This is a genomic window from Erythrobacter sp., from assembly GCF_035194505.1.
Classification (GTDB): Bacteria; Pseudomonadota; Alphaproteobacteria; order Sphingomonadales; family Sphingomonadaceae; genus Erythrobacter.
In genome coordinates this window covers 2540238-2593146 of sequence record NZ_CP136573.1, presented here as the reverse complement: position 1 = coordinate 2593146, position 52909 = coordinate 2540238, and the positions used below count along the sequence as shown (strand labels likewise).

The following is a 52909-nucleotide window of genomic DNA, read 5'->3' as shown; positions in this document are numbered from 1 at the left end:
CGCCACTGCATCGTGCCGTTGAAATCGAGCCTGCTCCCGCCAGCCAGATCGGCACGGTATTGCGCCGAGACCGTGCCTTGCCAGCGCGAGGTCAGCGGCAGCTGGTTGCCCGATACGTCGAAGGCCTGAAAGCCCCGGCGCTGGTCGGTCGAGACGAAGCTGCCGAATTCGGCATCCATCCAGCTGCCCGAGAGACCGAGCGTCAGCCCGTCGGCGGGCTTCAGGCTCGCTTCCAGCTCGATCCCGTTGATGCGCGCCGAGGCGGCATTGGCGAGGATCTGGCTGAGCGGCCCGACCTGCACGATCTGCAGATCGCTGTAGTCGGAGGTGTAGCCGGTGAAATTGAGCGTCCAGCCCGCGCCCGACAGACGCGCGCCCGCCTCGATCGTGACGTTGATCTCGGGTTCGACCGCAGGCGTGAAGGCCCCGACATTGAGCGCCCCCGATTTGAACCCGCGCGCAATCGAGCCGTAGATCAGCACGTCTTCGGACGGGGTAAAGTCGATCCCCGCCTTGCCCGACCATTCGCCCCAGCTGTCGCGCTGCTGGCCGGTGATGGTCGGGGCGAGGAAGGTCAGGAACTCGCGCGCACGCTTGGTGTCGTCGCTGTAGCGCCCGCCGATCCGCAGCGCGAATTTGTCCGACAGCGCCAGCTTGCCGTCGGCATAGGCTGCGAGTGCCTCGGTTGTCACCGTGCCGCCGCCGGCAAAGGCGTAGGGGAACGGGAAATTGAGCGGCAGCTGGGGATCGAGAAATGCCCCCGGCAGCAGCCCGTCGACCAGCGTCGTGCGCGACTGGCGGAACCGCAGCCAGGTGGCGCCCGCCAACCAGTCGAGCGATCCGCTATTGCCCTGCACATAGGCCTCGAGGCTCGACTGCGTGCTGTCGGTGTCGAGCGTGGTGGTGCTCACTTCACGCTCGGTCCCGTCCTGATCATAGGTGATCAGCCGGTCCGAGCCGCGCGTGTCGGCGATCACCACCAGCTGCGCGGCCCCGATCGGCTGTTCGAGCCGTCCGGTCACCGACCACACGTCGCGGCGGTTTTCCGCGCCCTCGCTCTTGAAGCTGCGCGGGGCGGTCGAGGGCCGGACGCCGAACAGGAATTCGGCCGGATGCGGGAAGGGATCGGCGAGGATCTTGAGAGCGGGTCCGGCATCGTTCTGGGTGTAGCCGCTGGCGGTCAACAGCAAGCGGCCTGCGCCCACCGGCACCGCGACTTGGAGGCGGCCGCCCAGACTGTCCTCGGCATCGCCCCGGTCGCGCGCGCGCGGGGTGCCGGCAAGCTCGTTGCGGGTGAAGCCGTCAAGCCGGCGATACTGCACGCTCGCGCGGGCCGTGATCCCGCCGCCGAGCGGGCCGGAGAGAACGGCATCGCCCTGCACCCGGCCGAAATCGCCCAGCTGCACGCCCATGCGTCCCTCGAAGCTGTCCGTCGGGCCTTCCGAGACGAGATTGACCGCGCCGCCCGTCGCATTGCGCCCGTAAAGCGCCCCCTGCGGCCCGCGCAGCACTTCGATGCGCGCCAGATCGAGAAAGGCCACCGCGGTCGCTTCCTGATCCGACAGGTAGACCCCGTCGGCATAGGTCGCCACACCCGGATCACCGCCGGGCGAGAAGAAGTTGTTGCCGACCCCGCGAATGAAGATCTGGGCAATCCCGAAGCTCTGCGCGAAGCTCAGGCTCGGGACCTGCTGGGCCAGCTCGGTGAGCCCTTGGTTGCCGCCCTGGCGCAGCTTGTCGCCATCGAGCACCGACAAGGCTAGCGGTGTATCCTGGACGCTGGTGTTGCGCCGTTCGGCGGTGACGATGATTTCGTCCGCATCGGCCTCGGCGGCACCAGCGGCCGCGCCGCCGCCTTCCTGCGCCGCCGCACCGCTTGCCGCGACCAGCGCCAGCAGCGATGCCGCACTTCCGAAGATTGTCCTGCGCATAACACGCCTCCCCTCTGCTGTGTTTTGCGGCAAGACTAGGCTGGGGCATGGCGCGCGGAAAGGACAACAGCGCGCGCGCTATGCGGACATTTTCGCTCAAATCAGTCATTGCAAAGCCTTTCCCTCTAAGCGAAAATGACGGCGTGAGCGCGCAGATCCCCTTCGCCTTTCTCGCAACCCTGCTCGGCGAAGCGCGGGCGCTTGCGATGCTGGCCGCGGCTGGCCTGCCCGATGACGGCACCCCGATCGGTCATCTCGATTTCTGGCGGCTGCTGCGCAACAATATTGACCAGACCGGCGATGAACGGCACGCGCTCGGGCCGGATACCGTGCCTGACGGGAGCTTCGAACTGCTGCTGGCGGCGATGCGGCTGGGGCATGATCTGGGCGACGGGCTGGTCAGGCTGGCCGCCGCTTCGCGGATTGTTTGGCCCGATCTGCCGCTGGTGGCGCGGCGCGGCCATGACCTGCGCTTACAGGTCCCGGGCACAGGCTTGGTTCCGGCGCAGCGGCGGCTCTATCTCGAGATGGTGATGGTGGTGCTGCACACGGCGTGCTGCTGGATGGCTGGGCAGAAGCTGGAGCCGCGCCGCATCATTGCGCCGGCCGATGATGCACCGGGCAATGGCGCGCTGTTCGCCTTGCTCGGCTGCGCAGTGGTGCGGCGCGGGGACGATATAGAACTGGTCTATCCTGCCAGCGCCGCAGATGTGAAGATCGTCGCCGAACGCTTCGATCTGTGGCCGAGCCTGCTGTTCGAGACCTATCGCCAGATCACCGCCGAGCCGCTGGCGCGCATTAGCATCGCCGAGCAAGTGCTCGGCCTGCTGTGGCAGAGCCCACTCGATCAAGCCCGCGTGGCCGGGTTGATGGGGCTGTCGGTGCCGACCCTGAGACGGCGGCTGGCCGAGGAAGGCCACAGCTTCCGCGGCCTGCTGAGCCATGTCCGCCAGCAACAGACGCTCGCGGCCTTGAAGGCAGAGGTCGGGCTGGAGGAACTGGCCGAGCGGGTCGGCTATTCCGAGGCGCGCAGCCTCCGGCGCGCCACCCGCCGCTGGTTCGGCGCTCCGCCAAGCGCCCTGCGTAAACTGGGTTAGCCGTGAGCAGATGTGTGCTTCAAAGTCGCCTTCTGATAAATAGTGCTAGATGCGAAACGCCGGATAGATGACATTTCATCCGTCAATAAACAATCGGCAGTTCACGGCCCAGCATACGCGATAAAGCGAACGTCTGGTTTTAGCCCTCCCGTTCCAAAACCTGCCAGCCTCGAGACCACCTAGTTTCGCCCGTTTGCTGAACTTTGTGCGTGCACCGGAAGCCGACATCATCTGAGTGCACCCCTATCCCTTTTCGAGGAAGCGGAGGCAGGCCGAGCATTTTACTATTTAGTTACAAGATTTTGCATTCGCAAAATGCCGGTAGCGAAAATCTCACCGATCTCAGCCAACCTCCCATCTGCGGTCATGGTGCTGGGATCTGGACGTCCCGGCGCCCATCGCTGCCGAGGCTGCGGCGAACGATAAAGCTGCACTACGAGATTGGGCTTCTTTGCCAGCAGGGCAAGTAACACCTTGGCCGCCCCAGACGGCTGCCGGCGACCTTGTTCCCAGTTTACAAGGGTGCCTTCCGGAACACCAATGCTGGCGGCGAAGTCGCTCTGAGATAAGCCGGTTCTTTGCCTGATCGCTGTCACGTCGACCGATGGTATGTTCGCATGGTGTCTGCGGGCGCTTGTGTTGTCTGCATCCAGGAAAGTGATTGTAACATTTAGCTCTTTTCGGGGTATTGTCTGGTGCTTCATCTCTGCCTGCCATTTTTGATCCGACCTACGCCATTGGCGTAGGTCGCGGCATGCAGCCAGATCAGCTTACCGACCAAACCTCTGCTTAAAAGGTTTAGTCGGCATAAATAGCTGATTTTCATGACTTTAAGCTTCGCGATTCCGCTTGGAGTTTGTGATGCTCTTGGTAGGCCGTCGGTTCTCCAAACTCAGCCCCGGCCAGCAGGTAGATGGCGGCAAAGAGCTATTCTGTCCTTAAGTAACGGAAATTCATTGGTTTTTGAGGGGCCATGGCTATCGGCCATGATCGGGGGAGACAGTTTGTTTCGCAACTCGGTGCGTTGGCGGAGCAGGAGGGATTCGAACCCTCGATACGCTTTTGACGTATACACACTTTCCAGGCGTGCGCCTTCGACCACTCGGCCACTGCTCCGCATGCCCCTTAGGACAAGGAGGGCGCACTAGCGACGAACCGCGGGCTCCGCAAGGCGCTGTAGATTGGTGGGAGCCGGGAAATCGTGGTATGGGAGTCGCGCGCTTCAGGCTTGCGCGGAATGGCATTCCCTACGAAGCCTGTCGCATGAACCCCTTTCTGCCCATCTGCGCGCGGAAAGGGGTTTTTGCTTGTCCTACAATTTGCAGCCCTTTTGCCTGTGCCCAAAGCCGGGCTGGAAGCGTGAAACATCGGCCCAATTGGGGGCTATGAGGGGGTCAAGAGGGGGTCAAACCGGGGCTAAGGGGGGTCTGGAGCGGGTCTGGAACAGCCTTGGCATGTTGGATTTGGCCCCGCTTTTTCGCAGAATTCCGCCATTTTCCCGCGCGGGAGCAATGTTTCACGCCGGAAAAACACGCGCGCCGCAGCCCGGGCCTGTGCACGACCTATCGCGCGCGCTGCCAATGTAGGAAAGCCCCCTTTTGCGCCCCCCAAACCGAGGCTGGCGGCGCAGCCTTGCGCGTGGCACACTTCGCCCATGCACAGAGCCATCCTTGCCGCATCGGCGGCCCTCGCCCTCGCCCTGCCCGCCTACGCTCAGGAGAGCGCCAAGCCCGCAATTCCGACCCCGCCGGAAATCGTCGCCGCCGCGCCGAAGAGCGACTGGGTGGCGATTGCGGCCGAGGACCTGCTGGTAATGACTCTCGCCCCGGATGCCGAGGGCCGCCCACGCACAGTGGTGATCCAGCTGATGCCTGCGCCGTTCTCGCTGGGCTGGATCCACAACATCAAGCTGTTCGCCCGCGCCAAGTGGTACGACAATATCTCGGTCAACCGCGTGCAGGACAATTACGTCACCCAGTGGGGCGATCCCAATTACGACAACCCCGAGGCGACGGGGAAGCCCAAGCCACTGCCCGAGGGGCTGAAGGTGATGGGGGAGGCGGAGTATACGGCCGCATCCTTCGTTCCTGCGGGAGCTGCAGATCGTGGCATAAGGCAAGGCGCGGCTACGGTCACGGGGCTGGTGACTGCCGGGGTCGATCTCGAAGCTCTCGCCGCCTTGCCGGAACCAGAGCAGAGCCAGAAGGGGCGCGCAGCGCTGGCTGACCGTTATTCGGCGTTCTCGGCCTTTACGCAGGGTTGGCCATTTGCTGGCGAGGACGAGAGGTTCTGGCCCGTCCACTGCTACGGCATGGTCGGCGTGGGGCGGAACTACTCTCCCGACACCGGTTCGGGCGCGGAGCTCTACACCGTGATCGGCCATGCGCCGCGCCACTTGGATCGCAACATCGCGCTTGTGGGCCGCGTGATCGAGGGGATGGAGCACCTCTCCAGCCTGCCGCGTGGCAAGGGCGAACTGGGCTTCTACGCCGCCCATGAAGCGGGCAAGCGCACCCCGATCCTCAGCGTAAGGGTGGCGAGCGACCTGCCATCTGCCGAGCAACCGGCCTTCGAATATCTCTCGACCGACAGCGGAACCTTCATCCGGTATGCCGAGGCCATCGCGAACCGCCGCGATCCCTTCTTCATCGCCCCCGCAGGCGGGGCGGATATCTGCAACATCCGCGTGCCGGTGCGGCGGGCGGCGCCTTAGTCGTCATTGCGAGCGCGGACTTGATCGGGGGGAAGCAATCCATGGACCAGCCTTGATCCATCATCGTCACCCCGGCGCAGGCTGGGGCCCATGGCCGCTCTGGGTCCCGGCCTTCGCCGGGATGACGAATGGGGGGCTACTGTCGTTCGGCCTGCGCCACGGCGTCGCTGGCGCGCAGGGCGCTGATGATGCGGTTCAAGTGCGCCGAATCCGTCACTTCGACTTCGATATCGTAGGTGACGAAAGGATGATCGATCTGGGCCTGCATCAGCGTGATGATGTTGGCCTTGTTCTGGGCAAAGATGCCCGCCATTTCGGCAAGCGTTCCCAGCCGGTCGTAGATCGTCACCGATAGCTGGCCGGTCGCGCCGGAGGACTGGTTGCCCCAGGCAAGGTCGATCCAGTCGCTGTCCACGCCGCTGGCGAGTTCCAGACAGTCGATCGCATGGACGAGCACCGTCTCGCCCTTGCGGCGGATGCCGACGATGCGATCACCCGGCACGGGATGGCAGCAGGGCGCAAGATCGAAGGCGACGCCCGGCGTCAGGCCGCGGATCGAGATCGCGCGCTCGCGCCGTTCCCACTGCTCGCCGTCATCGGCGCCAGCGGTGCAGCCGGGGACAAGGGCTTCCATCACCTCGCGGTCGGTCACCTTGGCGGCGCCGATCGCGTACATGAGGTCGTCGGGCTCCTCCATGCCGAGCCGTTCCACCGCGGCGCGGATCGCCTTCTTGCCGATGCGCGCGGGCACGCGGGCGGCGATCTCGTCGAACAGTTTCGAGCCGATCGCGGCGACCTCGTCACGCTCTTTCAGGCGCACCGAACGGCGGATCGCGGCGCGCGCCTTGCCGGTGACGACAAAGGCCAGCCACGACAATTGCGGGGCGGCGTGGGGGTTCTTGATGATCTCCACCACATCGCCGTTGTTGAGCGGGGTGCGCAGCGGCATATGCCGCCCGTTGATCTTCGCGCCCGCGGTCTGCATCCCGAGCTTGGTGTGGACCGCGAAGGCGAAATCCACCGCGGTCGCGCCCTTGGGCAGCTGGAACAGCGCGCCCTTGGGGGTGAAGGCGAAGATACGATCCTGATAGATCGCCATGCGGGTGTGTTCGAGCAGCTCTTCGGCATCATGGCTGGCATCGACGATCTCGATCAGATCGCGCAGCCAGCCCACCGCACCATCGGGCTTGTCGCCCTGCTTGTAGGCCCAGTGCGCCGCAAGGCCGAATTCGTTGGTGCGGTGCATCTCGCGGGTGCGCACCTGCACTTCGACGCGCATCGAATTCTCGTACATCAGCGAGGTGTGCAAGGAACGGTAGCCGTTCGACTTGGGCGTCGAGATATAGTCCTTGAAGCGCCCAGGCAGGAATTGCCACGTGGTGTGCAGGATGCCCAGCGCGCGGTAGCAATCCTCCTCGGTCTCGGTGAGGACGCGGAAGGCCATGATATCGGTGACTTGTTCGAAGCTGACATGGCGTTCGGCCATCTTGTGCCAGATCGAGAACGGGTGCTTCTCGCGGCCCTGCACCTCGACCTTGAGGCCCGCTTCGGCAAGGCGCTGCTTGATGGTGAGCGCGATGGCGCCCACCTGCCCGCCGGCCTGCGAGCGCAATTGTTCGAGCCGCCCGGTGATGGTGGCATAGGCCTCCGGCTCCAGCTCGCGGAAGGCCAGCGCCTGCATCTCGTGCATGTATTCATACATCCCCACCCGCTCGGCGAGGGGAGCGTAGATATCCATCGTCTCGCGGGCGATGCGTTTGCGCTTGTCCGGGTTCTTGATGAAGTGGAGCGTGCGCATGTTGTGCAGGCGGTCGGCGAGCTTGACCAGCAGCACGCGGATGTCTTCCGACATGGCGAGCAGGAACTTGCGCAGGTTCTCCGCCGCGCGCTCGTTCTCGGGCATGGCCTCGATCTTGGAGAGCTTGGTCACCCCGTCCACCAGCCGCGCGACTTCGGGGCCAAAGTGCGCCTCGATATCCTCGATCGTGGCGAGGGTATCTTCGACCGTGTCGTGCAGCAGCGCGGTGATGATCGTCGCCATGTCGAGCTTCAGATCGGTCATCAGACCGGCGACTTCGACGGGGTGCGAGAAATAGGGGTCCCCGCTGGCGCGCTTCTGGCTGCCGTGCTTCTGCACGGTGTAGACATAGGCGCGGTTCAGCATCCCCTCGTCGGCATGGGGATCGTAATCGAGGACTTTCTCGACGAGTTCGTACTGGCGCAGCATCGTCAGCGAATATGAGCGCGGGGGCGCTTTGCCGCAAGTGCGAAGAAAGCCGCAGTCCGGCGCGTCTGTTGCACCGCGCGCGCTAGCTCCACGTGGCGCGCGGCGGCAGGCTCATCAGGATCGCGTCGATATTGCCGCCGGTCTTGAGGCCGAAGATCGTGCCCCGGTCATAGACGAGGTTGAACTCGGCATAGCGACCCCGGTATTCGAACATCCGCGCTTCATCAGCGGCGTCGAAGGGCGTGCCCATGCGCTTCCTGACGATGGCGGGGAAGGCGGCGAGGAACTGCTTGCCGATATCCTGGATGAAGGCGAAATTGCGCTCCCATGCGGCATCATCGGGACATTCGAGATGGTCGCAGAAGATGCCGCCCACCCCGCGTCCGACCTGGCGGTGGGGGATGTAGAAATACTCCTCCGCCCACTTGGAATAGCGCTCGTAATAGCTTTCGTTGTGCGGATCGCAGGCGGCCTGCATCGCGGCGTGGAACTCGGCCGTGTCCTCGGCATAGGGGATCGGCGGATTGAGGTCCGCGCCGCCGCCGAACCACGCCTTGGTGGTGGTGAGGAAGCGGGTGTTCATGTGCACCGCGGGGACGTGCGGGTTGCTCATGTGCGCGACAAGGCTGATGCCGGTGGCGACAAAGCCGGGATTGTCGGCGCTCGCCCCGTTGATCGAGCCTGCAAATTCCTTGGCGAAGCTGCCGCGCACGGTCGAGACATTGACGCCGACCTTCTCGAACACCTTGCCCTTCATCAGGCCCTGGGTGCCGCCGCCGGGATCGGGATTGCCCGCCTCTTCGCGCTGCCACGGGGTGTATTGGAAGGCCGCGTCAGAGCCGGCCTCGCGCTCGATCGCCTCGAATTCGGCGCAGATCTGGTCGCGCAGGTCTTCGAACCAGACGCGCGCGCGCTCGGTGTAAGGTGTCCAGTCCGTCATACATCCCCGTCCGTCAGTTTCTGCGCACCATAGGCGAGCCAGCGCTGGCCGCAAGTCCCGGCAACCGGTTGCCAAGGCGAATCTTTGCGGGCAATAACGGGCAATGGTTCGCGCTATGTTCGCCCCCTTTGCCTTTGCCGGACACGAGCTTGCTCTCGGGCAAGGGCGCGCGCTCTACTGGCCGGCGGAGCGCGCGCTGCTGGTGGCAGACCTGCATCTGGAGAAGGCGAGCTGGTTCGCGGCGCGTGGGTCTATGCTCCCGCCCTATGACAGCCGCGATACGCTCGAGCGGCTCGCCGATGCGGTGCGGGCGACGGGTGCAAGGCGGGTGATCACGCTGGGCGACAACTTCCATGATGACGCGGGCGCATTAAGGCTCGATGCGCATTGCACCGGGATGCTGGAGGCGCTGACGCGGGCATTGGACTGGGTGTGGATCACCGGCAACCATGACGAGGAACTGCCGCGCGGCTTCGGCGGGACGATTGTGCCCGAGCTGGAACTGAGCGGCGTGATCCTGCGCCACGAAGCCCGCGCCGGAGAGACCGCGCCGGAACTCTCGGGCCACTACCACCCCAAGCTGCGCGCCAATGTCCGCAATCGCCATATCGCCCGCCCCTGTGCAGTTCTTGGGCGCGGGGCCGGAGGGAGCGAGCGCATGATCCTGCCCGCTTTCGGCGCCCTCACCGGCGGGCTCGACGCCGCCCACCCCGAGATCCTCGGCGCGCTGCAACCCGCGCGTGCCATCGAAGCGCTGATGCCCGCCAAGGGCCGCATCGCCCGCTTTCCGCTGTGGCAGGCGGCGGCGTAAGACTCCACCTAGCCTTCTCACGCGTTTCGGACTAAGGAGCGCGCAGGCACGAAGCCACAACAGGAGAACACCCCATATCACGTCCACCCCGGCGCTCGTTGGCCCCGCCCGTAAAAAGCGGCCCGCGTTTTGATAACATGATCAATGTCCCCAAGGTCCGCGTCATCGATGACGAAGGCGAAAACCTTGGCGTGATGTACACCCGCGAAGCGATCGAGCAGGCCAACGAGAAGGGCCTCAACCTCGTCGAAGTGTCCCCCAACGCGGACCCGCCGGTGTGCAAGTTCCTCGATGTCGGCAAGTATCGCTACGAGGCCCAGAAGAAGGCCAACCTCGCGCGCAAGAGCCAGAAGACGCAGGACATCAAGGAAGTGAAGATGCGTCCGAACATCGACACGCACGACTATGACGTGAAGATGCGCAACGTCACCAAGTTCATCGACAATGGCGACAAGGTGAAGATCACCCTGCGCTTCCGCGGGCGCGAAATGGCGCACCAGCACCTCGGCATGGACTTGCTCAAGCGGGTGCAGGACGATGTCGCCGAAGTCGCCAAGGTCGAAGCCTTCCCGCGCCTCGAAGGCCGCCAGATGCTGATGGTGCTCGCGCCCAAATAGGCTGCACCCACAGGCACATAGCAAGAGGGGCGGGCCGCGCAGGCCTGCCCCTTTTTGCTGGCACCTGTCCGACCAACAGCAATCCGGCTCGATAAACCGCCCACGCCAGACGATTGGCGGCAACACCTTTGCGCGCCAATCTGCTATTGGGCGGGCACCAAGGCGCTCCGGCGTCGTTTGTCCCCTCGTCAGAGCCGCCTTGGCCAGACTTGCCGTGCCCCCCCCCCCCGGAACTCCCGCACCCCGCTTCAGGAACACCCCCGCTCATGCTGCCCACGATCCGCACCGCCCTGCTGGCCGCCGCCGCGCTGGCCGCTCTTGCTGCCCCTGCCGCAGCGCAGGCACAGGCCGCACCGAGCGAGGCGCAGCTGGCGACCTTCATCCCCTCGCAAAATCCCAACAACGACGGGATCGACTATTCGATCTGGGACGAGGCGATGAAGAACATCGTGGTCTCGATGGGCCCGTCACTGCGCGAAAGCGCCCCGCGCCCCGATCCCAGCTTCGGCACCCGCCGCCAGTACGGCCATGTCTCGCGCTACCGGCTCGAAGGCACGCGCGTGATGTTCAGCTTCCTCGACCGCGACGTGATCGCCAGCTTCTCCGAATATCGCCGGGATCTGGAGAACACTGCCACCATCGTCGACATCCAGGCCCTGCCGCGCAACGAGCAGCTGGCCTACTGGATCAACCTCCACAATGTCGCGCTGGTGGAACAGATCGCGCTGGCCTGGCCGATCCGCCAGCCGCGCGAGATCCTGATCGATGGCGTGCACTTGGACGAGGCGCGCTTCATCACCGTGGAAGGGGTGAGGCTCAGCCCCCGCGATATCCGCGAGAAGATCGTCTATCGCCACTGGAAGGATCCGGCGGTGATCTACGGCTTCTGGCGCGGCGAGATCGGCGGGCCGTCATTGCAGCGCGAGGCCTTCAACGCCGAGAATGTCGGGCGGCTGCTGGTGCGCGGCGCGGCGGATTTCGTGAACTCGCTGCGCGGCACGCAGGAGCTGGGCGGGCGCTTGCAGGTGTCCGAGCTCTACAAGGAGGCCGCCCCCTTCTTCTTCCCCGATTTCGAGCGCGATCTGCGCGCCCACCTCGCGCGCTATTCCGACGAGAAGACCAGCGCCCTGCTCGCCAGCACCAGCGGAGCCGAGCCGGTGGTGGCCGAATATGACATCGCCGATCTGGAAGGCGGCGTGCGCGAGCCGAGCTACCAGAACATCACCTCGAACGGGGTCTCCACCAGCTTCCGCATCCCGCAGAGCATGGCCGCGCTGCTCAAGGAGCGCGAGACCAAATTCCAGGAGATCATCCGCCAGGGCCGCACCGGCACGGTGACCTTCAGCAATATCGATCTGCCCGGCGATCCGGCCGACAAGTCGGAAGTCAAATAGGCGCACGAAGCCCCGCGCCGCTCTTGCCGCGGGGGGCGCTCGGCTGTTACCTCCCCTGGTGATGGCGGGGGAACAGGCACAGACAGCGGTTTTGCAACGTGCCGGGCTGGTGCTGGGCCCGCTGGCCTTTGCGCTCGCCGCGCTGCTGCCGCCGCCGGCGGGCATGGCGCCGGGGGCGTGGCTGGTGGCGGGGCTGACCGTGTGGATGGCCGTGTGGTGGATGACCGAGGCCGTGCCGATGGCGGTCACCGCGCTGCTGCCCTTCCTCGTCCTGCCGCTCGCCGGGGTAGCCAGCGCCGAGGAGACGGCGGGTGATTACTACTCCCCGATCCTGTTCCTGCTGCTGGGCGGGGCCTTCATTGCTCTCGCCATCGAGCGCACCGGCCTGCACCGGCGGTTGAGCCTTGCGATCCTGCGAATGGTGGGGAGCGGCGGCGGGCCGGGGCGGCTGCTGTTTGCCTTCATGATCTCGGCCGCGCTCATATCGATGTTCATCTCCAACACCTCGACCGCGCTGATCATGATGCCGATGGCGCTGGCAGTGCTGGAGGCGGGCACGCCTTCCAGTGAGGCTGGGCATGGCGTTCAGCAAGACGGCATCTCGGGCGCCCTGCCGATGGGGATCGCCTTTGCCGCCAGCATCGGCGGATTGGGCACTATCGTCGGCTCGCCCACCAATGCGATTTCGCTGGGGCTGCTGGAGAACATCGCCGGCGTGCGGATCAGCTTTGTCCAGTGGTCGCTCTACGGCATTCCGCTGGTGCTGCTAAGCATTCCGCTCGCAGCATGGATCATCGCCCGGGTGCAGAAGGTGGGCGCGCATCCCTTCGACATTGCCAGCGCCCGCGCCGCGATTGCCAGTGATGCGGGCTGGAGCAGCGCCGAGCAGCGGCTCGCGCTGCTGTTCGCGCTGACATTTCTGGGCTGGGTCACCCAGCCGCTCGTCGCCCCGCTGCTGCCGCCCGGGTCATGGACCGATGGCACGATCGCGGTGCTCGCGGCGCTCGCGCTGTTCCTCCTGCCCGACGGCACGGGCCGCACCCTGCTGGTGTGGGACGAGGCGCGCCATGCGCCGTGGAGCGTGATCTTCATGTTCGGCGGCGGGCTGGCGCTGGCAGGCGGGATGCAGGCTTCGGGTCTCACCGACTGGCTGGGGCAGGCGCTGCTGCCGCTCGGCACATGGCCGCCGGTGCTCGTCGCGCTGGCGGTCACGGCGCTGGTGATCGTGATCACCGAATTCGCCAGCAATGTCGCGACCGCGACGGGGATCGTCCCGGTGGTCGCCGCGCTGGTGGTCGCGCTCGGAGCTGATCCGGTGCTGCTTGCCCTGCCCGCAGCGCTCGCGGCAAGCTGGGGCTTCATGCTCCCCGCCGGCACCGGCCCCAATGCGATTGCATGGGCCACGGGCCGGATCCGGATCGAGCGCATGGTCGCTGCCGGTGCGCTGCTTGATCTGGCAGGCGTGTTCCTGCTGGTCGGCGTGGTATGGGGCATCACCAGCCTGATCTGAGGGGAGACTTCGCATGACCGACAGCCGCAAGCCCGTGTTTCTGGTGATCGGCGCGGGGGCCGGGATCGGGGGCAATGCCGCCATGCGCTTTGCTGCGGGGGGCTATCACGCGGTCATGGCGCGCCGCTCTGACGAGGCGGGGCTCCAGCGGCTGGTCGGCCAGATCGAAACGGCGGGCGGCTCGGCCAGCGGCACGCTGCTCAATGCGGCGGAGGACGGCGCGATCGAGGAGCTGGTCGCGCGCACCGAACGCGATGTCGGCCCGATCCACACAGCGCTCTACAATCTCGGCGCGCAGATCGGGAACCGGCCCTTGGAGGCGACCCCGCACCGCATTTTCGAGCTCGGCTGGCGGCTCGGCACCTACGGGGTGTTCCGCCTCGCCCATGCGCTGTTCCCGGCGATGGTGGAGCGCGCCAAGACCGGCGCGCATGGCACGCTGCTGGTCACCTCGGCCACGGCAGCGATGCGCGGCAATGCCGGGCAGCACAGCCATGCCGCAGCCATGGGCGGGCGGCGGATGCTGTGCCAGACTTTGAACGCCGAGTTTGCCCCCAAGGGCGTCCATGTCGCCCACGTGGTGGTCGACGGCGCAGTCGATGCGCCCGACACGCTCGGCAAGCTCCTCGGAGACCGCTACGAGACCTTCAAGGCGAACAAGGGCGCGCAAGGCATCATCGATCCGGCGGTGCTGGCCGAAACCTATTGGCACCTCGCCCACCAGCCGCGCAATTGCTGGACCCACGAGATCGACGTGCGCCCGTGGACCGATGTGGCGTGGTGGAACGACAACCCCGATCCGCAGATCGACAGCAAAGGCAAGGGCTTCGCGGGGCCGCAGCCCTAGGCGCTCAGCCCCGCCACTCGCGGCGTTCTTCGGCGGCGCGCAGGACTTCGTAGCTGGTCTGGATCAGCTGGAACTGCTTGGCCGCCTCGGCATCGCCCGGCTTCACATCGGGGTGCACTTCCTTGGCGCGGGCGCGGTACGCTTTCTTCACGGCGGCGAAATCGGCGTCGGCCTCCAGCCCCAGCACTTCCAGCGCGCGCATTTCATCCGCGCTGCGTGATCCGTCGCCCGAACCCGCCCAGCCGTAATGCGCCGCCTCGGCATAGCCCGCATTCTCGGCCCTTTCGGCGCGGGCGCGTTCTTCCTTCTCGGCGGCTTCGAGGCCTTCGAAATAGTCCCAGCGCGAATTATATTCGGCCGCGTGCTTCTGGCAGAAATACCACCGGTCGCGGCTGTTGGGCGCCTTGGGCGCGGGGCAATTGCCCGGCTCGTCGCAGCCGTGGCGATCGCAGATGCGGACATTGACCGCGTCCTGCGAGGAGCCATAGCCCCGCCAGCGCGGAAAGCCCCAGTCCATCGAGCGGCGCGCGCGGCTCACGGGTTCGCCCCGGGCGTCATGTCGTTGGTCGATGGAGTCACGCGTCCCATCTAGGCGCAGTGGCCGATGTTGGAAAGCCGTGAGAATGCGGGAACCAGTTGCAATGTGAAATGTTGCATTGCAAGATAACCACCGCGCGCGGAATCGTTCCCGTTCCGCCAAGCAGAAGATCCGATGAGCCAGCAACTGACCCTCTCCAGCCTGTTTTCCGTGCTCGCCCTTGCCGGGCTGTGCATCGTCACGGGCGCGCGGGATCTGGCCGGGATCGAGGCGCCCGCGGCGCCTGCGCCCTTCGAGGTGCAGGCCGGACTTTCGCCCGACCTGCACAACAGCTGATCATCAGTTGATGATCACGCTCGCGGCGCGGCGGTTACGCGCCCACGAGGTTTCGTCCGAACCGAGCGCCACGGGGCGCTCCTTGCCGTAGCTCACCACCGCGATGCGGCCCGGATCGACGCCGAGGCTGACGAGGAAGTTCTTCGCCGCAGTCGCGCGCTTTTCGCCCAGCGCGATGTTGTATTCGCGCGTTCCCCGTTCATCGGCATGGCCTTCGATGGTGAAGGTGACCTGCGGATAGCGTGCGAAGTACTGCGCCTGCGCCTGCAAGGCGGCGGCATCCTGCGAATCGATGTTGTACTTGTCGGTATCGAAATAGACCGTGGTCGATCCGCCGACCGCCGCGGCGAAGTGCGCCTGCGTGCCGACGCTCGGCCCGGTCGGCTGGACCTGCGGGCGGGTCTGCGGCTGGGTCACCGTCTGCGAGGGCGGCGGGGGCAGCTGCTCGGGCGGCTTCTTGGCGCAGGCGGCAAGGCCGGTGGCCGAGGCCAGCAGCAGAGCGGTGGCAAGCTTGGTGTTCATGATGGTTCCTTTCGGCTTGTCATTCGGGGTGAAGGGTTCGGCGCGTTGCTGGCTCAGGGGCGGATCGGGCCCCAGGCCGGATCGGAGGCGTCAACCGGGGTCGGCAGGCGGCGCTCGTTCTCACCGGTCAGGTCCACCTGCCAGATGCCCGAACGCCCGGTGTTCGCCTCGGTGCGGAAGAACTGGATGATGCGGCCATTGGGCGCCCATGTCGGCGCCTCGTCCTGCCAGCCCTTGGTCAGCACGCGCATGTTCCCGCCGGTGGGGCTCATCACCGCGACGTTGAAATCGCCGGCAATGCGCGTGAAGGCGATCTGGTCGCCGCGCGGGCTCCATTCGGGCGTGGCGCAGCGCCCGCCAAAGAAGCTGATGCGGCGCTGGTTCGAACCATCGGCATTCATGATGTAGCACTGCTGGCTGCCCGAACGGTCGCTCTCGAACACGATCTTGCTGCCATCGGGCGAGTAGCTGCCGCCCACGTCGATGCCGGGCGAGTTGGTGAGCTTGACGCTCGCCCCGCCCGTGGCGGGCACGCGGTAGATCTCGGTATTGCCCGCAACCGCCATCGAATAGAGGATCGACTTGCCATCGGGCGACCAGCGCGGGGCGAGCGTCGGGCTCTTGTTCTCGGTCACCAGCGTCTGCTTGCCGGTGCCAAGGTCATAGACATAGATGCGCGGATTGCCGTCGACGTATGAGAGATAGAGGATCTTCGAATAGTCGGGCGAATAGCGCGGGGTGAGCGCGGTGGCGCTGCCCAAGGTCAGGAAGCGGTGGTTCGCCCCGTCCGAATCCATCACCGCAAGGCGCTTGACGCGGGCATCCTTCGGCCCCGTCTCGGCGATATAGGCGATGCGGCTGTCGAAGAACGGGCTCTCGCCGGTCAAACGGCTGAAGATGAGGTCGGAGCACTTGTGCGCCGCGCGCCGCCAGTCGGCCGGGCCCACCACCCAGCCCTCGCGCACCAGCTGCTGCTGCAAGGCGACGTCATAGAGGTAGCAGCCGACCACCAGCCGGCCATCGTCACGCGCGCGGACATAGCCGTGCACCAGCATCTCCGCGCTGCGCCCGCTCCAGGTGCTGAATTCGGGCGCGGTGATCTGCGGGAAGGCGGGCTGGGGCAGGCTGTCGGGGCCGACCGGCTTGAACAACCCGTTGTTGCGCAGGTTGGCGGTGATGACGCGGGCAATCTCGCGGCCCAGCGCGCCGGTGCCGGCCTCGTTGGCGGGGGTAGCCCGCTCGCGGTCAGTGGCGAAGGCGGGGATGGCGATGCCGATGTCCGACCATGCGCTTTCGTCGGTCACCGTGCCGCGCAGCGGGCCGTCGGCGTCCTCGCCTTCGACCGTCACGCTCTCGACCCGCTGATCTTCCCCGATGGGCGCGCCCAAGTCCTGCGCCATGGCGGGCGCGGCCAGCAGGGCGGCAGTGAGGAGGAAGAATGTCTTGGTCATGTCAGAGCCTTCGGTCGAATTGCCATTCGAGATCGTCCCAGCGACTATAGAACTGATCGGGCAATTTGGAGAAATCGGCGAGTTGCACCGCACGGATCGCCCGCTCGCAATGGAGCGCGGCCTGCGGACGGTTGGCTTCGGTGATGCTGCTCGGGTTGGTGCGGCACGTCGGGCGGCCCTTGAGCGTCCCGTCGGGATTGAGCTTCCAGCTGACCACCGACACCAGCAATTCGGCCTCCACCCCGTTGGGCGCCGTCCAGTTGCGCTTGATCTGGCGGGTGATCGCCGAGCGCAGGTCCGCAGCCTCCTGCGCGCCGAACTTGGCCGCAGGGGCGCGGGTTTCGGTGGTGGTGGTGGAGCTGCCCTTGCCTTCGAGGAAGTCGTCCCCGATCCGGCTGCCCCCGCCCTTGGCCGCCGCCTTGGCAGGCGTGGCGGCGGGCTTTGGCGCGGTGCGATCAGGGCGCGAGCGGTCACGCGTCGGCGCGGGCTGCTGGGTGGCGGTGCGGGTGACGGGCTTCGGCGGCGGGGCGGGCTGGACGCGGGTGGGCGGCGCGGGCTTGGCCGCTTCAGGCGCGGGCGCGGGATCCTCCGCCAGCGTCGGGGCGATGGCCGCGCGGCTCTCGGCCACCGGATCGGGCGATTGCGCCTCCAACCCCACTTCGGTCGCAAGGCTCACCGTCATGCGATCAGGGAACACCGCGACCTCGGAGCGCACCGTCTGCATGAGCAGCACGGTCACCAGCGCGCCGTGCAGCACCAATGCTGCCAGCAGGCCGACCTTCTCCTCGTTGCGAAGCGCGATCTCTCCCATGATGCGTACCGGACTATGGGGCCGAAACTGAACCGTCGGTGACCAGCGAGATCGAGGTGAAGCCAGCGCGGCCCAGCTCGCCCATCACCCGCATCACCCGTCCGTAATCAAGCGAGCGATCTCCGCGCAGTACCACCAGGGGCTCCGGCTCGCCCCCGCGCTTGAGAGCTTCCAGCGCTTGCGGAAGCGCGCCCGCCGCGACCGGCTCGTCCTCGATATAGATGACGCCCGCCCGGTCGATCGAGATGGTGATCTGGTCCGGCTTTTCCTCGACCGGTGCGGCGCGGCTTTCGGGCAGTTCCACCGGCACGCCAACCGCAGGCAGCGTCACCGTGACCATGAAGATGATCAGCAGCACCAGCATCACGTCCACCAGCGGGGTGACGTTGATCTCGGCCATCGCCGCCCGGCGCGAGCGCTTGCCGCGGCTGCGGGAGGAGGAGGAAACACCCATCCCCATCACACCCGGTCCAACTCGCGGCTCAGGCCGGCATGGACCTTGTCGGCAAAGCGCTGGAGCTTGGCCTCATAGACATTCACCGCGCCCGAGAAGCGGTTGTAGGCGATGACGGCGGGGATCGCCGCGAACAGGCCGATGGCGGTTGCAAACAGCGCTTCGGCAATGCCGGGGGCCACGACTGCGAGGCTCGCGCTCTGCTGCGCGCCGATCTGGAAGAAGGAGTTCATGATCCCCCACACCGTGCCGAACAGGCCCACAAAGGGCGCGACCGAGCCGACCGTGGCGAGGAAATTGAGCCTGCCCGCAAGCTCGTCCGCCTCCTCGGCGACCTGGCTTTCCATCGCCGCGCCGATGCGCTGGCGGGTCGCCTCGCGGTCAACCGGCTGCTTGGCGGTAGACTTCTTCCATTCGTCCAGCCCCGCGCCGACCACGCGTGCGGCGGGCACTTCCTTGCGCTGCTGCTTGCTGACGAGGGCCTCGGTGTCGTGCTCGCTCCAGAAGGCATCCTCGTAGGCGCGCGAGGCCTTGCCGAGCTTGCCGATCCGCATGCTGAAGGAGACAATGATCGTCCACACCCACACGCTCGCGAGGATCAGGCCGAGCATCACCGCCTGCACGATGATATCGGCCTGCAGGAACAGTTCGACCGGATCGAGCCGGGTCGGAGCGGCGGCAGAAGCGGCGGCGCTGAGAAAGCCAAGCGTCACGGGATCAGGTTTCCTTGTTCATGAAGTCTGCAAAAGCATCCCGCCATGCGGCAGGCTGACGGCGCGGGCGGCCATCGAGGGTGATGAAGCCGACGCGCAGGTGCGCCTCGCACAGCATCTCGTCGCCCCGTCTCGCGATCTGGTGCATCCGGCACGAGGCCGCGCCCAGCTCGGTGCAGCGGGTTTCGATCACCACATCATCGTCGAGCTTGGCCGGGCGCAGGTAGCGAAGGTTCACCTCGGACAGGGCATAGGCGCCCTCACCCGTCTCGATCGCCGCGCGCTGGTCGATCCCGAGCAGCCGCAGCAGATCGGACCGCGCCCGCTCGAACCAGCGCAGATAATTGGCGTGGTAGGTGATCCCCGAAAGGTCGGTATCCTCGTAATAGACGCGCACCGCATAGAGGTGCCGCGCCCCGTCAAGAATGCCGCCGGGAGGGTTGGGAGAGATCATCTGCGCTCACCTAGCGCAGCGGGGAATCGCTGCAAAGGCAGGTGTTGCGATTTGTCGATGAACGGCGGTGAAACGAGTCCTGTCCGCGATCAACGCCGCGCGATCATCGGTCCCAAAGGCTGGCCGCCGAAGATGTGGACGTGGAGGTGCGGCACTTCCTGCCCGCCATGCGTGCCGATATTGGCGAGCAGGCGGTAGCCGGGTTCGACCAGCCCCTTCATGCGGGCGACTTCGCCGACAGCGCGCACGAAGCCGCCGATTTCCGCGTCGGACGCCTTGGCCGAGAAATCGTCCCAGCTGACATAAGCCCCCTTGGGCACCACCAGCGTGTGCACCTCGGCCTGCGGGTTGATGTCCTCGAAGGCGAAGGCCCAATCATCCTCGTAGACCTTCCGCGAGGGGATTTCCCCGCGCAGGATCTTCGCGAAGATATTGGCGTCGTCATAGGGCAGGGTCGGGTCGATCGGCATGGGTGTCAGTCCTTGCGGGAGGCTTTTTCGGCGATGCCCGAGGTGCCCTCGCGGCGGTCCAGCTCAGCGAGCACCTTGTCCAGCGGCACGCCCTTTTCGGCGAGCAGCACCATCAGGTGGAAGATCACGTCCGCTGCCTCGCCCACCAACTCGGCCTCGTCACCGGCCAGCGCGGCGATCACCACCTCGGTCGCTTCCTCGCCGAGCTTCTGCGCGATCTTGGCGAGGCCCTTGGCGTGGAGCTTGGCCACATAGCTTTCCTCCGGCGAGGCGGTGAGGCGCTGGGCGATGGTCGCTTCGAGGCGAGTGAGGGTGTCTGACACGTATTCAATCTCGTCATTGCGAGGAGCCGCAGGCGACGCGGCAATCCATGGATTGAACGTCGCCGCTTTCGGAACGGTTCGGTTCATGGATTGCTTCGCTACGCTCGCAATGACGAAGTTTCAACCGCGTGCCGGAAGTCCTGCTGCCCTCAGGGCCGCGTGGGCCTCGGCAATGGTGTGGTGGCCGAAGTGGAAGATCGAGGCGGCGAGCACCGCGCTGGCGTGGCCCTTCACCACGCCCTCGACGAGGTGCTCGAGGCTTCCCACCCCGCCGCTCGCGATCACCGGCACGCTGACGCTATCGGCAATCTCGCGGGTCAGATCGAGGTCGTAGCCGCGCTGCGTCCCGTCCCCGTCCATCGAGGTGACGAGCAATTCGCCCGCGCCAAGGTCAGCAACCTTGCGGGCGTATTCGACCGCGTCGATGCCCGTGGGCTTGCGGCCGCCATGGGTGAAGATTTCCCAATTGCCCCGCGGCGTGCGGCGCGCGTCCACACTGGCGACCACGCACTGGCTGCCGAAGCGCTCGGCAATCTCGCCCACCAGTTCGGGCCGGGCAACCGCCGCGGAGTTGACCGCCACCTTGTCCGCCCCCGCCAGCAGCAGCGCGCGCGCGTCCTCCGCAGAGCGCACGCCGCCGCCGACGGTCAGCGGCATGAAGCACACTTCCGCCGTGCGCCGCACCATGTCGAGCAGCGTCCCGCGCCCTTCGTGGCTGGCGGAAATATCGAGAAAGCACAGCTCGTCCGCGCCCGCCGCATCATAGGCGCGCGCCTGCTCGACGGGATCGCCCGCGTCCTTCAGATCAACGAAATTGACGCCCTTGACCACGCGCCCATCGGCGACGTCGAGGCAGGGGATGACGCGGATGCGGACGGTCATGCCGCCCTGGCCCCCATCGCGATTGCCGCGGCCAAGTCCAGCCGCCCCTCGTAGAGCGCGCGGCCCGTGATCACGCCTTCGATCCCCTCGTGCGCGTGGAGCGAGAGGATGTGGATGTCGTCCAGCCCCTTCACCCCGCCGCTGGCGATCACCGGAATGTCGACGCGGCGAGCAAGGTCCACGGTGGCTTCGATGTTCACGCCCTTGAGCAGGCCGTCCCTGCCAATGTCGGTGAACAGCAGCGAGGCGACGCCCGCATCCTCGAAGCGGCGGGCGAGGTCAGTCACCGGAACGTCGGAGACTTCCGCCCAGCCCTCGGTCGCCACCATCCCGTCCTTCGCGTCGACCGCGACGACGATGCCGTTCTCCCACTCGCGCGCCATGTCCTTGACGAATTCGGGGTTCTTGAGCGCCGCCGAGCCCATCACGACGCGCGCAACGCCGAGGTTGAACCACCCCTCCACCGCCGCCGCATCGCGGATGCCGCCGCCGAGTTGCACATAGCCGGGGAAGGCTGCGACGATCGCTTCCACGGCTTCGCGGTTGCGGCTTTCGCCCGCAAAGCTGCCGTCGAGATCGACCACGTGGAGATGCTCGGCGCCGGCTTCCGCAAAGATCAGCGCCTGCGCGGCGGGATCATCGCCGTAGATCGTGGCGCGGTCCATATCGCCTTCCGCGAGACGGACGACCTGACCGCCCTTCAAATCAATGGCGGGAAATACAATCACGGATACCACTCCAGAAAGCGCCGGAGGGTCGCCAGACCATAGCTCTGGCTCTTCTCCGGGTGAAACTGCACGCCGAGGATGTTGCCGCGCGCAACCGCTGCGACAAGCCCCTCGCCATGATCGGTCATCGCCGCGATGGTGTGCGGATCGGTCGCGGCGAAGTGATAGGAGTGGAGGAAATAGGCCTCGCCCTCCTCGATCACCGCATGGCCGCGCGCGTGCGGCAGCATGGCGACATCGTTCCAGCCCATGTGCGGCACCTTGATGGCGGCGTCCGAAGGCTCGATCAGCCGCACTTCGCCCGGAATCCAGCCGAGGCCCGGGGTCTCGCCATGCTCCAGCCCGCGATCCGCCAGCAATTGCATGCCGACGCAGATGCCGAGGAAAGGTGCAGCCCCCACGTGCACCCGCTCGGTCATGGCCTCGACCATGCCGGGAATGGCATTGAGGCCTTCCGCACAGGCCTTGAAGCTGCCGACGCCGGGCAGGACAATCCGGTCCGCCGCGCGCACGACATAGGGATCGGCGGTGACGGTCACCTGCGCACCCGCCGCCTTCAAGGCATTATGCACTGAATGAAGGTTGCCGGCCCCGTAATCGATGAGGGCGATGACTTCGGCCATCAGTCCCTCCCTGTCCCGGACATGATCCGGGATGGGGAGGTGGCACTGCGCAGCAGTGACGGAGGGGTAAACTCCGCCCGCGCCGCATACCCCTCCGTCAGCCCTTTGGGCTGCCACCTCCCCATTCCGATGGAACGGGGAGGAACGAAGACAGTCTCAGCCACCGAGCTGCCCCTTGGTGCTCGGCACGCTCTCGCCCTTGCGCGGGTCGCGCTCCACCGCCTGCCGCATCGCGCGGGCGAAGCCCTTGTAAAGGCTCTCGCAGATATGGTGGTTATTGCTGCCGTAGAGCAGTTCCATGTGCAGCGTGATGCCCGCGGCCTGCGACACGGAGTGGAACCAGTGCTCGATCAGCTCGGTATCCCATTCGCCGAGGCGTTCCTGCGTGAACTTGGCCTTCCACACGAGGTAGGGCCGCCCGGAAATGTCGAGCGCGACGCGGCTCAGCGCCTCGTCCATCGGAGAGTAGGCCGCGCCGTAGCGCCCGATTCCCGCCTTGTCGCCCAGCGCCTGCGTAATCGCCTGACCCAGCGCGATCGCCGAATCCTCGGTGGTGTGGTGCTGGTCGACATGGAGGTCGCCCTCCACCTTCATCGTTACGTCGATCAGCGAATGGCGGCTGAACTGTTCGACCATGTGATCGAGAAAGCCGATGCCGGTGCTGACGTCATAGGCGCCGGTCCCGTCAAGATTGACGGCGATGGCGATCTTGGTCTCGGTGGTGTTGCGTGTCACCGAGCCGGTGCGGGCGGGGGTGCTGGCCATAATCCGCGAGCCTATAGGCCTCTGGGCGGCGGTGACAAGCGCCCCTGCGAGCTGCGCGCGCTATCCCCTGTCAAACCCGCGACATGGAGCGGTAAAGGCTTGACCAAACTGACGCGCGCCGCCACCTTTCGCTCATCATGAGCAGCGATACGCCAGACAGTCTGATCCCCTACGACGAGATCGTGCAGGAAGCCCTGCGCGCCGTGGTCGGCCGGGTGCTTGGCTCGATCGTCGGCGGCGGCGGCACCTTGCCGGGCGCGCATCACTTCTACATCACCTTCAAGACCGGCGCGCCGGGGGTCTCGATCCCGCCGCATCTGCGCGAGCGATTCCCGGACGAGATGACCATCGTGCTCCAGAACAAGTTCTGGGATCTGGAGGTTGGCGCGGCCGGATTCTCGGTCAGCCTCACCTTCAATCAGGTGCCGGCCAAGCTCACCATTCCCTTCGCCGCGATCACCGCCTTCGTCGATCCGGCGGTCGATTTCGGACTGCAATTCCAGGCCGCGGCGGATGAACTCGCCCCCGAAGCCCACGAGGATGCCGAGAATGACGGCACCGAGAGCGACGGCGATGGTGACGGCTCGAACGTTGTCAGCATCGATTTCGGTCGCAAGAAATAGGCGCGATGGCGCGGCGCAAGCCCAAAGGCACGGCTGAAGGCCCCGCCAAGCAGGGCGATGCACGCCTGCCCTCGCCCGATCCGGTCACCAACCTTGTGATTGCCGACATCGTGCTGCGCGGCGCGGGCAATCTGCTGCGGCGCAGGCTCGAAAAGGGCCTGCTGACCGGCCAGCTTGAGGCCGACACAGCGAAGAAACTGGTCGAAAACCGCGGGATCGCCAGCACGCTGGCGCTGTGGGGGGCAAGCCGCCTTGCCACCCGCTCGCCGGTCGGCCTCGCGGTGGTCGCGGGCGGGCTCGCGGCCAAGGTGCTCTATGATCGCGGCAAGGCGATCGAGGGGCGGCGGCGCAAGCGCAAGGCCCCGCCCGTCCTGCCGCCAGCCGACAGCGAATCCTGAGCGCGCTTGATTTCGGCCCCCATGTTGGTGCAACGGGGCCTATGGCAGACAACGCTTCCGATCATCTCCACCGCCGCGGCCTGATGTTCATCCTCTCCTCGCCCTCGGGTGCGGGCAAGACGACGCTTTCGCGGATGCTGCTGGCCAAGGATGACGAGATCCGCCTGTCGGTTTCCGCCACCACCCGCCCGCCGCGCGCCGGCGAGGTGGACGGGGTGCATTACCACTTCGTCTCGCCCGAACGCTTCCAGGCGATGATCGACGAGGACGATTTCTACGAATGGGCCGAGGTGTTCGGCCACCGCTACGGCACGCCCAAGGGGATGATCCGCGCCGGATTGAAGGAAGGGCAGGACTTCCTGTTCGACATCGACTGGCAGGGCACCCAGCAGCTCTACCAGAAGGACCAGCAGGACGTGGTGCGGGTGTTCATCCTGCCGCCCTCGATCGAGGAGCTGCACCGCCGCCTAAAGAGCCGCGCCACCGACAGCGCCGAGGTCATCAACGCCCGGATGGAACGCGCCCGCGCCGAGATCAGCCACTGGGACGGCTATGACTATGTCATCATCAATGATGACGTCGAGGTGTGCTTTGCCAAGGTCTGCGCAATCCTCGAGGCCGAACGCATGAAGCGCCAGCGCCAGACCGGGCTGATCCCGTTTGTGCGCGGGTTGATGGGCTAGACTGCGGGCTCCGGCCCCAGCAGCACCCGGCCCACGCCCATCGCCAGCAATGCGCCCGCGATCTGGGCAGCCACGAAACCCGGAATATCCATCGCCGCGATCCCGGCGAAGGTGTCGGTGAAACTGCGCGCAATCGTGATCGCGGGGTTGGCAAAACTGGTCGACGAGGTGAACCAGCAGGCGGCAAAGATATAGAGCGCGACGCTCACCGGCACCCGCTCGGGCGCGGCACGGGCCGTGGCGAGGATGGTGAGGATCAGCCCGAAGGTCGCGATCCCCTCGCTCACCCACTGGCCGATGCCGGTGCGCGGGGTATCGGCGATCTGGATGATCGGCAGCTCGAACATCAGGTGCACCGCCCACACCGCCAGCACGCCGCTGATGACCTGCACCAGCACATAGGCGAGCGCCGCACCGCTCTCGATCTCGCCGCGCAGCTTCATCACCAGCGTCACCACCGGATTGAAATGCGCGCCCGAGATCGGCCCCAGCATGACGATGATCACGAACAGCATCCCGGCAATCGGCAGGGTGTTGCCGATCAGCGCGACCGCAACGTTCCCGCCCGCCAGCTTTTCGGCCATGATCCCCGCGCCAACCACCGTGGCGAACAGGAAGAAGGTGCCGAGCGCCTCGGCCAGCAACCGCGCGCTCATGCTGCGCTGCGCCCCGCAGCGATGGTGCCCTGATGCATGGTGATCCCCTCCCCTGTCTCCCTGACGCAAGGCTAGCAGGGACGGCAGCGCGCCCGCAAGTGCGCTCGTCCCCTGCTTCATTCGCCAGTTCTGGCAAAGCGCCTTGCAGGCTTACCCTGCGCCATCGCTGCCAGACAGCCGGGAGAGAGCCATGCCCGCCACCAGTCCGCGCCCCCATGCGCCCGACACGTCGCCGATCCCGATCCGCAATTTCGACAAGCACCGCTATCTTGCGCGCGAATGGATGGAGCGCGAGCGCACCGAGCTGTGGGCCAAGACATGGCTCGTCGCAGGCCTTGCCTGCGATGTGGCAGCGCCGGGGCAGTTCATCACCTTCGAAATCGGCGCGGAAAGCCTGATCGTCGCGCGTGGCATCGACGGAGGCTTGCGCGCCATGCACAATGCCTGCACCCATCGCGGCACGCGGTTGGTGAGCGAGCCATTCGGAACATTGCGCAAGTTCGTCTGCCCCTATCACGCCTGGGCCTATGGTCTCGACGGCAGCCTGCAGGGCGTGCCGGGCGCGGGGCGCTTTTCCAACGGCCTGCCCAAGGACGAGCTGGCGTTGCAGGCGGTGGAGGTGGAGGAGGCGCTCGGCCTTGTCTTCGTGCGGCTGACGCCCGGGGGCATGGCCTTGCGCGAATTCCTCGGCCCGGTGCACGATCTCCTCGCGCCCTACCGGATCGAGGCGATGAGCATCACCAATGACCAGAGCGTTTCGCACACCTGCAACTGGAAGGCGATCCTCGACAATTTCGCCGAGCTCTATCACGTCCCCTTCATCCACCCGATCCACCGGCGGATGTTCGAATGCGCGACCGCGCCCTTCGAGCTGTTCGCGTCCGGCCACACCGCCGTCTATGTCCCCGGTGGCGTGACGGATTCGGGCTTCCCCACGCCCGAGGTGCCGACCGACATGCTGTCGATGCAGTTGCAGGCGCTTGGGCTCGATCCGGAGGATTATCGCGGGCGGGTGGAGGCGGTGCGCCCCGCGCTGCAACAGGCCAAGCGCGCGATCGCGCAGGCGCAGGGGCTGGCCTATGACGATTTCAGCGACGCGCAGCTGAGTGATATCTGGCAGTTCAACCTGTTCCCCAACATCATCCTGTCGGTGACACCCGAAAGCGCGTGGCTGATGCGCTCGCGCCCCGATGCGGATGATCCGGGCAAGAGCCAGTTCGACATGATCACGCTGGTGCAGTTCCACGGGCGCGAGGAGGATGCCGCCGCCGCCCGCCGCAAGGGCGATGGCGATGATCCCGAGATCGGCACCCACTTCCGCCTCAACGGCCCGCGTCCCGCCGATTATCGCCGTCCGGAGCGCGACAGCTTCACCCACGAGGATATCATCGCGGGCCGCAAGACCATGACGGTGACGATCGACGAGGATATCTCGCTGCTCACCCGCGTGCAGCAGGGCATGGCCTCGAGCGGTTTTCAGCGCGTGTGGCTGAGCGACGAGGAAAGCCGCGTGCAGCATTTCCACGACGCGCTCGACGCCTGCCTCGGCGCGTAAGGGAGCGCTCCGAGAGCCCTTTGCCTGTCCGTGAAATCCGGCCTCAGGCCTCGTCGCCGAATTCGGCGAGCGCCTGGAGATAGGCACGGTCGCGCACCTGCAAGGTCCGGCCGGTGCGGGCGATGATCCCTTGCGCTTCCCAGTCGGACAGCAGGCGGCTGACGTTTTCCCGCGCAAGGCCGGCAAAGGCGCCGAGATCGCTCTGGCTCGGATCGTAGCGCAGCCGCCCGTCGGCGCTGTCGGTGTCGATCAGCCGTTCCAGCGCGCGGGCGAGGCGCGGGGCCATCGAGAAGGTGCGGTCGCTCTCGATCACGAGATTGAGCTGGCGCACCCGCCGTGCGAGCTCGCGCATCACGCCGGCGGCCGAGGCGGCGTTGGCCGTCGCCGCCGCGAGGAAGGTGTGCGAGGGCAGCAGCACCACGGTCGAGGGGACAGCCGCCGTCACGGTCGCCGTGCGCGGGCCGCTGTCGAGCATGGCGATTTCCCCCACCAACTCGCCGGGGCCGCAATAGTTGAGGATGATCTCGCGCCCGCTGGCGCTGACCATGGTGATCTTGAGACCGCCGGCCAGCACCACCACCGCGAAATCGCCGTTCTCGTCGCCCTGCGAGATGATCGTCTCGCCGGAACGCAATTCGCGGCGGTTGGCCTCGCGCAGCAGCGTCTGGAGTTGGTCGGGCGCGAGCGCGCGCAGCAGCGTGTCGGGTTGAAGCCGGGCGATGAGCTCGTCGAGGGTGTCCATGGTCTGCGCCTCCCATCTGCCGCGATCGCGAGCCGGCTATACACCTGCAACCGGCCCGCCCCTGCCTTGTAAATGCATGGGGCCTGCAAATCCGTGATGGCCATCACAGACAGGGCCATGCCGGCGCGGCACATGGGGGGCAAGACCGGACCCGGGGGTCCGGACACGACCTAAACGGTGCGACCCGGACGGAGGGGTTCCCCCCAACGTCTCCCTGGCCCACATCCCTTTGCGGGGGTGTGGGCCTCTTGTCGTGCGGGGGCTGACGGGCCTTAGTGGCCGCCGCCCGGATCGGCGAAGTGGCTCGGCAGGTGGGCGTTGACCACGCCGCCGTCGACCGTCAGCGTTTCGCCCACCACATAATCGCCCGCGCGGCTGCACAGGTAGATCGCGGCTGCGGCCATGTCCTCGGCCGTGCCTATGCGCTTGGCGGGGATGCCGCTCGCCGAAGTATCGGGCGCGTCCTTGGCGGCGCGGTTCATCTCGGACGGGAAGGCCCCCGGCGCGATCGAGGTGACGACGATATTGTCCTGAATGAGCCGCGCAGCCATGCGCCGCGTCAGCTGGATCAGGCCCGCCTTGGAGGCCTGATAGGCATAGGTTTCCCACGGGTTGATCCGCTGGCCGTCAATCGAGGAGACATGGATCACCTTGGCCGGATGCCCCTGCTTGCCGCCTGCGACCAGCAGATCGTGGAGCTTCTGCGTCAGGAAGAAAGGCGTCTTGACGTTGAGGTCCATCGTCCGGTGCCAGCCGGCCTCGGAGAATTCGAGATAGGGCTGGCCCCAGGCAGCACCGGCATTGTTGATGAGGATATCGAGATGGCTCTCGCGCGCCTTCATCTCGTTGGCGAGGCTCACCATGCCGTCCATCTGGCTGAGGTCAGCGGGGATGCCGATCACGCGATCAGCGCCAAACTCGTCGATGGTCGCCTGCATCTGCTCGATCTTGCGCGCCGAGATATAGACCCGTGCGCAGCCCGCCGCGAGCAAGCCTTCGACGAACATCTTGCCGATCCCGCGGCTGCCGCCGGTGACGAGGGCAACGCGGCCTTCGAGGCTGAAAAGTGATTGAATGTCCATGTGATCAATATCCGCTCAAGGTGGCCACGCGGTTCGCGTGGAAGAAGGCATCGCCGAGGAATTCGGCCAGCGCGCGGTCGCGCTTCATGTAGAGGCCGATGTCATATTCGTCGGTCATGCCGATGCCGCCGTGCATCTGCACGCCTTCCTGCACCGCAAGGCGCGCGGTCTTGGCGACCTTGGCCTTGGCGACACTCGCCATCAGCTCGGCGCTCGGCGCGCCGGCATCGAGCAGCTGCTGCGCCTTGATGGTGACAGCGCGGGCGATCTCGACTTCGGAATAGAGGTGGCTGGCGCGGTGCTGGAGCGCCTGGAACTCGCCGATCAGCCGCCCGAACTGCTTGCGCTGCTTGAGGTAATCGACCGTCATGTCCATCGCGCCGCGGGCCACGCCCACGCCCTCGGCTGCCGCGCCGACGCGGCCAGCGAGCAGCATGGCATCGAGCACGGCGCGCCCGCCGTCGATCTCGCCGATCACAGCGTCGCCATCCAGTTCGACCCCGTCGAACTTCGTGTGGGTCGCCATCGAGCTGTCGACCAGCCGCACGCTATCGTGGCTCATGCCGGCGGCATCCTTGGGCACCGCAAACAGCGTGATCCCGTCGGCATCTTCATCGCTGCCCGAGGTGCGCGCGGCGACCACGATCATGTCCGAGCTGGCGCCCTGAATGACGAAGCTCTTGGAACCGGTCAGGCGGAAGCCGTTGCCCGATTTCTCGGCGCGGGTGGCGATGCGCGAGGGACGGTGCTTGGCGGTCTCGTCAATCGCGACCGCAAACACGCTGTCGCCCGCAATCAGGCCGGGCAGGTAGCGCCCCTTCAGATCGTCCGAGCCGTGCTTGAGCGCAGTGGCGGCGAGCACCGAGGAGGTGAGGAAGGGCGAAGGCGTCAGGTTGCGGCCGATCTCCTCGAGCACGATCCCGGCCTCTACATGGCCCATGCCGAGCCCGCCATCGGCCTCGTCCACCAGCATGCCGGTGAAGCCCATTTCGGCCATCTGCTTCCAGAGGCCGTGGCCGAAGCCGTCCTTGCAGTTGCGATCGCGCCAGTGGCGCAGCTGTTTGGCGATGTTGCCTTCGTCGGCCATGAAGCCGCGCGCGGTATCGGCCAGCATGGCCTGATCTTCATTGTGATACAGGGGCATTGGTTTTCCCTCTCCAAACTCTTCGTCTTCCCGGGCTTGACCCGGGATCCCGCTGCCTTCTTCCCCGCCAAAAGAAGCGGGGCCCCGGGTCAAGCCCGGGGAGGCACGTGTTACTAAATCAAGCCCCCGGCAGATCGAGGATGCGCTTGGAAATCACGTTGAGCATGACTTCCGAGGTGCCGCCTTCGATCGAGTTCGCCTTGGTGCGCAGCCAGTTCTTGGACGGCTTGCCGCCCTCGGTCGCCTCGCTCTCCCACTCAAGGCTGCGCGAACCGCCGACCGCCATCATCAGCTCGTGGCGGCGCTTGTTCAGTTCGGTGCCGGCATATTTCATCATGTTCGGCTGGGCGGGGTGCGCCTTGCCGACCTTGATCTCGTCGAGGAACTTCTCGCCCATCGCGGTGTAGGCGAGCGAATCCACGTCGAACATCGCCAGTTCCGCGCGCAGCACCGGATCGAGATCATCGCCAAGCTTGGCCGCATGGCGCTTCATCATCGCGCCGATGGCCGCAGCACGCTCGCCATTATCGGCGCCCGAGATCATCTCGCGCTCGTGGCCGAGCAGATATTTGGCGACGTCCCAGCCGCGATTGATCGTGCCGACATAGGCGGGAATGTCCTCGCCATAGGACTTGGGCACGGCGACATTGTCGAAGAAGGTCTCGCAGAAGGGCGAGGAACCGCTGATCAGCTTGATCGGCTTGGTCGTCACGCCTTCGGACGCCATGTCGTAGAGCATGAAGGTGATGCCCTGATACTTGTCCTCCTTGTCGGTGCGGACAAGGCAGAAGATCCAGTCGGCCTGATCGGCATAGGAGGTCCAGATCTTCTGGCCGTTCACCACCCAGGAATCGCCCTTGTCCTCGCCATAGGTCTGCAAGGACACGAGGTCGGAGCCCGAACCCGGTTCCGAATAGCCCTGACACCAGCGGATTTCGCCGCGTGCGATTTCATTGAGGAAGCGCTGCTTCTGCCCCTCGGTGCCGAAGTGCAGCAGCGCCGGGCCGAGCATCCAGATGCCGAAGGATGAAAGCGGCGGGCGCGCGCCGATGCGGCCCATTTCCTCGCGCAGCACCTTGGCCTCGGCCGGGGAAAGCCCCGCGCCGCCATATTCCTTGGGCCATGCCGGCACGGTGTAGCCCTTGGCGACGCAGGCTTCGAGCCACGCCTTCTGTGCATCATTCTTGAAGGTGGCGCGGCGGCCACCCCAGTAGATGTCGCTCTCGTCACGCACAGGTTCGCGCATTTCGGGCGGACAGTTGGCTTCGAGCCACGCGCGGGTTTCGTCACGGAATTGTGCAAGATCGGCCATAACCGACTCTCCTCTCTCGTCTCTCACTTGACGCTTACGTTAGGAGCATTTCGCGTGACGCTGCAAGCGTCCTTCGCGCTTGGAAGGATGCCGTAGCGTCAGGCGCAGGGGCGGTGACGGGGCGATTGACGCGGGGGCCAATCGGTCTAGGTTCGCAACTGAAAATGGGAGAGAGACATTTGTCCGGGATCGTAAGCGCACGGGGGCCGCGCGGGTGAGCGTGGCTGCCGCGAAGGTGCCCTATCGGCTCAAGCTTGCCTACGGGGTCGGCTCGATCGCCTATGGCATCAAGGACAATGGTTTCGCGGTCTTCCTGCTGATCTTCTACAATCAGGTGATGGGCCTGCCCGCCGATCTGGTGGGGCTGGCGGTGATGCTGGCGCTGATCATCGATGCCTTTGTCGATCCGGTGATCGGCCACCTTTCCGATCGCACCAACACCCGCTGGGGGCGGCGCCACCCGTGGCTCTATGCCTCGCTGCTGCCGGTCGGCCTGTCGTGGTTCATGCTGTGGAACCCGCCCGATTGGGGCCAGACCGGGATGCTGGTCTATCTCACCTGTTCGGCCATTCTGGTGCGCACCGCGATTGCGCTCAATGAAGTGCCCTCGCTGGCGATGCTGCCCGAGATCACGCAGGACTATCACGAGCGCACCGATGTGATCCGCTACCGCTTCCTGTTCGGCTGGATGGGCGGGCTGTTCCTGCTGTGGCTGGCCTATGCGGTGTTCCTTGCGCCGACGCCCGAACAACCTGCGGGCCTGCTGCGGCGCGGGGGGTATCAGGCCTATGCGTGGTCGGGCGTGATCCTGATGGTGCTGGCGATCCTCACGGTCGCGCTGGGCACGCACCGCGCTCTCGCCAAGCCGCCCGCCAAGCTCCCCCCGCGCCTGCCGCTGGGCGAGGAACTGCGCGCGATGCGCCGCACCTTGCGCAATCCGGCCTTCCTCACGCTGATGGGGGCGGGCGTGTTTGCCTATGCCAACCAGGGCCTGAACTTTGCCACCAGCACCTATATGCAGACCTATGTCTGGGAGTTTCCCGGCTGGGCCCTGTCGCTGTGGCCGGTAACCTTGCTGGCGGGCGTGGTGATGGCCTTTGTCATCACGCCGATTGCCTCGCGCCGCATGGGCAAGAAGCGCGCCGCAGCAGCGCTGGCGCTGGTCGCGGTGGTGTTCGGACTGCTGCCTTACGTCCTGCGCCTTGCCGGCCTGTTCCCGGCCAATGGCGATCCGCTGACGATCCCGCTGTTCCTGCTGCTGATGACGCTGGCGATCGGCTTCAGCGTGTGCCCGATGATGCTGACCGGATCGATGCTGGCCGATGTGGTCGAGGATTCGGAGATGAAAACCGGCCACCGCGAGGAAGGGCTGTTCTTCGCGGGCAACCTGTTCATGCAGAAATGCGTCACCGGCATCGGCACCTTCGCGGCCGGCACGCTGATCAGCGCGGTGGGCTTTCCCGACAATGCCGTGCCCGGGCAGGTCGATCCGGCGGTGATCGAGCGGCTGATGCTGTTCTTCACCATCCTGACCGCGCTGTTCGTGGCCTGCGCGGTGACGGTGTTCCTGCGCTTTCCGCTGGGCGAGGACGACCATGCCGAGCGCGTGGCAAGGCTGCGGCAGGACACCCCGCCGCCCTGAAAATGAGAGCTTGGCGCAGCCCCGAGGCTCTGCCACGGTAACCCCAGATTCGATTGCAATTGAGGACGAGAGGAACCCCCGCATGGATTTCGAACCCACCGAACGTCAGGCCTATTGGCGCGATCGCGTGCGCGATTTCATCGAGCAGCACGTGCGCCCCAACATGGATGTCTACAAGGCGCAGGACGCGGCCGGTGATCGCTGGAAGGTGATCCAGATCATCGAGGACAAGAAGAAGCTGGCCAAGGAAGCCGGCATCTGGAACCTCTTCATGCCCCCCCGCAACGACAGCCACCACCATGTCGACGAGACCTTCGAATTCGACGGCCCGGGCCTCACCAACCTCGAATATGCGCTGTGCGCCGAGGAAATGGGCCGGCTTGGCTGGGCTTCGGAAGTGTTCAACTGCTCCGCGCCCGATACCGGCAACATGGAAGTGTTCCACCGCTACGGCACGCGCGAGCAGAAGGAACAGTGGCTGCGTCCGCTGATGAACGGCGAGATCCGCTCCGCCTTCCTCATGACCGAGCCCTACACCGCTTCCTCCGACGCGACGAACATCGAAACCCGCATCGAGCGCGACGGCGACCATTACGTGATCAACGGGCGCAAGTGGTGGTCTTCGGGCCTCGGCGATCCGCGCTGCAAGATCGCGATCGTGATGGGCAAGACCAATCCCGACGCCCAGCGCCATGCGCAGCAATCGCAGATCCTGATGCCGATCGACACCCCCGGCGTCACCATCCTGCGCCACCTGCCGGTGTTCGGCTATGACGATGCGCCCCACGGCCACATGGAAGTCGAGATGAAGGACGTGCGCGTCCCGGCATCGAACATCCTGCTGGGCGAAGGGCGCGGCTTCGAGATCGCGCAAGGCCGCCTCGGGCCGGGCCGCATCCACCACTGCATGCGCACCATCGGGGTCGCCGAAGAGGCGCTCGCCAAGATGTGCCGCCGCCTGCAGGAGCGCGAGGCGTTCGGCAAGCCGGTCTACAAGCACTCGGTGTGGGAAGAGCGCGTGGCGCGCGCCCGCATCGACATCGACATGACCCGCCTGCTCTGCCTCAAGGCGGCCGACATGATGGACAAGGTCGGCAACAAGTCGGCCAAGCAGGAAATCGCGATGATCAAGGTGCAGGCCCCCAACATGGCGCTGAAGATCATCGACGATGCGATCCAGGCCCATGGCGGCGGCGGCGTGTCGGAAGACTACGGCCTTGCTTCGGCCTATGCCCACCAGCGCACCCTGCGCCTGGCCGACGGGCCGGACGAAGTCCACGCCCGCTCGATCGCGCACATGGAGTTCGCCAAGCACGCCCCCGTCCCCGGGCCGACGGCGAACGCCCTGCGCGGCAATCACGGCCGGGCGGTCAATGACACCCAGAGCTTCAGCTCGGGCGACATGGGCGTGGCGCGTTAAGCCAAACTCCGCAGCACCGTTCGTGTCGAGCGCAGTCGAGACACGCTCGCACGAACGGTTCTCGATTGTCTTTCGAGCCCGCCCATCGGAACGACGCGCGGCGGGCTCGAACCGAACGGAAAGACTTGCTCATGGCAAAAGCCGCCATCCTTGAACAACCCGGCCAGGGCCTGCGCATTGCAGAGGTCACCTATGCCGCGCCCGGTCCGCATGAAGTCCTGATCGACACCAAGGCCTGCGGGTTGTGCCATTCGGACCTGCACTTCATCGACGGGCATTATCCCCACGCCCTGCCCTGCATTCCCGGGCACGAGGCGGCGGGGATCGTGCGCGCGGTGGGCTCGGAAGTGCGCACCGTGAAGCCGGGCGATCACGTGGTCTCCTGCCTTTCGGCCTTCTGCGGCCATTGCGAGTTCTGCGTGACGGGGCGCATGGCCCTGTGCCTTGGCGGGGACACGCGCCGCCAGAAGGGCGAGACCTCGCGCATCGCCTTTGCCGATGGTTCGCCGGTCAACCAGATGCTCAACCTCTCCGCCCTGTCGGAGCAGATGCTGATCCACGAGCACGCCTGCGTTTCGATCGACAAGGACATGCCCTTCGATCGTGCGGCGCTGCTCGGCTGCGCGGTGACGACAGGGGCGGGCACGATCTTCAACGCCTGCAAGGTGACCCCGGGCGAAACCGTGCTGGTGGTCGGTTGCGGCGGCGTGGGCCTTGCCGCGATCAACGCCGCGAAAATCGCCGGCGCGGGCAAGATCATCGCCGCCGATCCCCTCCCCGAAAAGCGCGCCCTCGCCGAAGTGCTGGGTGCGACCCACACGGTCGATGCGCTCGCCGAAGACGCCGCCAAGCAGATCATCGCGATCTCGGGCGGCGGAGTGGACTGGGGGATCGAGGCGGTGGGCCGTCAGGCCTCGGCCGATCTCGCTGTCGCATCGCTGCGGCGCGGGGGCACGGCGGTAATCCTCGGCATGATGCCCTTGGACTGCAAGGTCGGCCTGTCGGCCTTTGATCTCCTCGGCGGGAAGAAGCTGATGGGCGCCTTGATGGGGATGAACCACTTCCCCGTCGATCTGCCGCGCCTTGTCGATTTCTACCTGCGCGGGCTGCTCGATCTCGACACGATCATCGCCGAGCGGATCACGCTCGATCAGGTGAACGAAGGCTTCAACACAATGCGCGCCGGCCATGCCGCCCGCACCGTCGTGGTGTTCGACTGATGGACATTGATTTCGACAAGGAAATGGTCGGCACGGTCGAAGTGACCGAGAAGGACGCGCTCGACCTTGCCAGCCTCACCGCGTGGTTCGAAGCCAATGTCGAAGGCTTCGAAGGCCCGATCAGCTACACCAAGTTCAAGGGCGGCCAGTCGAACCCGACCTACCGGATCGACACGCCGGGCGCCTCCTACGTGCTGCGCCGCCAGCCTTTCGGCAAGCTGCTCCCCAGCGCCCACGCGGTGGACCGCGAATATGCGGCGATGACGGGGCTCTACCCCACCGGCTTCCCCGTCCCGCGCACCTATGGCCTGTGCGAGGATGTGGAGGTGATCGGCTCCAAGTTCTTCGTGATGAGCATGGCCGATGGCCGCAGCTTGTGGAACGGAGCGCTGCCCGGCCTCTCGCCCGAAGAGCGCCGCGAACATTACAACGCGCTGATCGACACCATGGCCGAGCTGCACCTGCGCGAGCCCGAGAAAATCGGCATGGGCGAATTCGGCAAGCCCAATGATTACTGCGCGCGCCAGATCACCCGCTGGACCAAGCAGTACAAGCTCTCCGAAACCGAGCTGATGCCGGAAATGGAGCGGCTGATCGAATGGCTGCCGCAGACCATCCCGCCGCAGCATGGCTCCAGCGTGGTGCATGGCGACTACCGGCTCGACAATGTAATCTTCCACAAGACGGAAGCCCGCATCATCGCGGTGCTTGACTGGGAGCTGTCGACACTGGGCGATCCGATTGCCGACTTCAGTTACCTGATGCTCAACTGGCACAACCCGGCCGATGGCCGCGCCGGGCTGGTGGGGCTGGATATCGCGAGCCTCGGCATCCCCTCTCAGGAAGAGGCGGTGGCGCGCTATGTCGCCAAGACCGGTTTCCCCGTCCCGCCGATGGACTGGTACTTCGCCTATAACCTGTTCCGGCTCGCCGGGATCATGCAGGGCATCAAGAAGCGCGTGATCGACGGCACCGCCTCCAGCACCCACGCGCAAGCCATGAGCGACCGTGTGCGCCCGCTGGCCGAGCGGGCTTATGAATTCGCGCTGGCCGCCGGAATGCCTGCGTAACGCTTGCCGTGTGTCTTCGGCGCGTCTAGGCGCGCAGGCGTATTTCTGACCGCCGGAGACCTCGCATGACCGACACCCTGATCGCCGCCATCGAAGCCGCTTGGGACGACCGCGCCTCGGTCACCCCCGGTCACCCCGTGGGCGAGGCGGTGGAGGCTGCGCTCGCGCTGCTCGATAGCGGTGCGGCGCGTGTGGCCGAGCCGGACGGCAACGGCGGCTGGCGCGTCAACCAGTGGCTCAAGAAGGCCGTGCTCCTCTCCTTCCGCCTCAACGACAACGGCGTTGTCGACGGCGGCGCGGCGAGCGCGCCCGCCTATGACAAGGTGCCGCTGAAGTTCACCGGCTGGGACGAGGCGCGGTTCCGCGAAGGCGGTTTCCGCGTGGTGCCGGGCGCGGTCGTCCGCCGCGGCGCGCATATCTCCAAGGGTGCGGTGCTGATGCCGAGCTTCGTCAACATCGGCGCCTACGTTGGCGAGAACACCATGATCGACACCTGGGCCACGGTCGGCTCCTGCGCGCAAATCGGCGCCAACGTCCACATCTCGGGCGGTGCGGGGATCGGCGGCGTGCTCGAACCGCTTCAGGCCGAACCCGTGATCATCGGCGACAACGCCTTCATCGGTGCCCGCGCCGAAGTCGCCGAAGGTGTGCGCGTGGGCGAAGGCGCGGTGCTCTCGATGGGCGTCTATCTCGGCGCCTCGACCAAGATCGTCGACCGCGCCACCGGCGAAGTCCACATCGGCTCCGTCCCGCCCTATGCCGTGGTCGTGCCCGGCTCGATGCCCGGCAAGCCCCTGCCCGACGGCACCATGGGGCCGAGCCTCTACTGCGCGGTGATCGTCAAGACCGTGGACGCGCAGACCCGCTCCAAGACCGGCATCAACGAGCTGCTGCGGGACTGATCAGCGTCTCGATCGGGGCCATGTCCGCGACGCTCGCGGCATAGGCTTCGGCCGCGCGCATCACGCGCAGGATGTTGCGGCTGGCAATCATCTCCAGCTCGGCCTGCGAATAGCCGCGCTTGGCGAGTTCGGTGAACAGCGCCGGATAGCCGCTGACGTCCTCCATCCCGACCGGGCCGATCGGCATGCCGTCATAATCGCCGCCGATCCCGATATGCTCGACCCCTGCCACCTTGCGGATGTGGTCGATATGGTCGGCAACGTCGGTGATGGTGCTCTTGGGCTCGGGGTTCGCGGCGAGCCATGCCTCCATCGCCTTGGTGGCGGCGGCGGGATTGCCGAGGTGCACGGCCCTCATCCGCGCCAGCTCGCCCGCACGGCGCGCGTCCCACTGGCGGATATCCTCGTTGATGAAGCGCGGCAGAGCGACCACCATCACCACGCCCCCGTTCTGAGGCAGGCGCGCGAGCACGGCATCGGGCACGTTGCGCGGATGCGGGGTTACGCCCCGCGCGCCCGAATGGCTGAAGATCACCGGAGCCTGCGCCACATCGAGCGCGTCCATCATCGTGTCTTCGCTGACATGGGAGAGATCGACCAGCATCCCCAGCCGGTTCATCTCGCGCACCACATCCTTGCCGAACTCCGTCAGCCCGCCATGCAGCGGCGCGTCGGTCGCCGCATCGGCCCAGGGGATGTTCGAATTGTGGGTCAGCGTCATGTAACGCGCGCCCATCGCGTGGAACTGGCGCAGCACGGCAAGGCTCGATCCGATCGAATAGCCGCCCTCCATCCCCAGCAAGGACGCGATCTTGCCCTCGCGCATCGCGGTTTCGACCTCGTCGGCCGTCAGGGCATAGCGCATGGTCTCGGGGTTCTTCGCGATCAGGCGCTTGGTGACGTCAATCTGCTCGATGGTCTGCTGGATCGCGGCAGGCTCGTTGGCATTGTGCGGCACATAGACCGACCAGAATTGCGCGCCGACCTTGCCCTTTTTCAGCCGGACGAGATCGGTGTGCATCGCCCCGTCATCGCCGCCCACGTGATCGTGCTCGTCCATCGTGTCGGTAAAGTCGAAGGCGTTGATCTGGTTATTCTGGCGCGAGCGCAGCTGGCCGGGAGCGTCATTATGCCCGTCGAACACCGGCGCGGCATCGAGCGCGGCAGCGGCGGTGGCGGCGGCCTGCTCCTCGCTCACCTTCTGCGCAGACAGGGGCGCGGCGACGATCAGGGCCACGGCAAGGGCAAGGCGCGAGGGCAGGAAAGATTGCATCGTGGCTGTTCCCGAAGCTAGAGCGCCCGAGGATACGGGCAAGGAATGGGCCATGGATAGCGCGAGCGGATTGATCGAACAATTGGGGCTTGCGGCCCATCCCGAAGGCGGGTGGTATCGCGAGACGTGGAGAGGGGACGCAGGCCCGGATGGCCGCGCGCAGGGCACCGCAATCATCTTCCTGCTGCGCAGCGGCGAAGCCTCGCACTGGCACACGGTCGATGCGGCCGAGCTGTGGTTGTGGCAGGCGGGCGATCCGGTCGAACTCCGCCTTGCCGCCGATGATGCGGGTCCGGCGCGCTCGGTGATCCTTGGCGCTGACATTGGCGCGGGGCAGCAATTGCAGGGCCTCGTTGCACCCCATGAATGGCAGGCCGCGCGCCCCTTTGGCGAGCCGGTGCACGGCTACAGCCTCGTCTCCTGCGTGGTGGTGCCGGGGTTCGACTTTGCCGGCTTCCGGCTGGCTGAGCCGGGCTGGGAACCGGGCGCATGATCCGCGCGATCCTGCGCTGGATTTTGGCGGTGTTCTATTTCGCGGCAGGGGTGGTGCACCTCATCAAGCCTGCCCCCTTCCTCACCATCACCCCTGACTGGGTGCCAGCGCCTGAAGCCGTGGTGCTGCTGACGGGCGTGGCCGAAATCCTCGGTGCAATCGGGCTGGTGCAGCCCTTTTCGGCCAGGCTGCGGCAGGCGGCAGGGTGGGGCCTTGCGCTCTACGCGCTGTGCGTGTGGCCGGCCAATATCAACCATCTTCTCATGGACATGGGCCGTGCCGACGGCGGGCTGGGCCTTGCCTATCACGTGCCGCGCATGTTCGCCCAGCCGGTGATCATCTGGCTCGCATGGTGGGTGAGTCGCCCAAACGAAACGGCGCGCGAAGCCTGAAGGCCGCGCGCGCCGTGTCTGTGGCATCCCGCCGGAAGGCGGGCGCCAGTCTTAGCTGAGGTGCTTCGAAACCGCAGCGGTCATCTTGAACATCGAGATCTGGGCGTTGCCGATCACCGCGCCAAGCTTGGCATCGGGATTGATCTGACGCTTGTCCTTGCTGTCCTGCAGGCCGTGGGCCTTGATGTATTCCCACACCTTCGAGGTCACCTGGGCACGGGTCATCGGGCCCTTGCCGATCACCGCTTCGAGTTCACCCGAAAGCGTCACCGGCTTCTGCAGTGCGTTGGTCGTACCAGCCATCTTCTACTCCCTTGTCTTAGTGGCAGTTACTTAAATATCGTCGTCTTCCCAGTCCGCATCGTCATCCCCGCCGCCAGTAAAGGTGGCGTGGAGCACCGCGCAGGCCGTGATCGACCCTTGCAGTGATGCGAGCAGTTCCGCCCGGCTTGCACCCGGCATCAGCACGAGCGGCAGGTCGGTGGCGAAAATCTGGAACAGGTAGTGGCGCGTCTCGCCTTCCGGCACATCGGGCAGCAGCCATTCGGAATTGCCGAAAGCATTCTTGCCCGTGCGCGGCGGCACTTCGCCTTCGAGCAGCTTGCCGCGCTGGGCCGGCAGACCCCACACCAGCCAGTGGCAGGCGGGATCGGCGCTCTTGGCGGAGGCTTCCTCGACCACGATTACCAGTTCCTGTGAACCCGGCGGCGGCGCGCTCCATTCCAGCGGAGGCGCAACCGCGTCCTCTTCGGCAGCTGTGAAGCTGCCGTCGAGCTCCTCGCCCGCGGCGAAGGCCGGACTGGTCAGCGCAAAACCGCCGCGTCCGAGCACCTCGGCCGAGCCGAGCGCCAGCACCGCGAGGCCGGAATGGCGCGCGGAAACGGGCACACGGGGTGCAAGCCAGGCAGGGAAATCAGTCATGATTGAGTCGTTGCATCGCCCTCCTGCTAGTCCCTTCACGCCCGAGAAACGAGATGGGCGGGGGTGGTTTTTGCCGGATTCTGAGGAAAACCTTCGCAAAAGCAGGCCTGCGCAGCCCCCAATCCGTGATTTTCCCTAGGATTTTCGCGCCCGCTTGCCCTCGGGCGCGCTTCATTGCATCCATTGGGCATCCCGGGTGCGTAGCAGCAAAGCCTGCTGCATCCCGCCCAACAGCTGCCATTTTCGCCGGAGTCGCTCGTCCCATGAATGCCGCCCGTACCGCGCTCAGCTCCGTTCTCGCGATTGCATTGGCAAGCTGTGGCGGCGGCGGATCGTCCACCACACCGCCCACCGGTGGCGGTGGCGGCACGCCTCCTGCCACGGGCGGCTGCTCGCTGGCCGCGCAGCAGGACTTTGCCGACAATGTCCTCAATGAATGGTACCTCTTCCCCGATCTGCTCGCGAGCGTGAACCGGTCGAGCGTCACCACCTTGCAGGCCTATCTCGATGCGCGGGTCGCCCCGGCGCGGGCGGTCAGCCGGGATCGCGGCTTCACCTTCGCCACCTCGATCGCCGAGGAAAACGCGCTGATCAGCTCGGGCTCCTCGGCGGGCTTCGGCATCCGCCTGTTCTATGACACGGCAGCCAATCGCGTGTTCGTGACCGAGGCGTTCGAAGGCGCCAACGGACTGGCCGCAGGGCTCGACCGCGGGACCGAGATCACCGCCATCGGCACCACCGCCAACCCGCTGCAAAGCGTCTCCAGCCTGATGGCAAGCGGCGGGCCGCAAGCCGTGGTCAATGCCCTCGGCCCCACCACCGCCGGCACTGCGCGCGTGCTGCGCTTCATCCAGCAGCCCGGCGGGCCGACCATCGAGCGCTCGGTGACCAAGACCGACTTCGCGCTCGATCCGGTGTCCGACCGTTACGGCGCGGTGATCCTCAATGATGGCCCCAAGCGGGTCGGCTATATCAACCTGCGCACCTTCATCGTCGCCGATGCATCGAACCAGCTGCGCAGCGCCTTCGGCCAGTTCCGTGCGCAGGGGGTGAGCGAAGTCATCATCGACCTGCGCTATAATGGCGGCGGGTTGGTGGAAGTGGCCGAGGTGATGGGCGATCTGCTCGGATCGGGCCGCACCGGACAGGTGTTCGGCCGCACCGTGCTGCGCGCCTCCAAATCCGCGCTCAACACCACCCGCACCTTCCGCAGCGAAGCCAATGCGATTGCGCCGACGCGGCTCGCCTTCATCACCACCAGCGCCAGCGCCTCGGCCAGCGAGCTGATCGCCAATGCGATGATCCCCTATCTCGGCACCAACATGGCGCTGGTGGGCGGCAACACCTTTGGCAAGCCGGTGGGGCAGGACGGGTTTGACCTCGCCGCCTGCGATCTGCGCATCCGCGCGCTGACCTTCCAGACGGTGAACGCAAACGGCCAGGGCGAATATTTCAACGGCCTCGCGGGCGTGGTGCCCAATTCCTGCCGCGCCGGAGACGATATCACCCGTCCGCTGGGCGATACGAACGAGGCCTCGATCCGCACCGCGCTCGATTTCCTCGCCGGACGCAGCTGCACGCCGATCGCAGGATCACCCAAGGGCGCGGACGAGGCGCAGCGCGCGCGTTCCGGCCTCGATCTGCCCGATCGCCTACCGCTGATGTCGGACCGCCCCCGCGCCGGGCAGTTCGAAGTGCCCGGGATGTTCTAAAGCCGCGTTCTAGAGGCGCGTTCTAGAGCCCTTGGGGCACCGTCTCGAAGCCGGGAATATCGCCCAGCTCCACCCAGTCCTGCTTGCTCTTGGTGTAGCAGTGGAAGGCGGGCTTGAGGATGCTGGTATCATCCAGCGTTCCGGCCTTGATGAACATCATCCCCGGCGGGCTTTCGACCCGCGTGAACACCGGCGATCCGCAGGTGCCGCAGAACTGCCGCCGCACGGTCGCGCCGCTGTCGCCGGTGTCGTTATAGGTGGTGAGCTCGCCCTCGTGGCTGACGGCATCGGTGGGCACGCCGATGATCACCGAAAGGCTCGATCCCGCCTGCCGCTGGCAGTTCTTGCAATGGCAGGTGACGCAGAGCAGCGGATCGCTCTCGCAGGTGTAGCGCACCTTGCCGCACAGGCAGCCTCCGGTCATGGTCATGGTGTGTCTCCCTCGGATGAACCTTCGCCGCCGGTGAACGGCTGGCCTGTGGTATAGCCGCAGCCCTGCAATGTCTCCCCGCCCAAAGCGATAGTGGCGACGAAGGGATAGCGCCGGTCGCTCATCTGGTCGGAGCATTGCCCGGGGGTGAGCGCGGCGGTGAGCGGCTTGCCATCGAGCGTGCCGTTAAAGCCCAGCCCGCCATTTCCGGCAAAGCGGGTGACGGCGATTGGCGTACCGTCAGGGTTCTCGGGCGTGGTCCACAGCGCGGTGTCGCGGGTGATCCTGAGGTTCCAGAACGGCTCGTTGCCCATCAGCGTCACCACCTCGTCGGGTGACACCGCATCGAAGGCCTTGCCTTGCGGATCGATCCCGTCGGTCTTGGCAGGGGTACAGGCGGCGGCCAGCGCGAGCGCGGCGAGCAGCGGAAGGCGGCAGGGTTGCATGAAAGTCTCTCCTCACTTGCAGGAATAGGGCGGAACCGCGTGCGCGCCAAGGCATTGCCCGCCCATGGACTTCACCCCTTCCCGCGCGCGCGGCCTTGCGCGCCTCGCCGAATTTCTGCCCGCCGCCGGGCGCCACTATGCCGAAACCCGCAACGCCGATGATGGTCCGGCCGCAGAAGGCGCGCGTGGCAATGTCAGCCAGTTATCGCCCTGGCTCCACGCCGGTTTGATCGGCGCGCCCGAAGTGCTGGAGGCGGTGCTCGGCCAGCATTCCCCGCGGGCGGCGGAGAAGTTCATCGCCGAGGTGTTCTGGCGGCTCTACTTCAAGGGCTACCTCGAACAGCGCCCCCAGATCTGGGACGATTACTGCAAGGGCCGCGACCATGGGCTCGCCGCGCTGGAGGCGAATGCCGGCCTGCGCAAGGCCTATGCTGAGGCGGTGGAAGGGCGCACCGGCATCGCCGCCTTCGATGTCTGGGTGCAGGAGCTGGTAGAGACCGGCTACCTCCACAATCACGCGCGGATGTGGTTTGCGAGCATCTGGATCTTCACGCTGAAGCTCGACTGGCGGCTGGGTGCGGACCTGTTCCTCAGGCACCTGATAGACGCCGATGCCGCCTCGAACACGCTGTCGTGGCGCTGGGTCGCGGGGCTGCACACCAAGGGCAAGCACTACCTCGCAAGGCCTGAGAATATCGCGCGCTACACCGCCGGACGCGAGGGTGGTCCGCTGGCCGCCGAGGGCTTGGCAGAGGATGCCGAACCGCTCAACGAGCCGCAGGAATATGCCCGCCGCCTGCTCGATCTGCCGCCGCCGACAAGCCCTGAGGATTTCGCGGAGCCCTTCGCGCTGCTGCTGCATGACGAGGCCGCGCATCACGCCCCGCTCGCCCTGCCGCAAGCACCCGCGCTGGTGATCGGCGCGGGGCGGGCCGCGGCGCGCTCGCCCGGTGCGCTTGGCACCCATGCCGCGGCTTTCGCGCAAGGGGCGCTGGCGGGCGGGATGGCCGAGGCCGCAGCGGCGTTCGGCTGTTCTGCGGTAGAGTGGAGCGCGGGCGAGCCGCTTGCGCCGCTGCTCGAAGCCGCAGGCGTCAGCCGCATCGCCGTGCCTTACTTACCCGCCGGATGGACCCGCGATGCGCTCGCGCCGGAGATTGCGGCACTGGCATCCGGGGGGCGCGTGATCACCCTCCTGGGCGATCTCGACCGCGCCACCTGGCCGCATGCCAAGGCAGGGTTCTTCGGGGTAGCCAAGCAGATCGACGCTCTGCTGGCGACATGCGGGATTTCCGGGGCGCGCTAGAGCGCTTCGGCCACCGGAGCTGTAGCTTCAGCCTCGTTCGCGCGCTTTTCCGCGCGTTCGCGATCGGCCTTTTCGCGCTGGATCGCAGTCTTGCGCGCCTGTTCGGCAAGCCCCCGCCACGTCTTTTCGGAGCGCAGTTCACGGTCGCGCACATTCTCGAGCGTCGCCTGCGCAGCAAGCGCGGCGGCTTCATCAGCGCGTTCGCTGTAGAATTCGTAGGTCTGGGCCATGGGGGGTGTCCTGCCGGGAGAGGGGGGAAGGCGGGAGTGCGTCAATCAGGGGGTGGCGAAGGGGCGAGGCACGCTCTGGCGCCCCGCCCCCTGCCGGTATCATCTTAGTCAGCAGCCGAGAGGTTCACGGCGCTTTCCTTGCCGTTGCGGCCACGCTCGAGCTCGTAGTTCAGACGCTGGTCCTTATCGAGGCTGTGCATGCCGGCGGCCTGCACGGCGGTGATGTGGACGAAGCTGTCCGACGAGCCGTCGTCGGGCTGGATGAAGCCATAGCCCTTGTCGGTGTTGAAAAACTTGACGGTTCCGGTCTTGCTCATGGTGTGTTCCTTTCAAGAACAACATGTTGCCCGCAAGGCACTGGCCAAGCGGGTGTGCCTTGTGCCCGGCGGGCACAAAGCGTCGTGCGTAATCGTCCGATGAAAGGAAGTCGTCGTCTGGTTAACGCCGGGGCCGATGGGTGGAACCCGAGGCAAGCGGCGGAGCGCAAATTTCGAAGTCCGTCGCAAATTTCGACGTCAGCGGCGGAGTGTATAGCACACAATGCCCGAAAGACCTAATCGCGCAGGCCAAGAGGGGGTCAACGCGGGATCATCAGGGGGTCATCCGGGGGTCATCCGGGGGTCAAATCGGGGCTGGAGGGGGCCTGAAACCGCGTGATTTTCGCGTATAATACTGATTTTACTGTATTTTCAATGTTTCACGCGGGGAAAACGCCGCAAGCCCGACAGTGAGGGGCCAAAATCGCCCTCAGGCACCCAAGCCGCGAGGATGGCGCACATCGCATCCGTAGGAAAGCCAGCCAGCGCCCCTTACCCTGCCCGCCCCGCGCGGCTAGACTGGCGCCATGTCACCCATCACCATTCTGATCGATGCCGATGCCTGCCCGGTGAAGGACGAGATCTACCGCGTCGCCGACCGGTTCCGCGCCGAGGTGCGCGTGGTCAGCAACGCGCCTTTCCGCATCCCCGACAGCCCGCGCATCAAGCGCGTGGTGGTGAGCGACAGCTTCGACGCGGCGGATGACTGGATCGCGGAAGCCGCGGATGGGCTGCCCAAAGGCAAGTGCGTCGTCATCACCGCCGACATCCTGCTCGCCGAACGCTGCCTGAAAGCCGGCGCGCGGGTGCTGAAACATAATGGCGAGGAATTCAGCCACGCCAGCATCGGCGGCGCCATTGCCACGCGCGCGATCATGGCAGACCTGCGCGCCGGCATGGACGGGATCGGGGGCGGCCCCGCCCCCTTCAGCAAGACCGACCGCTCGCGGTTTTTGCAGGCGCTCGATCGGGTGCTGGTGGGGCTGGCGCGTTAAGGCATGGTGCCAGCGGCCCGGCCTCAATATGCAGGCTCCATGGCATCGGGATAGACCTTCTCGAGATTGAACTGGACCGACGGATTTACGGTATTGGCCCAAGTCGAGAGGTCATCGTTCCCCGAAGTTTTCTGGGAGCAGATCGCAAATACCGTTCCGTTATCGGTCAGACACAGAACACCGTTCTCATCATAGGTCCATTTGCCGCCTGCAGCCTCATCATCATAGGTGCCGTCCGCGTTGAAATGGACCCAAATGGACGGCCTTCCAGTAGCGCTGATCGTGTATTCGCCCAAAGGCGCAGGATCCACCTCCGCTGCCGCGGCCTCTGCTGCTTCCACCGCCTCGGCTGCAGCTTCCTCCACGGCCATTGCATCGGTGGCGACATCGGCTGGCGGCTCGGCGGCTGGTTCAGCCGGGGCGAGCGCGCCGACGATGAGCAGGAAGACAAACAGCACGCCGGGAATCACCGCACCAATCACAACCCCGATGGTGGAGAGCGATTTGGCCTCCTTGATGGTGCTCACATCGAAATCGGCGCGATCATCGCCAATCGGTTCATTTGCGCTTTCAACCATCTTCCCTCGCCTCCTTTGCGAAGTCCTTGGAAGGATTCCCCATCCGGCCAGCCCGGACGCGCCTACATCCCGTCTGCCAGAGCGCCGACCACATCCCCGATCGCGCCCGCGTCCAGGGTTTCTTCTGTCGCAGCATCCTCGTCGAGCATCCCCGACAGGTCCGAAAGGTTCGTGTTGAGATCGCCCGCAGCTCCCGCTTCGCTGACCGCCAGCGACCCTGCAAAGGTGAGGCCGGGAATCTCCTCGCGATATGCATTGTCCTCGAACAGGTCATCGCGCTCGAGGTCCATGGCATAGCGCAGCGCCTCATGGACCGCAGCGATCGACACGAGCACGAAAGTCTCGATTTCCTTGAGATCCTCGACCCGCTTGGCGCTGTATTTCACGCCGACCAGCAGGTCGGCGAAAGACTGGCGCTTGCCGAACAGGACCTTGAGGAAGAACAGCACGACGTCGCGAATGAGCCGCAGGTAGAACAGCACAACATCGAAGAAGATGTAGCCCGTTGTCCGGGCCAGCGCGACGCTCCAGCGGTTGCGCAGGCGGTTGACCTGCGCCTGGAACGCATTGGCGACCGACAGCGCGGTGAAGGAATTGCCGGTTATCGCTCCGGCGTGGCGCTGGATCTTGAAGCTGCCGAGACCGGCGCTGTTGAGAGCAGCCAACTCGTCCGGTTCCAGTTCGACCCGAAAGACCGAGAAGAACCGCCCACCTTCCTGATAGCGCTTGCGCCGCACATGCATAACAGAGCCCCCACCCTGCCAAGCCCTCATGAAAATCCGCGTTCACCGCAGAATATTGCGCCCACGCAATTGGCTTGGAGATGAAAGGCTACATTGCGCACCAATGAGTGGCAAACGCTTTCTCTCAAGATTTCAAGGACAAGAATATGTCTGCGCCCATTCATCTGGACCTGTGCGTAAAGCCCCGCTCCGGTGCGGGCGGAAGCCGGGCCTCCGCGCCGCCAGCCGCGATCCGCGTGCTCAGCGCGCGACATATTCCGCAACCGGCTCGCCTGTCACGAACCGTCCGGCGCCGACATCCACGCCGCCATCTTCGCGCAGCGCCTGGATGCGGCCTGCGAGCAGGGCGATGGTGTCGCCATAGGCGGCGCGGGGGGCTTTGAGGGTGGTGCGGGCCTTGCCGATCAGGGCGATCTGGTGGGCGTGGAGCAGTTGGTTCATGTCCATCGGGCGGACCTTTCTTGCCGGAGGAAAAGGCAGGGGCTCCCGGATTGCTCCGGAAGCCCCCGAGTGCGGGCCGAAGCCCGCCGCGTCAGCTCTGCTGCTTGGCAGAATTGTCGCTTTCGCCCTGTTCCATCTGGAGGTTGATCGCATGGACCTTGCCCCCATCGATCTGGCGCGTGTCATAGCCGTAACGCTGATTGGCGCGCGGTTCCTGCGCCTGCTGTTGCAGGTCGGACTTGTTGAACGAGAGCACGTCGCCGCCCTTGTCCGGTGTGATCGTCCCGGAGCCCTTGCCGGTGTCGTAGGACTTGATCTTGCCATACTGGGTCATGATGATGCTTCCTTTCGTGTCCGCACGGGAAGCCGAATGTGACAACTTGCGCACGGGGCCAAGAGTCACATAAAAGTGATCTGCCGTTATTATTTGGCAGTCTTTAAATCATGTTTGACTGGTAGCCTTATTGATATGGTGTCGCCGCGAATAATTACAAGACTAAATATTTTAATTGATCTTTATTTGTTCATGGCGATTGACTTGTTGTCAGGAGGGGCGCACCGCAACCCTCGGGCATATCGCCTGCAAGGAACATCTCATGGCCAAGGGCCAACAGCGGAAGAGCCGGGAAGCGCGCAAACCCAAGAAGGACGCCGGCCCCAAGACGAACGCCAGCCAGCCGAGCCTCAAGCCCGGCGGGATCAAGGGGCTGGAGAACATGCGCAACAGCTGAGGTGGCGGGTGCCGGCTAGGGTGTTGGCACGGCTTCACCGCGCTGCGCCATCGGCAGCAGCACGGCAAAGGCGATCGTGACCAGCAGCAGCGCCGGGACATCGCCCAGCAGGTGCCCGTGGTGCATCGGCGCTTCCAGCGATTGCACCGCCATGATGGCCGCGTGCACCGCGCTCGACACGGCGACGAACCAGATCAGCGAGGCATGCCGCAGCGGATCGCGAGCGGCGAGGATCATGAACACGCCGAGCGTCGCATAGACGCCCACGATCATCATGAAATATTGCGAGGCCGCCGGCGGCCCCTCGTGCCATGCCCAGCCGCTCGGCCAGACCATCGCCAGCGGCCCGACGAGGCAGAACACCACCCCGAAGGCGACAAGCAGGATTTGCAGCAGGCGGTATACGGTCATTATGTGGATCCCCCGAGGGGCCACCATGCATTCCGGCCCGCTGCAGGTGTCTGCCCTTTTGCCCGCAGGGTCAATGCAGCGGCGTCCGTGCCCGGGGATGGCGCATAATCAGGCCGCGCGGGCTGCGAGCAGGTTCCACAGCCCCGCGAAGATCGTGCCGAAGGCAAAGCCGAGGCTGGCGGTGAGCGCAACGAGGCCCGCCGCGACCACCAGATCAAACGGGCCGACCGTCATCGTCATATGGATCATGTGGAGCCGCAGCACGAAATCGAGCACCGGCTGCCCCCAGCCCGCCAGTACCAGCACCGCCCACATGAAATGCAGCAGGCCGAGCATGGCACCGGTCGAAAGCCCGGTCTTGATCGTGTTGATAGGTCGCATGGTATCCCTCCTGCGCCGTGCCGATGGGGCACCGGTTGGGAACCATCCTAGCGGAAGGGGACCTGCGCGAATTGATCTGGCGCAAGCGGCGCGCGAGCTATTGCCCCGCCTGCGTCAGCACGGTGCGGTTGCGGCTGAACCATTCCTCGCCCGCATCGTCGAGGAAATCGACCTCCTTGAGCGTCACGAGGCTCGCCCCGTCGCGGGTGGTGGTCTCGCGGATGCGCGCCGGGCGGTTGTCGTCCTCGGCTTCGCGGACAGCGATGATGGTCCAGTGCGATGCATCGGTGGCGGCTGCGAGCGTGAGGGTCGCAGCTTCGAACCAGGGCGTGCGACCGGCGCGGAAGCCGGAGTTGTATTCGGTCACCCCGTCCGCGCCCAGCATCGACATTCCGGTGATGAAGACATTGCCGACCCGCGGCCCGTCATCGAACACGGAGCGTCGGGTGAGGGTGTTGCGATCCCCTTCGAGCGTGACGGTGACGGTCACGGGGATGCCCTCCCACTTGCCCGACGAATAGTCGAGATACTTGAGCTGCCCCTCCCATGCCCCCGCCATCGAGGCGCGGGCTTCGGCGATAGTGAGCGCAGGTGCTTCCTGCGCGGCGGAGGGAACAGCAAGGGCAACAAGAACAGCGGCGGCGGAGGCGATACGCATCATGGCATTCTCCTGACGAGACCCGAGCTACGCAGGCCCCCGCCATCCGGCTGCAATCAATCGTGCTCGCGGTCTCCCGCGCCGACATAGAGCTGGTTGCCGACTTCGCGGAACTTGGCGCTCATTTCGGCCATGCCCTTTTCGGCTTCCTCTTCGCTGGCGACGAAGGTTTCGATCCCGGCGTTCTGCTTGGCGGCGAAGTCGCGCACTTCCTGCGTGATCTTCATCGAGCAGAACTTCGGGCCACACATCGAGCAGAAATGCGCCGACTTCGCGCCTTCGGCCGGAAGCGTCTGGTCGTGATACTGCTCGGCGGTTTCCGGATCGAGGCTCAGGTTGAACTGGTCGCGCCAGCGGAACTCGAAGCGCGCCTTGGAAAGCGCATCGTCGCGCACCTGTGCCGCCGGGTGGCCCTTGGCCAAGTCTGCCGCATGGGCGGCAAGCTTGTAGGTGACAACGCCGACCTTCACATCGTCGCGGTCAGGCAGGCCGAGGTGCTCCTTGGGCGTGACGTAGCAGAGCATCGCCGTGCCATACCAGCCGATCTGGGCCGCACCGATGCCGCTGGTGATGTGGTCGTAACCCGGCGCAATATCGGTGACGAGCGGCCCGAGGGTGTAGAACGGCGCCTCGCCGCAGGCCTCCAGCTGCTTTTCCATGTTCTGCTTGATCTTGTGCATCGGCACGTGGCCGGGGCCTTCGATCATCACCTGCACGTCCTGTTCCCAGGCGCGCTTGGTGAGTTCGCCCAGGGTGTAGAGCTCGGCGAACTGGGCTTCGTCATTGGCGTCGCGGATGCTGCCCGGGCGCAGGCCATCGCCCAGCGAATAGGCGATGTCGTAGGCCTTCATGATCTCGGTGATCTCGTCGAAGTGCTCGTAGAGGAAGCTCTCCTTGTGGTGGGCAAGGCACCACTTGGCCATGATCGAGCCGCCGCGCGACACGATGCCGGTGACGCGCTTGGCGGTCATCGGGATGTAGGGCAGGCGCACGCCGGCATGGATTGTGAAGTAGTCCACGCCCTGCTCGGCCTGTTCGATCAGCGTGTCGCGGAAGATTTCCCAGGTCAGCTCCTCGGCAATCCCGCCGACCTTTTCGAGCGCCTGATAGATCGGCACGGTGCCGATCGGCACGGGGCTGTTGCGCAGGATCCATTCGCGGGTGTCATGGATGTTGCGACCGGTGCTGAGGTCCATGATCGTGTCCGCGCCCCAGCGGGTCGCCCAGACCATCTTGTCGACTTCGCTCGCCACATCGCTCGCCACGGCGGAGTTGCCGATATTGGCGTTGATCTTGACGAGGAAGTTGCGCCCGATCGCCATCGGCTCGCTTTCGGGGTGGTTGATGTTGTTGGGAATGATCGCGCGGCCGCGTGCGACTTCGCTGCGGACGAATTCCGGCGTGATCACCTCGGGGATTTCCGCGCCCCAGCTCTCGCCGTCGCGCACCCAGTCCGCCGCCAGCTCGCGCCCCAGGTTCTCGCGCTCGGCGACATATTCCATCTCCGGGGTGATGATGCCGCGGCGGGCATAGTGCATCTGGCTGACATTCATGCCCGCCTTGGCGCGCAGAGGACGCTTCACGGTGTTGGGGAACTGCGGGACGCCGCCCGAGCGATCGGGGCCAAGCTGGCCATTGTCCTCCGGCTTCACCTCGCGCCCGTCATAGGCCTCGACATCGCCGCGCGCCATGATCCAGTCGCGGCGCAGCTGGGGCAGGCCGGCGTTGATGTCGATATGGGCATTGGGATCGGTATAGGGGCCCGAGGTGTCATAGACCCGCACGCTAGGCTCATCGCCTTCAAGGTCGATCTCGCGCATCGCGACGCGGATGCCCGAGCCGGTGCGCGCACCGACATGGACCTTGCGGCTGCCACGGATCGGCCCGGTGGTGACGCCGATTTCGACGGGGGAATTGATGTCGGCCATGTGCTCGTCTCTCTCCAACGGGCGGAAAGGGGGGCACATGTGGCGCGAGCCTGCCCACTCCCTCCGCCGATGCTAATCGGTTCAGGTTCGACGGGTCGGGCAGAGCTTACCTGCCCCTCTCAGCGCAAGCGCGCTCCCCGGGGATGGTTGCTGGATAGGCCCGGCAGAGTTATGAGTCCAGCGGGGACGCGACCGGGGGAATGATGTTGAAAGAAATCGCCAGCATGGCCGTCATTGGCGCCTTGGCCGTCACCGCCATGCCTGCGGCTGCGGCAAAGCCTGTCTGGTCGTGCCAATATGCCAAGGACCGCGTGGTGATGACCGCCAGCATGATGCCCGATCCCGCACCTCCCGGGCAGAGCCAGCCGGCCAGCACGATCACGCTCAAGGGCAATCTCCAGCTGGCGCTCACCCAGACCTATTACGTACCGGGCCAGCCTCTCACCGATACCGGCGACGGCAGCTTTTCGCTCAAGGGCTATATCGTGGACAATGGTGCGGTCATCATCTTCAGCCCGGAGCGCCAGATCGCCAGCAGCGAGTGGACCATCGAACGGCGCGAGCCATCGGGGCGGTGGACAGGGATGTTCATGAACAGGCCCGTCGCCGACGGAATCGGACGCCCAGTGACTGCCGCATTCAACGATCTGACCGGGGCCACACCGCCGGAATATCTGCACTTCCGCTTGATGCTCCCGCCGAAGTTCTACGAGACGAAAAAATACTTCGCGCGCGTTCCCGTGGCGGAGTTCAAGGCGCTACATGCCAAGGGGGTGGCCAAGGCACAAAGCGCCACATCGACGACGCTGGCAAAGTGTTGATCGGCACGCCCCCCGCTCCGCTCAGAACGTATAGCCCACGCCCAGTCCGGTGATGAACTGGTTCGCATTGCCGCGTGCTTGCGTGTAGGGCGTGTCGGC

At 65.8% G+C, this 52909-nt stretch carries 62 protein-coding genes, 1 tRNA gene and 1 riboswitch (2 of these 64 only partly in view); of the genes, 24 read left to right on the top strand and 39 right to left on the bottom strand.

The genetic code is table 11. The annotated features are described in order from the left end of the window. On the bottom strand, positions 1-1931 hold the 5' portion of the coding sequence (locus tag RSE14_RS12780) for a TonB-dependent receptor (protein WP_324074221.1). It extends 247 nt beyond the left edge of the window; 1931 of the gene's 2178 nt are visible here — the first part of the coding sequence; the start codon lies at positions 1929-1931; its stop codon lies beyond the left edge, outside the window. Between the two features lie 143 nt (positions 1932-2074). On the opposite strand from RSE14_RS12780, the gene RSE14_RS12775 reads away from it, so the two are divergent. Beyond that, the gene (locus RSE14_RS12775) at positions 2075-3028 is read left to right on the top strand and encodes an AraC family transcriptional regulator (protein ID WP_324074219.1); all 954 of its coding nucleotides are present in this window, start codon (positions 2075-2077) and stop codon (positions 3026-3028) included. A 284-nt stretch (positions 3029-3312) separates the two neighbouring features. Here RSE14_RS12775 and RSE14_RS12770 read toward each other — a convergent pair whose 3' ends face one another. Beyond that, positions 3313-3732, bottom strand: a complete 420-nt coding sequence (locus tag RSE14_RS12770) for a type II toxin-antitoxin system RelB family anti-toxin transcriptional regulator (protein ID WP_324074217.1) — start codon at positions 3730-3732, stop codon at positions 3313-3315. Positions 3733-4053: 321 nt separating this feature from the next. Then, positions 4054-4144: transfer RNA gene (locus RSE14_RS12765), tRNA-Ser, on the bottom strand. 538 nt (positions 4145-4682) lie between these two features. On the opposite strand from RSE14_RS12765, the gene RSE14_RS12760 reads away from it, so the two are divergent. Next, positions 4683-5741 (top strand): peptidylprolyl isomerase, encoded by a 1059-nt coding sequence (locus tag RSE14_RS12760; RefSeq protein WP_324074215.1) that lies wholly within the window; start codon positions 4683-4685, stop codon positions 5739-5741. 136 nt (positions 5742-5877) lie between these two features. On the opposite strand, the gene RSE14_RS12755 is transcribed toward RSE14_RS12760, so the two are convergent. Next, the gene (locus tag RSE14_RS12755) at positions 5878-7968 is read right to left on the bottom strand and encodes a RelA/SpoT family protein (protein WP_324074214.1); all 2091 of its coding nucleotides are present in this window, start codon (positions 7966-7968) and stop codon (positions 5878-5880) included. An 82-nt stretch (positions 7969-8050) separates the two neighbouring features. Beyond that, positions 8051-8908: an oxygen-dependent coproporphyrinogen oxidase gene (hemF, locus tag RSE14_RS12750; RefSeq protein WP_324074211.1), complete on the bottom strand. Its 858-nt coding sequence runs from the start codon at positions 8906-8908 to the stop codon at positions 8051-8053. A 115-nt stretch (positions 8909-9023) separates the two neighbouring features. Here hemF and pdeM point away from each other — a divergent pair, with 115 nt between their 5' ends. From pdeM to RSE14_RS12725, 5 genes are all read left to right on the top strand, one after another. After that, complete coding sequence (gene pdeM, locus RSE14_RS12745; RefSeq protein WP_324074209.1) at positions 9024-9719, top strand: ligase-associated DNA damage response endonuclease PdeM; 696 nt, start codon at positions 9024-9026, stop codon at positions 9717-9719. Positions 9720-9856: 137 nt separating this feature from the next. Next, the gene (gene infC / locus RSE14_RS12740; protein ID WP_324074208.1) at positions 9857-10336 is read left to right on the top strand and encodes a translation initiation factor IF-3; all 480 of its coding nucleotides are present in this window, start codon (positions 9857-9859) and stop codon (positions 10334-10336) included. Positions 10337-10602: 266 nt separating this feature from the next. Next, positions 10603-11730: a DUF547 domain-containing protein gene (locus tag RSE14_RS12735; RefSeq protein ID WP_324074207.1), complete on the top strand. Its 1128-nt coding sequence runs from the start codon at positions 10603-10605 to the stop codon at positions 11728-11730. Between the two features lie 61 nt (positions 11731-11791). Further along, complete coding sequence (locus RSE14_RS12730) at positions 11792-13240, top strand: SLC13 family permease (RefSeq protein ID WP_324076921.1); 1449 nt, start codon at positions 11792-11794, stop codon at positions 13238-13240. Positions 13241-13253: 13 nt separating this feature from the next. Then, entirely contained in the window at positions 13254-14087 is an 834-nt protein-coding gene (locus RSE14_RS12725) for an SDR family NAD(P)-dependent oxidoreductase (RefSeq protein ID WP_324074206.1), read from the top strand. Positions 14088-14091: 4 nt separating this feature from the next. Here the strand turns inward: RSE14_RS12725 and RSE14_RS12720 are convergent, their stop codons facing one another. Then, on the bottom strand, positions 14092-14625 hold the full coding sequence (locus RSE14_RS12720; protein WP_324074204.1) for a J domain-containing protein: 534 nt from the start codon (positions 14623-14625) through the stop codon (positions 14092-14094). Positions 14626-14799: 174 nt separating this feature from the next. On the opposite strand from RSE14_RS12720, the gene RSE14_RS12715 reads away from it, so the two are divergent. Then, the gene (locus tag RSE14_RS12715) at positions 14800-14961 is read left to right on the top strand and encodes a hypothetical protein (RefSeq protein ID WP_324074203.1); all 162 of its coding nucleotides are present in this window, start codon (positions 14800-14802) and stop codon (positions 14959-14961) included. A 3-nt stretch (positions 14962-14964) separates the two neighbouring features. On the opposite strand, the gene pal is transcribed toward RSE14_RS12715, so the two are convergent. From pal to hisB, 12 genes are all read right to left on the bottom strand, one after another. Further along, on the bottom strand, positions 14965-15483 hold the full coding sequence (gene pal / locus RSE14_RS12710) for a peptidoglycan-associated lipoprotein Pal (protein WP_324074201.1): 519 nt from the start codon (positions 15481-15483) through the stop codon (positions 14965-14967). A 53-nt stretch (positions 15484-15536) separates the two neighbouring features. Then, positions 15537-16934 carry a Tol-Pal system beta propeller repeat protein TolB gene (gene tolB / locus RSE14_RS12705; protein ID WP_324074199.1) on the bottom strand — a complete coding sequence of 466 codons (1398 nt, stop codon included), beginning with the start codon at positions 16932-16934 and terminating at the stop codon, positions 15537-15539. A 1-nt stretch (position 16935) separates the two neighbouring features. Next, positions 16936-17745, bottom strand: a complete 810-nt coding sequence (locus tag RSE14_RS12700) for a cell envelope integrity protein TolA (RefSeq protein WP_324074198.1) — start codon at positions 17743-17745, stop codon at positions 16936-16938. A 13-nt stretch (positions 17746-17758) separates the two neighbouring features. Continuing rightward, positions 17759-18205, bottom strand: coding sequence for an ExbD/TolR family protein (locus RSE14_RS12695; RefSeq protein ID WP_324074196.1), 447 nt, complete (start codon positions 18203-18205; stop codon positions 17759-17761). Next, on the bottom strand, positions 18205-18912 hold the full coding sequence (gene tolQ, locus RSE14_RS12690; protein ID WP_324074194.1) for a protein TolQ: 708 nt from the start codon (positions 18910-18912) through the stop codon (positions 18205-18207). The genes RSE14_RS12695 and tolQ overlap by 1 nt, the downstream gene beginning before the upstream one ends. 4 nt (positions 18913-18916) lie before the next feature. Then, the gene (locus tag RSE14_RS12685; RefSeq protein WP_324074192.1) at positions 18917-19366 is read right to left on the bottom strand and encodes a YbgC/FadM family acyl-CoA thioesterase; all 450 of its coding nucleotides are present in this window, start codon (positions 19364-19366) and stop codon (positions 18917-18919) included. Positions 19367-19455: 89 nt separating this feature from the next. Next, positions 19456-19836, bottom strand: coding sequence for a histidine triad nucleotide-binding protein (locus RSE14_RS12680; RefSeq protein WP_324074190.1), 381 nt, complete (start codon positions 19834-19836; stop codon positions 19456-19458). A 5-nt stretch (positions 19837-19841) separates the two neighbouring features. Then, a complete protein-coding gene (locus tag RSE14_RS12675) occupies positions 19842-20159 on the bottom strand; it encodes a phosphoribosyl-ATP diphosphatase (RefSeq protein ID WP_416379383.1) in 318 nt (105 codons plus the stop codon). 120 nt (positions 20160-20279) lie between these two features. Next, positions 20280-21041 carry an imidazole glycerol phosphate synthase subunit HisF gene (hisF, locus tag RSE14_RS12670; protein WP_324074188.1) on the bottom strand — a complete coding sequence of 254 codons (762 nt, stop codon included), beginning with the start codon at positions 21039-21041 and terminating at the stop codon, positions 20280-20282. Further along, positions 21038-21769 carry a 1-(5-phosphoribosyl)-5-[(5-phosphoribosylamino)methylideneamino]imidazole-4-carboxamide isomerase gene (gene hisA / locus RSE14_RS12665; protein WP_324074186.1) on the bottom strand — a complete coding sequence of 244 codons (732 nt, stop codon included), beginning with the start codon at positions 21767-21769 and terminating at the stop codon, positions 21038-21040. Before hisA ends, hisF begins: the two co-directional genes overlap by 4 nt. Continuing rightward, positions 21766-22392 carry an imidazole glycerol phosphate synthase subunit HisH gene (gene hisH / locus RSE14_RS12660; protein WP_324074184.1) on the bottom strand — a complete coding sequence of 209 codons (627 nt, stop codon included), beginning with the start codon at positions 22390-22392 and terminating at the stop codon, positions 21766-21768. Before hisH ends, hisA begins: the two co-directional genes overlap by 4 nt. 156 nt (positions 22393-22548) lie before the next feature. Further along, positions 22549-23157: an imidazoleglycerol-phosphate dehydratase HisB gene (gene hisB, locus RSE14_RS12655; RefSeq protein ID WP_324074183.1), complete on the bottom strand. Its 609-nt coding sequence runs from the start codon at positions 23155-23157 to the stop codon at positions 22549-22551. Between the two features lie 137 nt (positions 23158-23294). Between hisB and RSE14_RS12650 the strand changes: the two genes are divergently transcribed. The 3 genes from RSE14_RS12650 to gmk are packed head-to-tail and all read left to right on the top strand — an operon-like array spanning position 23295 to position 24861. Then, positions 23295-23780 carry an SspB family protein gene (locus RSE14_RS12650; protein WP_324074182.1) on the top strand — a complete coding sequence of 162 codons (486 nt, stop codon included), beginning with the start codon at positions 23295-23297 and terminating at the stop codon, positions 23778-23780. 5 nt (positions 23781-23785) lie between these two features. Further along, complete coding sequence (locus RSE14_RS12645) at positions 23786-24178, top strand: hypothetical protein (RefSeq protein ID WP_324074181.1); 393 nt, start codon at positions 23786-23788, stop codon at positions 24176-24178. 41 nt (positions 24179-24219) lie between these two features. Then, positions 24220-24861, top strand: coding sequence for a guanylate kinase (gmk, locus tag RSE14_RS12640; RefSeq protein WP_324074180.1), 642 nt, complete (start codon positions 24220-24222; stop codon positions 24859-24861). Here gmk and RSE14_RS12635 read toward each other — a convergent pair. Then, on the bottom strand, positions 24858-25517 hold the full coding sequence (locus tag RSE14_RS12635; RefSeq protein WP_324074179.1) for an aquaporin: 660 nt from the start codon (positions 25515-25517) through the stop codon (positions 24858-24860). The two genes, gmk and RSE14_RS12635, sit on opposite strands and share 4 nt — an antisense overlap. A 190-nt stretch (positions 25518-25707) precedes the next feature. On the opposite strand from RSE14_RS12635, the gene RSE14_RS12630 reads away from it, so the two are divergent. Further along, positions 25708-27072 carry an aromatic ring-hydroxylating oxygenase subunit alpha gene (locus tag RSE14_RS12630; protein WP_324074178.1) on the top strand — a complete coding sequence of 455 codons (1365 nt, stop codon included), beginning with the start codon at positions 25708-25710 and terminating at the stop codon, positions 27070-27072. Positions 27073-27115: 43 nt separating this feature from the next. On the opposite strand, the gene RSE14_RS12625 is transcribed toward RSE14_RS12630, so the two are convergent. The 4 genes from RSE14_RS12625 to RSE14_RS12610 form a co-directional block, all read right to left on the bottom strand. Beyond that, positions 27116-27814 (bottom strand): Crp/Fnr family transcriptional regulator, encoded by a 699-nt coding sequence (locus RSE14_RS12625; RefSeq protein ID WP_324074177.1) that lies wholly within the window; start codon positions 27812-27814, stop codon positions 27116-27118. 272 nt (positions 27815-28086) lie between these two features. Then, entirely contained in the window at positions 28087-28896 is an 810-nt protein-coding gene (locus RSE14_RS12620; protein ID WP_324074176.1) for an SDR family oxidoreductase, read from the bottom strand. Between the two features lie 4 nt (positions 28897-28900). Beyond that, a complete protein-coding gene (locus RSE14_RS12615) occupies positions 28901-30040 on the bottom strand; it encodes an acyl-CoA dehydrogenase family protein (RefSeq protein ID WP_324074175.1) in 1140 nt (379 codons plus the stop codon). A 118-nt stretch (positions 30041-30158) separates the two neighbouring features. After that, positions 30159-31352 carry an acyl-CoA dehydrogenase family protein gene (locus RSE14_RS12610; protein WP_324074174.1) on the bottom strand — a complete coding sequence of 398 codons (1194 nt, stop codon included), beginning with the start codon at positions 31350-31352 and terminating at the stop codon, positions 30159-30161. A 214-nt stretch (positions 31353-31566) separates the two neighbouring features. Between RSE14_RS12610 and RSE14_RS12605 the strand changes: the two genes are divergently transcribed. The 5 genes from RSE14_RS12605 (at position 31567) to dapD (ending at position 37606) form a co-directional block, all read left to right on the top strand. Further along, a complete protein-coding gene (locus RSE14_RS12605; protein ID WP_324074173.1) occupies positions 31567-32994 on the top strand; it encodes an MFS transporter in 1428 nt (475 codons plus the stop codon). Positions 32995-33076: 82 nt separating this feature from the next. After that, the gene (locus tag RSE14_RS12600; protein WP_324074172.1) at positions 33077-34414 is read left to right on the top strand and encodes an acyl-CoA dehydrogenase family protein; all 1338 of its coding nucleotides are present in this window, start codon (positions 33077-33079) and stop codon (positions 34412-34414) included. 131 nt (positions 34415-34545) lie between these two features. Further along, positions 34546-35634 carry a Zn-dependent alcohol dehydrogenase gene (locus RSE14_RS12595; protein WP_324074171.1) on the top strand — a complete coding sequence of 363 codons (1089 nt, stop codon included), beginning with the start codon at positions 34546-34548 and terminating at the stop codon, positions 35632-35634. Beyond that, positions 35634-36704 carry a phosphotransferase family protein gene (locus tag RSE14_RS12590; protein ID WP_324074170.1) on the top strand — a complete coding sequence of 357 codons (1071 nt, stop codon included), beginning with the start codon at positions 35634-35636 and terminating at the stop codon, positions 36702-36704. Before RSE14_RS12595 ends, RSE14_RS12590 begins: the two co-directional genes overlap by 1 nt. Positions 36705-36769: 65 nt before the next feature. Next, positions 36770-37606: a 2,3,4,5-tetrahydropyridine-2,6-dicarboxylate N-succinyltransferase gene (dapD, locus tag RSE14_RS12585; RefSeq protein ID WP_324074169.1), complete on the top strand. Its 837-nt coding sequence runs from the start codon at positions 36770-36772 to the stop codon at positions 37604-37606. Here the strand turns inward: dapD and RSE14_RS12580 are convergent. Beyond that, positions 37584-38879, bottom strand: a complete 1296-nt coding sequence (locus tag RSE14_RS12580) for a dipeptidase (RefSeq protein ID WP_324074168.1) — start codon at positions 38877-38879, stop codon at positions 37584-37586. The two genes, dapD and RSE14_RS12580, sit on opposite strands and share 23 nt — an antisense overlap. 52 nt (positions 38880-38931) lie before the next feature. Between RSE14_RS12580 and RSE14_RS12575 the strand changes: the two genes are divergently transcribed. Continuing rightward, complete coding sequence (locus RSE14_RS12575) at positions 38932-39372, top strand: cupin domain-containing protein (protein WP_324076919.1); 441 nt, start codon at positions 38932-38934, stop codon at positions 39370-39372. Further along, on the top strand, positions 39369-39764 hold the full coding sequence (locus RSE14_RS12570) for a DoxX family protein (protein WP_324074167.1): 396 nt from the start codon (positions 39369-39371) through the stop codon (positions 39762-39764). The genes RSE14_RS12575 and RSE14_RS12570 overlap by 4 nt, the downstream gene beginning before the upstream one ends. Before the next feature lie 51 nt (positions 39765-39815). On the opposite strand, the gene RSE14_RS12565 is transcribed toward RSE14_RS12570, so the two are convergent. Further along, positions 39816-40067, bottom strand: coding sequence for an SWIB/MDM2 domain-containing protein (locus tag RSE14_RS12565; protein ID WP_324074166.1), 252 nt, complete (start codon positions 40065-40067; stop codon positions 39816-39818). Between the two features lie 30 nt (positions 40068-40097). After that, a complete protein-coding gene (locus RSE14_RS12560) occupies positions 40098-40685 on the bottom strand; it encodes a YbhB/YbcL family Raf kinase inhibitor-like protein (RefSeq protein ID WP_324074164.1) in 588 nt (195 codons plus the stop codon). A gap of 263 nt (positions 40686-40948) precedes the next feature. Here RSE14_RS12560 and RSE14_RS12555 point away from each other — a divergent pair, with 263 nt between their 5' ends. Continuing rightward, a complete protein-coding gene (locus tag RSE14_RS12555; RefSeq protein ID WP_324074163.1) occupies positions 40949-42397 on the top strand; it encodes a S41 family peptidase in 1449 nt (482 codons plus the stop codon). A gap of 22 nt (positions 42398-42419) precedes the next feature. Here RSE14_RS12555 and RSE14_RS12550 read toward each other — a convergent pair whose 3' ends face one another. Both RSE14_RS12550 and RSE14_RS12545 read right to left on the bottom strand, forming a co-directional pair. Then, positions 42420-42827, bottom strand: a complete 408-nt coding sequence (locus RSE14_RS12550; protein WP_324074162.1) for a GFA family protein — start codon at positions 42825-42827, stop codon at positions 42420-42422. After that, the gene (locus tag RSE14_RS12545; RefSeq protein WP_324074161.1) at positions 42824-43273 is read right to left on the bottom strand and encodes a COG3650 family protein; all 450 of its coding nucleotides are present in this window, start codon (positions 43271-43273) and stop codon (positions 42824-42826) included. The genes RSE14_RS12550 and RSE14_RS12545 overlap by 4 nt, the downstream gene beginning before the upstream one ends. Positions 43274-43337: 64 nt before the next feature. Here RSE14_RS12545 and RSE14_RS12540 point away from each other — a divergent pair, with 64 nt between their 5' ends. Beyond that, a complete protein-coding gene (locus RSE14_RS12540; protein ID WP_324074160.1) occupies positions 43338-44576 on the top strand; it encodes an FAD-binding domain-containing protein in 1239 nt (412 codons plus the stop codon). On the opposite strand, the gene RSE14_RS12535 is transcribed toward RSE14_RS12540, so the two are convergent. Both RSE14_RS12535 and RSE14_RS12530 read right to left on the bottom strand, forming a co-directional pair. Beyond that, entirely contained in the window at positions 44573-44806 is a 234-nt protein-coding gene (locus tag RSE14_RS12535; protein ID WP_324074159.1) for a hypothetical protein, read from the bottom strand. The genes RSE14_RS12540 and RSE14_RS12535 overlap by 4 nt on opposite strands. 104 nt (positions 44807-44910) lie before the next feature. Next, a complete protein-coding gene (locus RSE14_RS12530; RefSeq protein ID WP_324074158.1) occupies positions 44911-45123 on the bottom strand; it encodes a cold-shock protein in 213 nt (70 codons plus the stop codon). A gap of 527 nt (positions 45124-45650) precedes the next feature. Here RSE14_RS12530 and RSE14_RS12525 point away from each other — a divergent pair. Further along, positions 45651-46118 carry a YaiI/YqxD family protein gene (locus tag RSE14_RS12525; protein ID WP_324074157.1) on the top strand — a complete coding sequence of 156 codons (468 nt, stop codon included), beginning with the start codon at positions 45651-45653 and terminating at the stop codon, positions 46116-46118. Between the two features lie 23 nt (positions 46119-46141). Here RSE14_RS12525 and RSE14_RS12520 read toward each other — a convergent pair whose 3' ends face one another. From RSE14_RS12520 to RSE14_RS12505, 4 genes are all read right to left on the bottom strand, one after another. After that, positions 46142-46696, bottom strand: coding sequence for a hypothetical protein (locus tag RSE14_RS12520; protein WP_324074156.1), 555 nt, complete (start codon positions 46694-46696; stop codon positions 46142-46144). A 62-nt stretch (positions 46697-46758) separates the two neighbouring features. Continuing rightward, positions 46759-47439, bottom strand: a complete 681-nt coding sequence (locus tag RSE14_RS12515) for a hypothetical protein (protein ID WP_324074155.1) — start codon at positions 47437-47439, stop codon at positions 46759-46761. 240 nt (positions 47440-47679) lie between these two features. After that, on the bottom strand, positions 47680-47886 hold the full coding sequence (locus tag RSE14_RS12510; protein ID WP_324074154.1) for a hypothetical protein: 207 nt from the start codon (positions 47884-47886) through the stop codon (positions 47680-47682). Between the two features lie 85 nt (positions 47887-47971). Continuing rightward, a complete protein-coding gene (locus tag RSE14_RS12505; protein ID WP_324074153.1) occupies positions 47972-48214 on the bottom strand; it encodes a cold-shock protein in 243 nt (80 codons plus the stop codon). A gap of 262 nt (positions 48215-48476) precedes the next feature. On the opposite strand from RSE14_RS12505, the gene RSE14_RS12500 reads away from it, so the two are divergent. Then, positions 48477-48611 (top strand): hypothetical protein, encoded by a 135-nt coding sequence (locus tag RSE14_RS12500; RefSeq protein ID WP_324074152.1) that lies wholly within the window; start codon positions 48477-48479, stop codon positions 48609-48611. 15 nt (positions 48612-48626) lie between these two features. Here the strand turns inward: RSE14_RS12500 and RSE14_RS12495 are convergent, their stop codons facing one another. From RSE14_RS12495 to thiC, 4 genes are all read right to left on the bottom strand, one after another. After that, a complete protein-coding gene (locus RSE14_RS12495) occupies positions 48627-49022 on the bottom strand; it encodes a DUF6632 domain-containing protein (RefSeq protein ID WP_324074151.1) in 396 nt (131 codons plus the stop codon). Between the two features lie 108 nt (positions 49023-49130). After that, positions 49131-49403 (bottom strand): hypothetical protein, encoded by a 273-nt coding sequence (locus RSE14_RS12490; RefSeq protein WP_324074150.1) that lies wholly within the window; start codon positions 49401-49403, stop codon positions 49131-49133. A 97-nt stretch (positions 49404-49500) separates the two neighbouring features. Then, positions 49501-50064: a hypothetical protein gene (locus RSE14_RS12485; RefSeq protein ID WP_324074149.1), complete on the bottom strand. Its 564-nt coding sequence runs from the start codon at positions 50062-50064 to the stop codon at positions 49501-49503. A gap of 53 nt (positions 50065-50117) precedes the next feature. Further along, positions 50118-51989, bottom strand: coding sequence for a phosphomethylpyrimidine synthase ThiC (gene thiC / locus RSE14_RS12480; protein ID WP_324074148.1), 1872 nt, complete (start codon positions 51987-51989; stop codon positions 50118-50120). A 40-nt stretch (positions 51990-52029) separates the two neighbouring features. Next, a riboswitch (TPP riboswitch) is annotated at positions 52030-52139 on the bottom strand. A gap of 50 nt (positions 52140-52189) precedes the next feature. Between thiC and RSE14_RS12475 the strand changes: the two genes are divergently transcribed. Further along, complete coding sequence (locus RSE14_RS12475) at positions 52190-52810, top strand: hypothetical protein (protein ID WP_324074147.1); 621 nt, start codon at positions 52190-52192, stop codon at positions 52808-52810. A 21-nt stretch (positions 52811-52831) separates the two neighbouring features. Here RSE14_RS12475 and RSE14_RS12470 read toward each other — a convergent pair whose 3' ends face one another. Next, positions 52832-52909 carry the 3' portion of a MipA/OmpV family protein gene (locus RSE14_RS12470; protein WP_324074146.1) on the bottom strand. Its footprint extends 864 nt past the window's final position, so 78 of the gene's 942 nt are visible here — the last part of the coding sequence; its start codon lies off the right edge, out of view; the stop codon is at positions 52832-52834.

What these genes read in the sequence shown, in the direction of transcription:
- RSE14_RS12770 (WP_324074217.1), bottom strand. Translation starts at nt 3,732, where the DNA reads ATGAAGCACCAGACAATACCCCGAAAAGAGCTAAATGTTACAATCACT.
- RSE14_RS12760 (WP_324074215.1), top strand. Translation starts at nt 4,683, where the DNA reads ATGCACAGAGCCATCCTTGCCGCATCGGCGGCCCTCGCCCTCGCCCTG.
- RSE14_RS12755 (WP_324074214.1), bottom strand. Translation starts at nt 7,968, where the DNA reads ATGCTGCGCCAGTACGAACTCGTCGAGAAAGTCCTCGATTACGATCCC.
- hemF (WP_324074211.1), bottom strand. Translation starts at nt 8,908, where the DNA reads ATGACGGACTGGACACCTTACACCGAGCGCGCGCGCGTCTGGTTCGAA.
- pdeM (WP_324074209.1), top strand. Translation starts at nt 9,024, where the DNA reads ATGTTCGCCCCCTTTGCCTTTGCCGGACACGAGCTTGCTCTCGGGCAA.
- infC (WP_324074208.1), top strand. Translation starts at nt 9,857, where the DNA reads ATGATCAATGTCCCCAAGGTCCGCGTCATCGATGACGAAGGCGAAAAC.
- RSE14_RS12735 (WP_324074207.1), top strand. Translation starts at nt 10,603, where the DNA reads ATGCTGCCCACGATCCGCACCGCCCTGCTGGCCGCCGCCGCGCTGGCC.
- RSE14_RS12730 (WP_324076921.1), top strand. Translation starts at nt 11,792, where the DNA reads ATGGCGGGGGAACAGGCACAGACAGCGGTTTTGCAACGTGCCGGGCTG.
- RSE14_RS12725 (WP_324074206.1), top strand. Translation starts at nt 13,254, where the DNA reads ATGACCGACAGCCGCAAGCCCGTGTTTCTGGTGATCGGCGCGGGGGCC.
- RSE14_RS12715 (WP_324074203.1), top strand. Translation starts at nt 14,800, where the DNA reads ATGAGCCAGCAACTGACCCTCTCCAGCCTGTTTTCCGTGCTCGCCCTT.
- pal (WP_324074201.1), bottom strand. Translation starts at nt 15,483, where the DNA reads ATGAACACCAAGCTTGCCACCGCTCTGCTGCTGGCCTCGGCCACCGGC.
- tolB (WP_324074199.1), bottom strand. Translation starts at nt 16,934, where the DNA reads ATGACCAAGACATTCTTCCTCCTCACTGCCGCCCTGCTGGCCGCGCCC.
- RSE14_RS12700 (WP_324074198.1), bottom strand. Translation starts at nt 17,745, where the DNA reads ATGGGAGAGATCGCGCTTCGCAACGAGGAGAAGGTCGGCCTGCTGGCA.
- RSE14_RS12695 (WP_324074196.1), bottom strand. Translation starts at nt 18,205, where the DNA reads ATGGGGATGGGTGTTTCCTCCTCCTCCCGCAGCCGCGGCAAGCGCTCG.
- RSE14_RS12685 (WP_324074192.1), bottom strand. Translation starts at nt 19,366, where the DNA reads ATGATCTCTCCCAACCCTCCCGGCGGCATTCTTGACGGGGCGCGGCAC.
- RSE14_RS12680 (WP_324074190.1), bottom strand. Translation starts at nt 19,836, where the DNA reads ATGCCGATCGACCCGACCCTGCCCTATGACGACGCCAATATCTTCGCG.
- hisF (WP_324074188.1), bottom strand. Translation starts at nt 21,041, where the DNA reads ATGACCGTCCGCATCCGCGTCATCCCCTGCCTCGACGTCGCCGATGGG.
- hisH (WP_324074184.1), bottom strand. Translation starts at nt 22,392, where the DNA reads ATGGCCGAAGTCATCGCCCTCATCGATTACGGGGCCGGCAACCTTCAT.
- hisB (WP_324074183.1), bottom strand. Translation starts at nt 23,157, where the DNA reads ATGGCCAGCACCCCCGCCCGCACCGGCTCGGTGACACGCAACACCACC.
- RSE14_RS12650 (WP_324074182.1), top strand. Translation starts at nt 23,295, where the DNA reads ATGAGCAGCGATACGCCAGACAGTCTGATCCCCTACGACGAGATCGTG.
- RSE14_RS12645 (WP_324074181.1), top strand. Translation starts at nt 23,786, where the DNA reads ATGGCGCGGCGCAAGCCCAAAGGCACGGCTGAAGGCCCCGCCAAGCAG.
- gmk (WP_324074180.1), top strand. Translation starts at nt 24,220, where the DNA reads ATGGCAGACAACGCTTCCGATCATCTCCACCGCCGCGGCCTGATGTTC.
- RSE14_RS12635 (WP_324074179.1), bottom strand. Translation starts at nt 25,517, where the DNA reads ATGAGCGCGCGGTTGCTGGCCGAGGCGCTCGGCACCTTCTTCCTGTTC.
- RSE14_RS12630 (WP_324074178.1), top strand. Translation starts at nt 25,708, where the DNA reads ATGCCCGCCACCAGTCCGCGCCCCCATGCGCCCGACACGTCGCCGATC.
- RSE14_RS12625 (WP_324074177.1), bottom strand. Translation starts at nt 27,814, where the DNA reads ATGGACACCCTCGACGAGCTCATCGCCCGGCTTCAACCCGACACGCTG.
- RSE14_RS12620 (WP_324074176.1), bottom strand. Translation starts at nt 28,896, where the DNA reads ATGGACATTCAATCACTTTTCAGCCTCGAAGGCCGCGTTGCCCTCGTC.
- RSE14_RS12615 (WP_324074175.1), bottom strand. Translation starts at nt 30,040, where the DNA reads ATGCCCCTGTATCACAATGAAGATCAGGCCATGCTGGCCGATACCGCG.
- RSE14_RS12610 (WP_324074174.1), bottom strand. Translation starts at nt 31,352, where the DNA reads ATGGCCGATCTTGCACAATTCCGTGACGAAACCCGCGCGTGGCTCGAA.
- RSE14_RS12600 (WP_324074172.1), top strand. Translation starts at nt 33,077, where the DNA reads ATGGATTTCGAACCCACCGAACGTCAGGCCTATTGGCGCGATCGCGTG.
- RSE14_RS12595 (WP_324074171.1), top strand. Translation starts at nt 34,546, where the DNA reads ATGGCAAAAGCCGCCATCCTTGAACAACCCGGCCAGGGCCTGCGCATT.
- RSE14_RS12590 (WP_324074170.1), top strand. Translation starts at nt 35,634, where the DNA reads ATGGACATTGATTTCGACAAGGAAATGGTCGGCACGGTCGAAGTGACC.
- dapD (WP_324074169.1), top strand. Translation starts at nt 36,770, where the DNA reads ATGACCGACACCCTGATCGCCGCCATCGAAGCCGCTTGGGACGACCGC.
- RSE14_RS12580 (WP_324074168.1), bottom strand. Translation starts at nt 38,879, where the DNA reads ATGCAATCTTTCCTGCCCTCGCGCCTTGCCCTTGCCGTGGCCCTGATC.
- RSE14_RS12575 (WP_324076919.1), top strand. Translation starts at nt 38,932, where the DNA reads ATGGATAGCGCGAGCGGATTGATCGAACAATTGGGGCTTGCGGCCCAT.
- RSE14_RS12570 (WP_324074167.1), top strand. Translation starts at nt 39,369, where the DNA reads ATGATCCGCGCGATCCTGCGCTGGATTTTGGCGGTGTTCTATTTCGCG.
- RSE14_RS12565 (WP_324074166.1), bottom strand. Translation starts at nt 40,067, where the DNA reads ATGGCTGGTACGACCAACGCACTGCAGAAGCCGGTGACGCTTTCGGGT.
- RSE14_RS12560 (WP_324074164.1), bottom strand. Translation starts at nt 40,685, where the DNA reads ATGACTGATTTCCCTGCCTGGCTTGCACCCCGTGTGCCCGTTTCCGCG.
- RSE14_RS12555 (WP_324074163.1), top strand. Translation starts at nt 40,949, where the DNA reads ATGAATGCCGCCCGTACCGCGCTCAGCTCCGTTCTCGCGATTGCATTG.
- RSE14_RS12550 (WP_324074162.1), bottom strand. Translation starts at nt 42,827, where the DNA reads ATGACCATGACCGGAGGCTGCCTGTGCGGCAAGGTGCGCTACACCTGC.
- RSE14_RS12545 (WP_324074161.1), bottom strand. Translation starts at nt 43,273, where the DNA reads ATGCAACCCTGCCGCCTTCCGCTGCTCGCCGCGCTCGCGCTGGCCGCC.
- RSE14_RS12540 (WP_324074160.1), top strand. Translation starts at nt 43,338, where the DNA reads ATGGACTTCACCCCTTCCCGCGCGCGCGGCCTTGCGCGCCTCGCCGAA.
- RSE14_RS12535 (WP_324074159.1), bottom strand. Translation starts at nt 44,806, where the DNA reads ATGGCCCAGACCTACGAATTCTACAGCGAACGCGCTGATGAAGCCGCC.
- RSE14_RS12530 (WP_324074158.1), bottom strand. Translation starts at nt 45,123, where the DNA reads ATGAGCAAGACCGGAACCGTCAAGTTTTTCAACACCGACAAGGGCTAT.
- RSE14_RS12525 (WP_324074157.1), top strand. Translation starts at nt 45,651, where the DNA reads ATGTCACCCATCACCATTCTGATCGATGCCGATGCCTGCCCGGTGAAG.
- RSE14_RS12520 (WP_324074156.1), bottom strand. Translation starts at nt 46,696, where the DNA reads ATGGTTGAAAGCGCAAATGAACCGATTGGCGATGATCGCGCCGATTTC.
- RSE14_RS12515 (WP_324074155.1), bottom strand. Translation starts at nt 47,439, where the DNA reads ATGCATGTGCGGCGCAAGCGCTATCAGGAAGGTGGGCGGTTCTTCTCG.
- RSE14_RS12510 (WP_324074154.1), bottom strand. Translation starts at nt 47,886, where the DNA reads ATGGACATGAACCAACTGCTCCACGCCCACCAGATCGCCCTGATCGGC.
- RSE14_RS12505 (WP_324074153.1), bottom strand. Translation starts at nt 48,214, where the DNA reads ATGACCCAGTATGGCAAGATCAAGTCCTACGACACCGGCAAGGGCTCC.
- RSE14_RS12500 (WP_324074152.1), top strand. Translation starts at nt 48,477, where the DNA reads ATGGCCAAGGGCCAACAGCGGAAGAGCCGGGAAGCGCGCAAACCCAAG.
- RSE14_RS12495 (WP_324074151.1), bottom strand. Translation starts at nt 49,022, where the DNA reads ATGACCGTATACCGCCTGCTGCAAATCCTGCTTGTCGCCTTCGGGGTG.
- RSE14_RS12490 (WP_324074150.1), bottom strand. Translation starts at nt 49,403, where the DNA reads ATGCGACCTATCAACACGATCAAGACCGGGCTTTCGACCGGTGCCATG.
- RSE14_RS12485 (WP_324074149.1), bottom strand. Translation starts at nt 50,064, where the DNA reads ATGATGCGTATCGCCTCCGCCGCCGCTGTTCTTGTTGCCCTTGCTGTT.
- thiC (WP_324074148.1), bottom strand. Translation starts at nt 51,989, where the DNA reads ATGGCCGACATCAATTCCCCCGTCGAAATCGGCGTCACCACCGGGCCG.
- RSE14_RS12475 (WP_324074147.1), top strand. Translation starts at nt 52,190, where the DNA reads ATGATGTTGAAAGAAATCGCCAGCATGGCCGTCATTGGCGCCTTGGCC.